General features: G+C 42.0%; 49 protein-coding genes and 2 tRNA genes (2 of these 51 only partly in view). 34 read left to right on the top strand and 17 right to left on the bottom strand.

The features are described from left to right. The 7 genes from ord to orr all read left to right on the top strand — a co-directional run. Nucleotides 1–130 carry the final stretch of a 2,4-diaminopentanoate dehydrogenase gene (gene ord, locus EQM06_RS12600; RefSeq protein ID WP_128746699.1) on the top strand. 932 nt of this gene lie to the left of the window's left edge, so only the last 130 of its 1062 coding nucleotides appear in the window; the start codon falls outside the window, past its left edge; the stop codon is at nucleotides 128–130. A 159-nt stretch (nucleotides 131–289) separates the two neighbouring features. Then, nucleotides 290–589: a 2-amino-4-oxopentanoate thiolase subunit OrtA gene (gene ortA / locus EQM06_RS12595; RefSeq protein WP_128746698.1), complete on the top strand. Its 300-nt coding sequence runs from the start codon at nucleotides 290–292 to the stop codon at nucleotides 587–589. Then, a complete protein-coding gene (ortB, locus tag EQM06_RS12590) occupies nucleotides 589–1995 on the top strand; it encodes a 2-amino-4-oxopentanoate thiolase subunit OrtB (RefSeq protein WP_128746697.1) in 1407 nt (468 codons plus the stop codon). Before ortA ends, ortB begins: the two co-directional genes overlap by 1 nt. Nucleotides 1996–2046: 51 nt before the next feature. Next, nucleotides 2047–2400 (top strand): ornithine aminomutase subunit alpha, encoded by a 354-nt coding sequence (locus EQM06_RS12585; RefSeq protein ID WP_128746874.1) that lies wholly within the window; start codon nucleotides 2047–2049, stop codon nucleotides 2398–2400. 14 nt (nucleotides 2401–2414) lie between these two features. Next, nucleotides 2415–4625 carry a D-ornithine 4,5-aminomutase subunit OraE gene (gene oraE, locus EQM06_RS12580; RefSeq protein WP_128746696.1) on the top strand — a complete coding sequence of 737 codons (2211 nt, stop codon included), beginning with the start codon at nucleotides 2415–2417 and terminating at the stop codon, nucleotides 4623–4625. 186 nt (nucleotides 4626–4811) lie between these two features. Continuing rightward, the gene (locus EQM06_RS12575; protein WP_330548340.1) at nucleotides 4812–6527 is read left to right on the top strand and encodes a GlmL-related ornithine degradation protein; all 1716 of its coding nucleotides are present in this window, start codon (nucleotides 4812–4814) and stop codon (nucleotides 6525–6527) included. 47 nt (nucleotides 6528–6574) lie between these two features. Next, nucleotides 6575–7663, top strand: a complete 1089-nt coding sequence (gene orr / locus EQM06_RS12570; protein ID WP_128746695.1) for an ornithine racemase Orr — start codon at nucleotides 6575–6577, stop codon at nucleotides 7661–7663. A 123-nt stretch (nucleotides 7664–7786) separates the two neighbouring features. Here the strand turns inward: orr and EQM06_RS12565 are convergent, their stop codons facing one another. Further along, entirely contained in the window at nucleotides 7787–9466 is a 1680-nt protein-coding gene (locus EQM06_RS12565) for a methyl-accepting chemotaxis protein (RefSeq protein ID WP_128746694.1), read from the bottom strand. Between the two features lie 304 nt (nucleotides 9467–9770). On the opposite strand from EQM06_RS12565, the gene EQM06_RS12560 reads away from it, so the two are divergent. Both EQM06_RS12560 and EQM06_RS12555 read left to right on the top strand, forming a co-directional pair. Beyond that, the gene (locus tag EQM06_RS12560; protein WP_128746693.1) at nucleotides 9771–10076 is read left to right on the top strand and encodes a GIY-YIG nuclease family protein; all 306 of its coding nucleotides are present in this window, start codon (nucleotides 9771–9773) and stop codon (nucleotides 10074–10076) included. A 79-nt stretch (nucleotides 10077–10155) separates the two neighbouring features. Then, nucleotides 10156–11085: a chemotaxis protein gene (locus EQM06_RS12555; protein WP_205666560.1), complete on the top strand. Its 930-nt coding sequence runs from the start codon at nucleotides 10156–10158 to the stop codon at nucleotides 11083–11085. 108 nt (nucleotides 11086–11193) lie between these two features. Here the strand turns inward: EQM06_RS12555 and EQM06_RS12550 are convergent, their stop codons facing one another. The 4 genes from EQM06_RS12550 to EQM06_RS12535 all read right to left on the bottom strand — a co-directional run bounded on the left by EQM06_RS12550 (nucleotide 11194) and on the right by EQM06_RS12535 (nucleotide 14630). Next, nucleotides 11194–12048 (bottom strand): deoxyribonuclease IV, encoded by an 855-nt coding sequence (locus EQM06_RS12550; RefSeq protein WP_128746692.1) that lies wholly within the window; start codon nucleotides 12046–12048, stop codon nucleotides 11194–11196. Further along, complete coding sequence (locus tag EQM06_RS12545) at nucleotides 12036–13148, bottom strand: FprA family A-type flavoprotein (RefSeq protein WP_128746691.1); 1113 nt, start codon at nucleotides 13146–13148, stop codon at nucleotides 12036–12038. Before EQM06_RS12545 ends, EQM06_RS12550 begins: the two co-directional genes overlap by 13 nt. Then, the gene (locus tag EQM06_RS12540; RefSeq protein WP_128746690.1) at nucleotides 13145–13276 is read right to left on the bottom strand and encodes a rubredoxin; all 132 of its coding nucleotides are present in this window, start codon (nucleotides 13274–13276) and stop codon (nucleotides 13145–13147) included. The genes EQM06_RS12545 and EQM06_RS12540 overlap by 4 nt, the downstream gene beginning before the upstream one ends. A 181-nt stretch (nucleotides 13277–13457) precedes the next feature. After that, the gene (locus tag EQM06_RS12535; RefSeq protein WP_128746689.1) at nucleotides 13458–14630 is read right to left on the bottom strand and encodes a cation diffusion facilitator family transporter; all 1173 of its coding nucleotides are present in this window, start codon (nucleotides 14628–14630) and stop codon (nucleotides 13458–13460) included. Nucleotides 14631–14719: 89 nt separating this feature from the next. Here EQM06_RS12535 and EQM06_RS12530 point away from each other — a divergent pair, with 89 nt between their 5' ends. Beyond that, nucleotides 14720–16039: a D-serine ammonia-lyase gene (locus EQM06_RS12530; protein WP_128746688.1), complete on the top strand. Its 1320-nt coding sequence runs from the start codon at nucleotides 14720–14722 to the stop codon at nucleotides 16037–16039. Here EQM06_RS12530 and EQM06_RS12525 read toward each other — a convergent pair. Beyond that, on the bottom strand, nucleotides 16015–16269 hold the full coding sequence (locus EQM06_RS12525; RefSeq protein ID WP_128746687.1) for a TIGR03905 family TSCPD domain-containing protein: 255 nt from the start codon (nucleotides 16267–16269) through the stop codon (nucleotides 16015–16017). The two genes, EQM06_RS12530 and EQM06_RS12525, sit on opposite strands and share 25 nt — an antisense overlap. A gap of 93 nt (nucleotides 16270–16362) precedes the next feature. Here EQM06_RS12525 and EQM06_RS12520 point away from each other — a divergent pair, with 93 nt between their 5' ends. From EQM06_RS12520 to EQM06_RS12510, 3 genes are all read left to right on the top strand, one after another. Continuing rightward, complete coding sequence (locus EQM06_RS12520) at nucleotides 16363–17148, top strand: YlmH family RNA-binding protein (RefSeq protein WP_128746686.1); 786 nt, start codon at nucleotides 16363–16365, stop codon at nucleotides 17146–17148. Nucleotides 17149–17344: 196 nt separating this feature from the next. Next, nucleotides 17345–19051 (top strand): C69 family dipeptidase, encoded by a 1707-nt coding sequence (locus EQM06_RS12515; RefSeq protein ID WP_128746685.1) that lies wholly within the window; start codon nucleotides 17345–17347, stop codon nucleotides 19049–19051. 220 nt (nucleotides 19052–19271) lie between these two features. After that, on the top strand, nucleotides 19272–20639 hold the full coding sequence (locus EQM06_RS12510) for a methyl-accepting chemotaxis protein (RefSeq protein WP_164914459.1): 1368 nt from the start codon (nucleotides 19272–19274) through the stop codon (nucleotides 20637–20639). A gap of 94 nt (nucleotides 20640–20733) precedes the next feature. Here the strand turns inward: EQM06_RS12510 and EQM06_RS12505 are convergent, their stop codons facing one another. Together EQM06_RS12505 and EQM06_RS13540 are read right to left on the bottom strand one after the other, a co-directional pair. Further along, the gene (locus EQM06_RS12505) at nucleotides 20734–21279 is read right to left on the bottom strand and encodes a hypothetical protein (protein ID WP_128746683.1); all 546 of its coding nucleotides are present in this window, start codon (nucleotides 21277–21279) and stop codon (nucleotides 20734–20736) included. 449 nt (nucleotides 21280–21728) lie between these two features. After that, nucleotides 21729–21869 carry a hypothetical protein gene (locus tag EQM06_RS13540; RefSeq protein ID WP_408608675.1) on the bottom strand — a complete coding sequence of 47 codons (141 nt, stop codon included), beginning with the start codon at nucleotides 21867–21869 and terminating at the stop codon, nucleotides 21729–21731. Between the two features lie 239 nt (nucleotides 21870–22108). On the opposite strand from EQM06_RS13540, the gene EQM06_RS12500 reads away from it, so the two are divergent. The 3 genes from EQM06_RS12500 (at nucleotide 22109) to EQM06_RS12490 (ending at nucleotide 24582) form a co-directional block, all read left to right on the top strand. Further along, nucleotides 22109–22639 (top strand): ECF transporter S component, encoded by a 531-nt coding sequence (locus tag EQM06_RS12500; protein WP_128746682.1) that lies wholly within the window; start codon nucleotides 22109–22111, stop codon nucleotides 22637–22639. 23 nt (nucleotides 22640–22662) lie between these two features. Then, the gene (locus EQM06_RS12495; protein ID WP_128746681.1) at nucleotides 22663–23808 is read left to right on the top strand and encodes a pyridoxal-phosphate-dependent aminotransferase family protein; all 1146 of its coding nucleotides are present in this window, start codon (nucleotides 22663–22665) and stop codon (nucleotides 23806–23808) included. Nucleotides 23809–24336: 528 nt separating this feature from the next. Further along, a complete protein-coding gene (locus tag EQM06_RS12490) occupies nucleotides 24337–24582 on the top strand; it encodes a hypothetical protein (protein ID WP_128746680.1) in 246 nt (81 codons plus the stop codon). A 66-nt stretch (nucleotides 24583–24648) separates the two neighbouring features. On the opposite strand, the gene speB is transcribed toward EQM06_RS12490, so the two are convergent. Then, nucleotides 24649–25593 carry an agmatinase gene (gene speB, locus EQM06_RS12485; protein WP_128746679.1) on the bottom strand — a complete coding sequence of 315 codons (945 nt, stop codon included), beginning with the start codon at nucleotides 25591–25593 and terminating at the stop codon, nucleotides 24649–24651. Nucleotides 25594–25825: 232 nt separating this feature from the next. On the opposite strand from speB, the gene EQM06_RS12480 reads away from it, so the two are divergent. Together EQM06_RS12480 and EQM06_RS12475 are read left to right on the top strand one after the other, a co-directional pair. After that, nucleotides 25826–26257 (top strand): Lrp/AsnC family transcriptional regulator, encoded by a 432-nt coding sequence (locus tag EQM06_RS12480; RefSeq protein ID WP_128746678.1) that lies wholly within the window; start codon nucleotides 25826–25828, stop codon nucleotides 26255–26257. A 12-nt stretch (nucleotides 26258–26269) separates the two neighbouring features. Beyond that, nucleotides 26270–26941: a YoaK family protein gene (locus EQM06_RS12475; protein WP_230974979.1), complete on the top strand. Its 672-nt coding sequence runs from the start codon at nucleotides 26270–26272 to the stop codon at nucleotides 26939–26941. Nucleotides 26942–26986: 45 nt separating this feature from the next. On the opposite strand, the gene EQM06_RS12470 is transcribed toward EQM06_RS12475, so the two are convergent. Continuing rightward, nucleotides 26987–27781 carry a YibE/F family protein gene (locus EQM06_RS12470; RefSeq protein WP_128746677.1) on the bottom strand — a complete coding sequence of 265 codons (795 nt, stop codon included), beginning with the start codon at nucleotides 27779–27781 and terminating at the stop codon, nucleotides 26987–26989. After that, nucleotides 27778–28926, bottom strand: coding sequence for a YibE/F family protein (locus EQM06_RS12465; RefSeq protein ID WP_128746676.1), 1149 nt, complete (start codon nucleotides 28924–28926; stop codon nucleotides 27778–27780). The genes EQM06_RS12470 and EQM06_RS12465 overlap by 4 nt, the downstream gene beginning before the upstream one ends. Before the next feature lie 242 nt (nucleotides 28927–29168). Here EQM06_RS12465 and EQM06_RS12460 point away from each other — a divergent pair, with 242 nt between their 5' ends. After that, on the top strand, nucleotides 29169–30215 hold the full coding sequence (locus EQM06_RS12460; protein WP_128746675.1) for an FAD:protein FMN transferase: 1047 nt from the start codon (nucleotides 29169–29171) through the stop codon (nucleotides 30213–30215). Between the two features lie 81 nt (nucleotides 30216–30296). Here EQM06_RS12460 and EQM06_RS12455 read toward each other — a convergent pair. The 3 genes from EQM06_RS12455 to EQM06_RS12445 all read right to left on the bottom strand — a co-directional run bounded on the left by EQM06_RS12455 (nucleotide 30297) and on the right by EQM06_RS12445 (nucleotide 32024). After that, nucleotides 30297–30372: transfer RNA gene (locus tag EQM06_RS12455), tRNA-Lys, on the bottom strand. Nucleotides 30373–30454: 82 nt separating this feature from the next. Then, nucleotides 30455–30530: transfer RNA gene (locus EQM06_RS12450), tRNA-Lys, on the bottom strand. A gap of 159 nt (nucleotides 30531–30689) precedes the next feature. Then, nucleotides 30690–32024 carry a radical SAM protein gene (locus EQM06_RS12445; protein ID WP_230974978.1) on the bottom strand — a complete coding sequence of 445 codons (1335 nt, stop codon included), beginning with the start codon at nucleotides 32022–32024 and terminating at the stop codon, nucleotides 30690–30692. Nucleotides 32025–32481: 457 nt separating this feature from the next. Between EQM06_RS12445 and EQM06_RS12440 the strand changes: the two genes are divergently transcribed. The 7 genes from EQM06_RS12440 (at nucleotide 32482) to EQM06_RS12410 (ending at nucleotide 44797) form a co-directional block, all read left to right on the top strand. Next, nucleotides 32482–32961 (top strand): hypothetical protein, encoded by a 480-nt coding sequence (locus EQM06_RS12440; protein ID WP_128746673.1) that lies wholly within the window; start codon nucleotides 32482–32484, stop codon nucleotides 32959–32961. Nucleotides 32962–32984: 23 nt separating this feature from the next. Beyond that, the gene (locus EQM06_RS12435; protein ID WP_128746672.1) at nucleotides 32985–34961 is read left to right on the top strand and encodes a zinc ribbon domain-containing protein; all 1977 of its coding nucleotides are present in this window, start codon (nucleotides 32985–32987) and stop codon (nucleotides 34959–34961) included. Between the two features lie 208 nt (nucleotides 34962–35169). Continuing rightward, nucleotides 35170–36825: a phosphoenolpyruvate carboxykinase (ATP) gene (locus EQM06_RS12430; protein WP_128746671.1), complete on the top strand. Its 1656-nt coding sequence runs from the start codon at nucleotides 35170–35172 to the stop codon at nucleotides 36823–36825. Between the two features lie 45 nt (nucleotides 36826–36870). Continuing rightward, a complete protein-coding gene (locus tag EQM06_RS12425; protein ID WP_230974977.1) occupies nucleotides 36871–39759 on the top strand; it encodes a UPF0182 family membrane protein in 2889 nt (962 codons plus the stop codon). 245 nt (nucleotides 39760–40004) lie between these two features. Beyond that, entirely contained in the window at nucleotides 40005–41915 is a 1911-nt protein-coding gene (locus EQM06_RS12420) for a type I glutamate--ammonia ligase (RefSeq protein ID WP_128746670.1), read from the top strand. Nucleotides 41916–41933: 18 nt separating this feature from the next. Beyond that, nucleotides 41934–43223: a serine--tRNA ligase gene (serS, locus tag EQM06_RS12415; RefSeq protein WP_128746669.1), complete on the top strand. Its 1290-nt coding sequence runs from the start codon at nucleotides 41934–41936 to the stop codon at nucleotides 43221–43223. Between the two features lie 146 nt (nucleotides 43224–43369). Beyond that, nucleotides 43370–44797, top strand: coding sequence for a TolC family protein (locus EQM06_RS12410; RefSeq protein ID WP_128746668.1), 1428 nt, complete (start codon nucleotides 43370–43372; stop codon nucleotides 44795–44797). A gap of 21 nt (nucleotides 44798–44818) precedes the next feature. On the opposite strand, the gene EQM06_RS12405 is transcribed toward EQM06_RS12410, so the two are convergent. Further along, on the bottom strand, nucleotides 44819–45403 hold the full coding sequence (locus EQM06_RS12405; protein ID WP_128746667.1) for a TetR/AcrR family transcriptional regulator C-terminal domain-containing protein: 585 nt from the start codon (nucleotides 45401–45403) through the stop codon (nucleotides 44819–44821). A 106-nt stretch (nucleotides 45404–45509) separates the two neighbouring features. On the opposite strand from EQM06_RS12405, the gene EQM06_RS12400 reads away from it, so the two are divergent. Genes EQM06_RS12400 through EQM06_RS12385 form a run of 4 tightly spaced genes read left to right on the top strand, consistent with a single transcriptional unit; the run spans nucleotide 45510 to nucleotide 49170 of the window. Continuing rightward, the gene (locus EQM06_RS12400) at nucleotides 45510–45812 is read left to right on the top strand and encodes a hypothetical protein (RefSeq protein ID WP_128746666.1); all 303 of its coding nucleotides are present in this window, start codon (nucleotides 45510–45512) and stop codon (nucleotides 45810–45812) included. A 23-nt stretch (nucleotides 45813–45835) separates the two neighbouring features. Next, nucleotides 45836–46825, top strand: coding sequence for an HlyD family secretion protein (locus EQM06_RS12395; RefSeq protein ID WP_128746665.1), 990 nt, complete (start codon nucleotides 45836–45838; stop codon nucleotides 46823–46825). A gap of 1 nt (nucleotide 46826) precedes the next feature. Continuing rightward, nucleotides 46827–47999: an ABC transporter permease gene (locus tag EQM06_RS12390; protein ID WP_128746664.1), complete on the top strand. Its 1173-nt coding sequence runs from the start codon at nucleotides 46827–46829 to the stop codon at nucleotides 47997–47999. Further along, nucleotides 47992–49170, top strand: a complete 1179-nt coding sequence (locus EQM06_RS12385; RefSeq protein WP_128746663.1) for an ABC transporter permease — start codon at nucleotides 47992–47994, stop codon at nucleotides 49168–49170. The genes EQM06_RS12390 and EQM06_RS12385 overlap by 8 nt, the downstream gene beginning before the upstream one ends. Nucleotides 49171–49206: 36 nt before the next feature. Here EQM06_RS12385 and EQM06_RS12380 read toward each other — a convergent pair whose 3' ends face one another. Then, a complete protein-coding gene (locus tag EQM06_RS12380) occupies nucleotides 49207–49884 on the bottom strand; it encodes a GTP pyrophosphokinase (protein WP_128746662.1) in 678 nt (225 codons plus the stop codon). An 83-nt stretch (nucleotides 49885–49967) separates the two neighbouring features. Further along, nucleotides 49968–50855 (bottom strand): YitT family protein, encoded by an 888-nt coding sequence (locus tag EQM06_RS12375; protein ID WP_128746661.1) that lies wholly within the window; start codon nucleotides 50853–50855, stop codon nucleotides 49968–49970. Between the two features lie 277 nt (nucleotides 50856–51132). Between EQM06_RS12375 and EQM06_RS12370 the strand changes: the two genes are divergently transcribed. From EQM06_RS12370 to nhaC, 4 genes are all read left to right on the top strand, one after another. Then, nucleotides 51133–53148 carry a methyl-accepting chemotaxis protein gene (locus EQM06_RS12370; RefSeq protein ID WP_128746660.1) on the top strand — a complete coding sequence of 672 codons (2016 nt, stop codon included), beginning with the start codon at nucleotides 51133–51135 and terminating at the stop codon, nucleotides 53146–53148. Between the two features lie 176 nt (nucleotides 53149–53324). Continuing rightward, nucleotides 53325–53723 (top strand): ArsR/SmtB family transcription factor, encoded by a 399-nt coding sequence (locus EQM06_RS12365; RefSeq protein WP_128746659.1) that lies wholly within the window; start codon nucleotides 53325–53327, stop codon nucleotides 53721–53723. 39 nt (nucleotides 53724–53762) lie between these two features. Further along, the gene (locus tag EQM06_RS12360; RefSeq protein WP_128746658.1) at nucleotides 53763–55967 is read left to right on the top strand and encodes a heavy metal translocating P-type ATPase; all 2205 of its coding nucleotides are present in this window, start codon (nucleotides 53763–53765) and stop codon (nucleotides 55965–55967) included. 272 nt (nucleotides 55968–56239) lie between these two features. Then, nucleotides 56240–57671, top strand: partial view of a Na+/H+ antiporter NhaC gene (gene nhaC / locus EQM06_RS12355; protein WP_164914458.1) — the 5' portion only. It continues 32 nt past the right edge of the window; the window shows 1432 of its 1464 coding nt (coding positions 1–1432); it begins with the start codon at nucleotides 56240–56242; the stop codon falls past the right edge of the window.

The raw sequence follows: 57671 nt of genomic DNA, 5'->3' as shown, positions 1-57671 counted from the left end.
TCTTAACACCATTCCACATGTAATCAATGCAAGACCGGGTCTAAAGACAATGATCGATATTCCTGTTCCTAGAGCACTGATGGGAGACGTAAGAGATCAGATCTGCGAAGAATGCAAAATAGTAAAATAGTAAGCTATTAACGTTTAAAACGTTTAATAAGTCGAGTTTATGGATAAATTATTTATGCTAAACAGTATTAAGTAATTGAAAAAATTGAAAACAGTGATGTACAGGACACTCTTGGGATCGGCAGGGGTGTCTTATGCAATCTAAAAAAGGAGAATCAAAATGGTTAAAAAAGGTGAATGGGTCAGGATTCACTCGATTGTGTTAAAAGCCGAAGAGAGAACTGCAAAACTTCCTGAAGACACCCAAAAATGCCCACTTGAAATGTGGACCAAAGGATTTCTGCAGGCAGATGCAGAAATCGGTGATGAAGTAACGATAATGACTGCAGCAAATCGAATCGAAAAAGGAACGCTTTTAGAGGTAAATCCATACTGGAAGCACAGCTATGGTAAATTTATTCCTGAGTTAGTTCAGATTGATAAGCAGTTAAGAGAAATCATGTACGGAGGTGACAAATAATGGCATTAGCAAAAGACTATGATTCCGTCATGGGAAGATCCAATGATATCATGAAAGAAGCTCTCGGTTTGGACTATGAGGAATTTGAATCCGGTTCGATCGCGTTCGATTATGAAGCTCTGATGAAATCAACAGAGTATACTCTGGATGAAATTAACAGAATTCAGAGCAGAACAGGAGTCGGCAATACACCGCTTCTTGAACTGAGAAATTTAACAGAGCTGGCAAGAAAGTATGCAAAGCCGGGATATGGTGCAAGGATTTTTGCAAAGGATGAAGCAGCAAATGCATCCGGAAGCTTTAAAGACAGAAGAGCAGCTTGCGCGGTGGCTCATGCTAAGAAGCTGGGATATAAAGGTGTTATTGCAGCAACCTCAGGAAACTACGGGGCAGCGGTTGCGTCACAGGCAGCTATGCAGGGACTGGAATGCGTCATTTGTCAGGAATGCTTTGACTCACACGGAGTAGGCCAGCCGGAAATCATTGAAAAAGCCAGAAAGTGTGAAGCTTTGGGCGCGGAAGTTGTTCAGCTTACCGTGGGACCGGAATTGTTCTACGAGTTTTTATCCATACTGGAAGATAAAGGATATTTCAACGCATCCCTGTATTCGCCATTTGGTATTGCAGGTATCGAAACGCTAGGATATGAAATTGCGGTTCAGTGCCGTGAAAAGTTAGGGAAAGACCCGGCCATGGTGGTTTGTACAAATGCAGGCGGCGGAATGGTTACCGGAACTGCCCGCGGTCTGATCAAGGCTGGAGCGAAGGACACAAAGATCGTAGCAGCTTCCATTGACCTTACAGGTCTTCACATGGCTTCAGACAAGCAGTTCAACATGAAATCCTGCACGACAGGACATACCGGATTTGGGGTTCCTTATGCAACGGATCCGGATCATTCCGATGTTCCTAGAAGTGCGGCAAGACCGCTTCGCTATATGGATCGTTACGTAACCGTATCTCAGGGCGAAGTAATGTATATGACAGAGGCTATTGCAAATCTGGAAGGTATTGAAAGAGGACCTGCCGGAAACACTTCTCTGGCGGCGGCATTCTCACTTGCTCAGGAACTGCCTGAAGATGAGATCATCGTAGTAAGTGAAACAGAATACACCGGTGCCGGAAAGCATGTTCAGCCTCAGCTTTCTTTTGCAAGAGATAATGGAATAGAAGTGCTATTCGGAAATCCAAAGGATGAAAAACCGGGCGTAAATGTTATCCTTCCAAAGGATCCAAGTTTCTTTAAGTGCGTGGATGCGGACATCAACCATTTCAGAGCTTCTTTGATTAAAAAAGCCTGCAAAGTACACAACGTAACAAATCCGACACAGGCTGATCTGGAATTCCTTGCAGCAGAAACAAAGACAAACGTGGACTTTGTTAAGGATGTTATTAAGAGTTTATAAGATAACGTAAACTTTATATTAAAAAAAGGAGAATGAAGAATGAAATCAGGAATGAGAAGAGAAGATGATTTTCAAGAAAGACGCAAACACATTGCGAATCTTACTGATGAAGAACTTTATAACCGATTCTGGGAATTAACAGCACAAGTAGTAGATCCGCTTCTTGAACTGGGCAGAAAAAATACAACTCCTTCTGTTGAAAGAGCCGTACTGTTAAGAATGGGCATTTCCTCCCTTGATACGCAGAAAATCGTGGAGGGCTGCATGGACAGAGGCTTGATGGCGCATGGTACAGGTCATGTTGTATATAAGTTATCAAAAGAGAAAAGCATTTCCATCAGAGAAGCAGGAGAAATGCTGGCTCAAGGTAAGTGCTGGGATGAAGCAGCCGCTTTGTTTAAATAAGGAGGGACGTAAAGATGACAGAATTAAAACATAATGAAAAATTAGATGTTCAAAACATCTTGAAGGACCTTGATAAGTATGAACCGAGAAGAAGAGGCTGGCACTGGAGAACCCCTGCTCCCGGAATCAAAATGGGACCTTTTGAATATCATGATTGCTCAGAGCCTTTAAAGAACAGTGTAGGACTTCCTCCTGCAAAATTCTTCGGAGACATCGATCCGCAGCCGCTGCCTGTTATTACAACAGAAATCGCCTCCGGAAGATTTGAAGATGATATTCGAAGAATGAGAATGGCTGCATGGCATGGCGCAGATCATATCATGGTTATCAGACATATGGGTCAGTCTCATATCGACGGATTGATGGAAGGTACTCCACAGGGTATCGGCGGTGTTCCTATCACAAGAAAACAGGTCAGAGCACAGAGAAAGGCTCTTGATCTGATCGAGGATGAGGTTGGCCGTCCAATCAATTACCATTCTTATGTATCCGGCGTTGCAGGTCCGGACGTAGCGGTTATGTTTGCAGAAGAAGGAATCAACGGGGCTCACCAGGATCCTCAGTACAATGTACTTTACAGAGATATCAACTGCGTACGATCCTTCGTTGATGCCTGTGAATCCAAGAAGGTTATGGCCTGGGCTGAAATGCTTCAGATCGATGGCGCACACAATGCCAACGCAACGGCAAGAGAGGCCTGGAAGGTAATGCCTGAGCTGATCGTACAGCACGCAATTAACGCTTTATTCTCAGAAAAGGTTGGTATCAAGCCTGAACTGATCAGCTTATCAACAGTACCGCCTACTGCAACTCCTGCTCCTTGCGTATATATGGATCTGCCATATGCAGTAGCACTGAGAGACATCTGCGGCAGATATAAAATGAGAGCACAGCAGAACACCAAGTATATCTGTTCTTCCACAAGAGAAGCAACGGTGACCCACGTTCTGAACATGCTGATCTCCAAGCTGACCAGTGCAGATATTCAGTCTACGATTACGCCGGATGAAGGAAGAAACGTTCCTTGGCATATCTACAACATCGAAGCCTGCGACAATGCAAAGCAGACCTTGATCGGTCTGGACGGCTTGATGGAAATGGTTGAATTAAAGAAGGACGGTCCGTTAAGAGACATGGCCAGAGACATTAAGGAAAGAGCCTGCCTGTTCATGGAAGAAATCATTCAGGTTGGCGGATATTTTCAGGCAGTACAGGAAGGTTTCTTCGTTGATTCTGCCAGATATCCTGAAAGAAACGGCGACGGTATTGCAAGAAAGATCGAAGGCGGCGTAGGCTATGGCTTTATCTTTGAGAGAGCAGAAGACTACATGGCTCCGGTAACGGCTCACTTTGGTTATAACAACGTGGAGCAGTACGGCGGAGATCCTGAGAATCCGTCTGCTTTGATCGGCGGCTGTACCTTTGAAGACAGAAGCAAGATCGTATTCATCGACGAGCTGGATGAAACAGACTGCGTTGATGTAAGAATTGCCAATGTGAAGAAATATCTGGACGGCAAAGCACTGAAACCGGAAGTAGAATGGTGCGCAGACGGCACGATTCTCCTGACCATGTGCATTCCGGCCAATACCAGGGTAGCAGAAGCAGCTGCTCTTGAAATCGGTACCAAACTCGGACTGGAGAGCCCAGAAGTAATCAGTAAGGAAGTTCTTCAGGAAGCAGAGGGTACGAGAATTGAAATGAAGGGTAAAGTTACCTTTGACGTAGATCCTTCCAAACTGGTCATTCCGCCTGAACCGCATTATCTGAGCGATGAAGTTCTTTACAAAGAGTTCGGCGATCATCCGATGAAGGTGGTCTGCGGTACAGTGGGAGAAGACGAACACTCCGTAGGACTTCGTGAAATCATCAATATTAAGCATGGCGGTATTGAAAAATGGGGCATTCAGGTAGAATACCTTGGAACCTCCGTTCCGGTAGAAAAGCTGGTGGATGCAGCCGTAGAGCTAAATGCAGATGCAATCCTTGCTTCTACGATTATTTCACACGACAATGTCCACTACAAGAATATGAAGAGAATCAATGAGCTGGCTATCGAAAAGGGCATCCGTGATAAAGTGATCATTGCTGCCGGCGGTACACAGGTTGTTCCGGAAGAAGCTCGAAAGACAGGAATTGATGAAGGTTTTGGAAGAGATTCCCACGGTATAGATGTTGCTACTTTTTTAGCAGAAGAAGCAATGAGACGCAGAGGCGATCTGTAAACCATCAATATGAACTGAAAGGTTTTCGCAGCTTTAGCTGCTGAAAATTCGGTATGAGACCTGCGGCCACATCATAGATGTGAGCAGGGCTTCAACAAAACCAAGGGCGGGCCGTAATGAAAGCCCGCCCTTATTTCATATTGTGATAAGAATTGCGCTAAGAGAGGGATATAAAAGGAGAACAATATGAAGGTTGATATTTTAGTAGCTGAAATAGGGTCGACTACTACGGTAGTAAACGCATTTAATGATATTAAAACAGATACTCCTGTATTTTGGGCACAGGGGCAGGCACCCACTTCCGTTTTGGACGGAGATGTAAGGATCGGTCTTCAGGGAGCCATTGACGATTTGTGCAAAAAAATGAATATCGATAGTCTGGAGTATGACGAAATGCTGGCTACTTCATCAGCTGCCGGCGGTTTGAAAATGACAGTTCACGGGTTAGTTTACGACATGACGGCAAAGGCAGCCAAAGAAGCGGCACTGGGAGCAGGAGGCATTATCCACTACGTTACGGCAGGAAAGCTTCGCAGAACAGACCTTGCAAAGATAAAAGAAATCAATCCTAATTTAATCCTCATAGCAGGCGGTGTGGATTACGGTGAACGGGATACTGCGATTGATAATGCGGAAATGATCCGCTCTATGGGGCTGAAAACACCGGTCATCTATGCGGGCAACTGTGAAAATCAGGAGGAAATGAAGCTGATTTTTGATGAAGAAAGCGGGATGAAGCTTTACAATGTGGAGAATGTATATCCTAAGATTGATGACCTGAATGTGGAGCCGTGCCGGAAGGTGATACAGGATGCTTTCGAGGAGCATATCACGAATGCACCGGGCATGGAGCATGTACGGGATATGGTAAGCGGCCCGATCATCCCGACTCCGGGTGCGGTCATGGAATGTACAAAACTTCTTTATGAATGTATAGGGGATTTAATTGTGCTGGATGTAGGCGGAGCGACTACAGATCTTCATTCCGTTGCAACCGAATCCGATCAGATCGCGCGTATTATGATCTCGCCGGAACCGAAAGCAAAGAGAACCGTAGAGGGAGATCTGGGCGTCTATGTCAACAGAATGAAAGTAATTGAGTCGATTGGCGAAGAAAAGCTCCGGGAAGAGTGTGAAAAAATGGGCATAGACCTGGATAAGACCTTGGAGACATATGTAGCCATCCCGAAGAACGAGGACGAAGTCAAGCTGGTAGAGCGGCTTACAAAAGAAGCTGTTTTAAAAGCTGTGGAGCGTCATGCGGGAAAAATAAGATACATTTACGGACCGACGGGAAGAAGCTCTGTAGCAGAAGGAAAAGATCTGACACAGGTCAAATACATCGTAGGAACCGGCGGAGCCCTTACAAGGCTGCCTCACCGGGTAGAGCTCATGCAGGAAATCGCGAAGCATAATGATACCGGTATGCTTCTGTTCCCCAGCGAACATGCGGAAATTCTGGTAGACAATGAATATATCATGGCGTCCTTGGGCGTTCTGTCCAAGAGATATAGAGAAGCAGCCATTCGCTTGCTTGAAAAGACCTTGAATTTTAAATTCCCTGAAAAAAAAGAGACCTCGTATCAGGCGAAATATATTGATGAACTGAATAAGGTTACTGAAGAAGCCAAAAAGAAGGAAGAAGAATACAAGAAACATATTGAAGAAAGTGAAGCTCTTGGCTATGATATGAGCGCATACAAAGAGGAAGAGCCTATAGGCGGAGCAAACAAGCGTAAGAACAGTGCTGCGTCGGATTCTGTAAAGGATGACAAAAAAGGACTCAGAAATGGAGACGGCGTTCAGGGAAAATGGGCCGGACAAAAGCAGGATATGGGAGATTGTAACCATGACTGCAGACATTGCACCAGACCGCACTGTCCAAATCGTAAAAACTGCTAGGGTATAGAGGCCTGTACTATTTTAAAGAGTTATAAAGGAGAGAGAAAATGTATCCTAAACTGATCATTGATTTGAAAAAATTAAACAGCAATCTCGATGCGGTAGCTAAAATTACAAAAGAGGATGGAAACTGTTCCTTGATGATTGTCACAAAAGGCCTGTGCGCCGATCCGCAAATGGTCAAGCTGGTTGCAGAGCATAAATCTGTAGACTTCATGGCAGACTCCAGAGTAAAAAATATCGCTACTTACGCGGATCTTGCCAGGAAGAACGGTAAAAAGACAGTTCTTTTAAGGCTTCCGATGCACAGCGAGATTGAAGAGGTCGTAAAATATGTAGATTTGAGCTTTAATTCCGAGATTTCCACCATTCGTTTGCTGAATGAGGAAGCAGCCAGGCAGAAAAAGCTGCATAAGGTTTTGCTGATGATTGACTTAGGCGATTTAAGAGAAGGGCTTTTTTATAAAGAAGAAGCCTTGATCTTTAATACGATTGAGGAAATTTTGAAAATGTCTAATGTGGAATTCTATGGAATTGGGGTAAATCTGACCTGCTACGGCGCTATTATCCCTAAAAACGATAATCTATCTATTCTTGCAGGATTAGCCGAAAAAATAGAAAAGACCTATTCCACTCATTTGCATATGGTATCCGGCGGCAACTCCAGCTCCATTTATTTAATCGGAAAAGGAGAACTGCCAAAGGGCATTAATAACCTAAGATTAGGGGAAGCTTTCCTTCTGGGAAATGATACGGCGTATGGCGCCAAGCTGCCGGGAACAACAGGCGATACGCTGACCTTAGAAGCGCAGATTGTTGAATTGCAAAAGAAACCATCTTTACCAATCGGCGAGGTGGGTGTGGATGCGTTCGGACAAAAACCGTATTATGAAGACAGAGGAATCATAAAGAGAGCTATAATCGGAATCGGAAAACAGGATACGGATTTGGACAGTATGACGCCGATAGATGAAAAGATCGATATTTTAGGCGGAAGCTCGGATCATACCATATTGGATGTGACAAAGTCAGATACGGAGTATAAGGTGGGAGATATCGTAAGCTTTGAACTTGGCTATGGCGGTATGCTAAAGACTGCTACCAGTCCGTATGTAGAAAAGGAATATAGAAAATAAGTTTTTACCCTATTTAGTGTGTTACTGTAAATAAATGTGTGAATAAAATAAATGAGAATGAAATAAAACCAAAAAGTAAAAGGGAAGCTCCGTGATTGGAACCTCCCTTTTACTTTTTGGTTTTTAATATTTATCACTATAGTCATTAATGGCAGTACCTGCTGGAGTACTTGCTTTTGGGACTGTAGCGTGTTCTGGCTGTTTGGATTCAAACTTCGGACTTTCCACAATTGGCTTGAAAGCGGATTCTGCCTCGGTTCTGATTTCTGATTTTTTTTCTGTTTTCGGTTCTTTTTTTATTTCACGCCTCGGAGGTTGTGCCGGTTCCTCTTTTACAGATGCCGATTTCATTTGAGGTGTGATCTTGTGTTCTGCACCTTCTGATGGATCCGCAGCTTTATCTTTTTTATCTTTCGATTGAGAATCTTTTAGAGCTTTGGATGTGGATTCCGTCAGTCCCTTTTTTGGAGACTGGACAGGTGGACCCGGCGTATGTGGTTTCAGATTCACCAGAGGTGGCTTTTCCGTGTTGTTTTGGGTCGGAGCAGTATTCCCGTCAATTTTAAATTTATCCACCAATTTGTTTAACAAATCGGCCTGAGCGTTTAATTCTTCACTGGCAGCAGCCCCTTCTTCTGCGGTAGCCGAGTTGTTTTGAACCACTTGAGAGATCTGGTCAACACCGGTGCTTACCTGTGCAATGGAAGTAGATTGTGCTTCGGAAGCTTTGGCAATTTCAGCGATCAGAGAAACAGCTATGCCGGATTTTTCAACAACTGAAACCAATGAGGCGGCTGTATCGTTAGCGATTTTTGAACCATTGGCTACAGCAGCAACGGTCTGTTCGATTAAAGCGGTAGTATTCTTGGCGGCCTCCGCTGATTTAGTCGCCAGATTCCGAACTTCATCGGCTACAACGGCGAACCCTTTTCCGGCAGTACCCGCTCTGGCTGCTTCCACAGCGGCATTAAGTGCCAAGATGTTTGTCTGAAATGCGATATCTTCAATGGTCTTTATAATCTTACCAATTTCGTTTGATTTGTCTGTGATGTCGTTCATAGCCGATGTCATCGCCTTCATCTGCGCATTGCTCTCCGCCACGACGGAACCGGCTTCATTGGATTTAAGATCTGCTTCATACGCATTTTTTGCGTTCAGCTTGACCTGTTCAGAAATCTCAGAAATAGTAGCAGAAAGCTCTTCAATACTGCTGGCCTGATCTACCGCTCCCCGTGAAAGGGTTTGGGAAGAGGAAGCAATCTGGTTTGCTCCGAGAGTAACCTGCGCACCGAATTTCTGTATCTGCAAAATGGTATCGTGCATATTACCTTTTATGGATTGCAGAAGAGTTAGGGTATTCTTGAAATCGCCAACATAGATTTCTTCATTTTTAGTTGTTATATTAAAGTTGTAGTCTGCCATTTCTGCCAGTAAATAGTTTATGTCTGTAATATATGTTTTTATGGTTGCCGCAGTTTTATTAAAACATGCGGATACTTGTCCTATTTCGTCGTTGCTGCTGGTATCAAGCTCTGCACTAAGTTCTCCTTTGGAGAGCTTTTCTGCTGCCGAAACGATATCGTGCAGGGGCCTTAGGGTTTGCTTGGTTACGTTATAGATAATCAGAACCAAAAGGATCAGAGCAACCAGATAAAAGCCGATCAGAAAACCAATGGAATTTATAAGACCGGTCGCCTTAAGAACCGTAGTGGCTACGATAAGAAGACCAAAGACAACAGCTAAAGCAATAGCCGAGACGGAAGCTATTTTTACAGATAAACTTTTTTCTCTACTTTCTGCCATAAAGGACACCTCACAATGTTGTATTTTTATGTAGTATAGAACGTATAAAACGCATTTTAGTAACAAATTTGGACAAAAACTTCAAGTTACCTACAGTATAGTACATTATCTGATGAGTGTCTATGTAAATATTAAAAAATATGGCTTAAAATAGCATATTTTTGCATGATTTTACAATATTCTGAGCCGATTTAGAATATGCCGGTTCCGAATTAAAAGTGATATTGCTATGCGACAGAAAAGAAGAGATGTGATATGATGAAGAGACAAGATCGCAAGAAAGAGTAAAAGTGAGAAAGGCCATATGAATAAAACGAATTATGTATATATTTTGGAATGCGGGGATGGAACCTATTACACCGGATGGACTGTAAACCTGGAGAAAAGAATAAAGGAACATAACGGGGAGCTGAAATCCAGCATGGCAAAATACACCAGAAGCAGAAGGCCGGTAAAGCTGATTTATGCAGAAGAGTATGAAGATCGATCGGAAGCTTTAAAACGGGAATGTGCCATAAAAAAACTAACCCGGTCAGAAAAAGAAAAATTGGTAAGTGAAAAGGCAAAACTTATGGTGCAGCCAAAAGATGTCTATGCAAGAAGCCTTTAATGTTGTATAATAAAGTAATATTTTACAATATTATTCCGGTAAAACCGAAAAAAGTAGATTTTGTATGGGAGGAATGGATATGGCAATTCCAGAAAATATCAGTAAGACCAGCATACTTTTAGAGTCAGGAACCAATGAACTTGAAATCATCGAATTTACAGTTGCAGATGAAATATTTGGAATAAATGTCGCTAAAGTACGTGAAATCATGGTGGCACAGAGTGTAAAGCCTATGCCTAATTCACACCATGTTATAGAAGGGGTATTTAAGCCGAGAGATGAAATCATTACGGTAATTGATCTTGCTAAATATCTGGGATTACCCAAATGTGAAAATTCGGGACGTGATATTTTTATTGTCACCCATTTTAATAATTTAGATTTTGCTTTCCACGTACATACTGTTGTGGGGATAGACAGAATCTCATGGACGGCAATCAAAAAGCCGGATAAAGCAGTTTATGGAGGGCAGGATGGTGCGGCTACAGGTATAGCAGAGTATCAAGGCCGTCTTATAACCATATTGGATTTTGAGAAAATCGTGGCCGAAATTAGTCCGGAATCCAGCATACAGGTTGAGAGCATTGAAAAGCTGGGAGAGCGTCATACCATGGATAAAACGATTCTGGTGGCAGAAGATTCTATGCTTCTTTCCAAAATGATCATAGAGTGCTTACATAAAGCCGGATATAAAAACACCATTAAAACAGACAATGGGCAGGAAGCCTGGGATTACTTGCAGGAAGCGAAAGAGTCCGGAGATCCCATCAAAGAGCATGTGGCCTGCATCGTATCAGATATTGAAATGCCTCTGATGGATGGGCATAGATTGACCAAGCTGGTGAAAGAGGATTCAACGCTCAAAAAGATCCCGCTGATTTTATTCTCCTCCTTAATAAGCGAGGAAATGCGCATAAAGGGAAAACAATTAGGCGCGGACGAGCAGATCAGCAAGCCGGAAATCGGAAAATTGGTTTCGATTATCGATCAGCTTACGGCAGAGCAGTAATGAAGTAAAAAGTAAAGCAGACAGGAACACATGGGTTCTGTCTGCTTTTTTGATAAACGAAAAATCCCCAGCTTATGCTGGGGAATCTTTTTCACGCAGAAAATATCATTATCCCAGAAACCGTTCTCTGAGCATGGTAATTTCGTTCTGATAACCGTTCAGATCATTAGGGGTTTCCAAAATAAAGGGTAAATGGCGAAGCTTAGGATGGTTGATAACCTGACAGATGCCTTCAAGACCTATATGCCCTTCGCCTATTTTGGCATGACGGTCTTTGTGGGCAGAAACCGGATTCAGGCTGTCGTTTATATGCACAGCATAAAGCTTGTCCAATCCGATGATTTCATCAAATTCAGATAAGACCCCGTCAAGATTTTTTACGATGTCATATCCGGCATCGTTGATATGGCAGGTATCCATACATACGCCAATCCTGTCCTTTATTTGGATCCGATCGATAATAGCCTTTAATTCTTCAAAGCGGCTCCCGACTTCACTTCCTTTTCCGGACATGGTCTCCAAGAGAACGATAGTAGATTGATCCGGTTTTATTAAATCATTCAGCAGGTCGGAAATAATTTCAATGCCAATTTCCATCCCTTGCCCCACATGGCTTCCGGGGTGAAAGTTATAATAGTTCCCCGGAATATATTCCAGCCGATTCAGATCGTCTTCTATAATCATACGGGCAAATTCACGGGTCTTCGGCTCCTTAGAGCAGGGGTTCACCGTATAAGGGGCATGAGCCACCAGCTTGGCGAAGTGATTTTCTTCCGCCAGCTTTAGAAAAGCCTGTACATCCTTTTGGTCGATGTCTTTGGCTTTCCCGCCTCTGGGATTCCGTGTAAAAAACTGAAAGGTATTTGCTCCGATGGAAAGTGCCTCTTTTCCCATATGCTCAAAGCCTTTTGAAGAGGATAAATGACATCCGATATGAAGCGACCTGTCGTTTATATATTCCATACCGCTTTTAAAGGCTCTTGCATTTCAAAACCGCAGGATGCTAATAAATCGTTGATCTGATTTATAGATTCGCCGCTCCAGCCATAGGAACCAAAAGCTTTTCCGATCCTTCCCTTTGGTTTTAAGCCCTTCATATAGGTAAGGAAGGCCATGACGGAAGGCAGCATGGTGTTGTTTAATGTAGGCGAGCCGACAAATATATATTTGGCTTCCAACGCTCTGGACATAGCGTACGAATAATGCTGTTTGGTCAAGTTGACAGCTTCCACCTGAAAACCTTTATCCGTATATTCCTTCTGAAGCTTTTCCGCCAGCTTTTCAGTAGTTCCCCACATGGTGTCGTAAACAATCAGCACCCGCTTTTCGTCGGTCTCATTTTTGCTCCATGAAATATATTTCTGCACTATTTCAGAAATATACTTGGTTATGATGACACCGTGAGACGGACAAATAATCTGAATATCAAAAGCGGAAACCGCTTCGATTAATTTGGTTACCTGCATGCCGAAGGGCAGAACAATATTTGCGTAATAGTCTCCGGCGCGATCCAACAGCCGCTCTAATCCCTTGTCTGTATCAGAAAGCTCTCCTGTGCCGGTGTGCTGTCCAAAGGCATCATTGGAAAATAAGATCTTTGCTTCCTGCAAATAGGTAGACATGCTGTCAGGCCAGTGAACCATTGGCATTGGAATAAAGCTAAAATGATATTTTCCGGTGTTTAAGGTATCTCCTGATTTTACTACCGTAAAATTATATTGGGCATTCGGGTAATAGGCCTTCAGCTCTTTTTGGCAGTTTGCCGTACCATACACCATGGCGTTTGGATATTTCGCTGTGACTGTCGGAAGTGCTCCGCTATGATCCGGCTCAACATGATTGCAGATAATATAATCGATTGTTCGGCCTCGGAGAACCTCTTCTATGTTTTTTAAGAATTCTTCTGTAAACTTTTCTTTTACAAAATCAATCAGCGTTACTTTTTCGTCAAGGACAAGGAAAGAGTTATAGGTGGTTCCAATCGGCGTAAAATATCCGTGGAACATTCGCACGTCCCTGTCTATGACCCCTACGCTGTAGACGTTGTCTGATACTTTGATCATGCGTCCTGCTCCTCAAACTGATCTTTACCAACACCGCAAACAGGGCATTCGTAATCATCAGGAAGTTCTTCAAAAGGGGTTTCTCCATCATATTCATAGCCGCAAATTGCACATACATATTTTTTCATATCACTCAGTTCCTTTCTTTCTCTTTTTTCTATAGAATTCTATAATTTGCCTAGATTATACTTCACCCTATGAAAAAAGTCTACTGTTTATTTAACAAATATATACCCGATAGCCTGCCTGCGAATCAGGGAACTTCAATTTTTTGGTACAAGTCCTATCAGCAGGAGGATAACAGGATCGTTAAGGTCTTATATAAGCCGTATCAAAGGTAATGCGCACAAAGTAGGAGGGATCGATTTCTTTGATTTTGCTGTCAATAATGGCCTGAATTTCGGACTGTTTTATAGCAGAGTCCGGTGCCGTGACCATATCGAAGATGATATTGGTATGGGTCGGACCGGGAATCAATCTTAAATCGTGGATGCTGTATACACCGTCCAAGGGTTCAATCGTCTGTTCCAATACGGTGCGGAGTTTTTCTGTAAGAGGATCATTAAGCTTTACCGGATCCATGTGAACCGTCAGATTGATCCGAAGGTTTTTGCTTAAGGCCCGTTCGATATTGTCTATCATATCATGGCTTTCCATAATATCCCGTTCCGCATCCACCTCGATATGTATGGAGGCGAAAATTCTGCCGGGACCATAGTTGTGCACCATGAGATCGTGGGTTCCGATAACCCCTTCGCAGGATTCGGCATAATTCAGGATGGCATGAACCAGTTCCGGATCGGGAGCTTCGCCCAGTAAAGGGCTGGAAGTCTCACGAATAAGCTGAATGCCGGACCACAAAATAAATACGGCAACGACGCAGCCCATGATGCCGTCCAGTTGAATTCCGGTGATACGGCCGATAATAATGCTGATCAGTACCGCACTGGTTGCAATCACATCGTTTCGGCTGTCGGTACCCGTTGCGGTCAACGTCAGGGAATGGATTTTTTTTCCGGCGGAAATATAAAATAAGCACTGCCATATTTTTACCGCAATAGAGATAGCCAGAATGATTAAGGTCAGATAGCTAAACTGCACCGGTTCCGGATGCAGTACTTTATCAAAGGAAGTTTTAAACAGCTGAAAGCCGAGCAAAATGATGACCACAGAAATAAGAAGCCCTGTAAGATATTCGATTCGGGCATGTCCATAGGGATGACCTTCATCTCCGGGCTTGGCGGCAAGCTTAAAGCCTACCAGCGTCATTGCAGAGGAAGAAGCATCGGTCAGATTGTTGATACCATCTGCAATAATAGCAATGCTTCCTGTAATAATACCGATCACAACTTTCATAATGCATAATATGACATTGGAAATAATCCCTACAACACCAGTCAGCAGACCATATTTCTCCCGAACGGCGGGATCATTTGTATTTTCATAATCCTTTATAAAGGTTTTAAATAAAAATGCACCCATTTTATCCCCCTTGATATGTTATACTTAATGTATGCACTACGAAAGATAAATACTCTATTTAATTGTATGCTAAATTTTGGGAGGTTGCAATGTTAAATAAGTTAAAAGAAATGGGAAAGTTGGATGAAACGGTGCAGGCCTTGGCAGATGCACGAGAAACCCTGTGGATTAATCCGAGAGGTATGGAAAACACTTTTGACGAAACGATTACGCAAAAAGACATTGACGAAACAGAAGCACGGCTTCAGAGGTTTGCCCCATACATTAAAAAGGTTTTTCCGGAGACTCGGGAAAGCAACGGGATGATTGAATCCCCCCTCAAAGAGGTTCCCAAGCTGCAGAAGGCTTTATCGGACATGCTGGGCTATACTCATCCGGGCAAGCTGTTATTAAAATGCGACAGCCATTTACCCGTATCGGGATCGGTCAAAGCCCGGGGAGGCATTCATGAAGTTTTAAAATTTGCGGAAGAAGTAGCGACCGAGGCCGGAGCACTTCATGAACAGGATAATTATGAGATTTTAGCGGAAGACAGGTTCAGGAAACTGTTCAGCGGATACAGCGTAGCCGTAGGCTCCACAGGAAACCTTGGACTGTCCATAGGAATTATGAGCGCACAGCTTGGGTTTGATGTGACGGTTCACATGTCCGCAGACGCCAGACAGTGGAAGAAGGATCTACTCCGTTCAAGGGGAGCAAGGGTGATCGAATATCCGGACAGCTATCAAAAGGCAGTAGCAGAAGGACGGAAAGAAGCCGCAGGAAATCCCAAATGCCATTTTGTGGATGATGAGGGATCCCTGGATTTATTTCTGGGATATGCTACCGCCGGAAGAAGGCTGGAAAGACAGCTGACCGAATTAAGTGTTCCGGTAGACTCCGAGCATCCTTTGTTTATATATATCCCATGCGGTGTGGGAGGCGCTCCGGGAGGAGTCACATACGGCATCAAAAAGGTATTCGGGGAGAACGTTCATTGCTTTTTTGCTGAGCCAACCCATGCTCCTTGTATGGTGCTGGGAATGGCAACGGGCCTGCACGACGGAATCGCCGTTGAGGATATCGGACTGGACGGAAAAACGGCGGCGGACGGTCTCGCAGTGGGCAGAGCGTCCAGACTGGTAGGGAAAACCATGGAAACGCTGTTAGACGGTATATCGACTATAGACGATTACAAGCTGTATGACTATTTGAAGCTCTTAGCTGATACGGAGGGTATTTATATTGAGCCGTCTGCTTGTGCCACATTTGATACGATTGCACGAGTCATGCAAAATCAAGCATACTTGGAACAATACCGATTAACGGATAAAATAAAAACGGCCACTCACATTTTGTGGGCGACCGGCGGAAGTATGGTACCTGAGGATGAAATGAATCATTATTATTCTTTAGCTTCTGAAAGTTGATGAAGAGCCTGAGCCAACTGGTCAGGGCAGGATGTATTTTTGTATCCGCACTTTATACCGGACAGTTTATCGATAACCTGTTCAACAGGCATTCCTTCCACTAGAGAGGCAATACCTTGCAGGTTGCCGTTACAGCCGCCGTTGAAGCATACATTTTTAACCTTGTCCTCTTCAATTTCAAAAGACAGACCTCGAGAACAGACCCCACGGGGGGAAAAAGTATATTCCATATTATTCCTTCCTTTCGTTAGTATATATAATCATTGTACCACAGAAGGAATAATGTAAACAATTTTTATGAAAGAGCAGATATTGGGAAACATATGAACGAAGACAAATTGATAATTGCCATGGCAGAGGATAAGGCCGATCAATGCCAGGAAAACTACATGATAACCAACACGGGATTTTTAGATATGAGACAACAGACCCTCTGCAAGAATACCGTAACGAAAAATCCCGGAGCAAAAGGCTTTTTTTATGGGGGGTATCCCGATGCGGAACGCAGAATTGCTGTTTTTATACCGGACTATATTGAAGCAGCCACCGAAAAGGATCTTCACGAATACTTTCTAAAAAATAAAGAAGAGAGCCCGCTGGCTTTGATCCGGGCAAGACATAACGGGTATAAACCCCTGTCCCACAGAGATTATCTGGGCTCTCTGACGGGGCTTGGCATAAAGCGGGACGCCATAGGGGATATTCTCGTATCCAAGGATGGGGCGGATATTCTCATTCTCAGGGAAATGCACGATTTTCTTTTAGCCAATTATGGCAAGGCCGGTCGGACTTATTTAGAACTTACCGCAGAGGAACTGGATCAGTTGATCCTTCCGGAAGGTCAGGTGTCTGAAAAAAGTGGAACGGTCGCTTCCTTAAGGCTGGATAATGTGGTGGCGGCTGCTTTTGGAATGTCAAGAAGCAATGCAGCAGAAGCCATAAAAAGCGGGAGCGTGTTTGTAAACAATTTGCAGACCGCCAAAAACGAAAAGCTGGTACGCGAAGGGGACAAAATTGTGTGGAGAGGAAAAGGAAAGGTTGTTCTGAAGGACATCGGCGGAAATACCCGCAAGGATCGAATCTATATAACCTTTATGGTAATGAGATAAAGTGGTAACACGAACAACTGCTATTTAAGCAGTTGTTTTTCTTTATAAGGAGCAAGAAAATATACAGAATTGCTCTTTTTTTCATACAATTTAGGCATTTTATATGGAATACTTTGACTCAATTTTACTTAAAATGTAAAATGTAACTATACCCAATAATTTATATCAGTGTATCAACTTGAAGAGGAGAGGAAAGATGAAAAGATTTAGAGTTTTAGCCTTAGCTATGGCAGTGACTCTGCTGCTTGGCACGACCAGTGCATTTGCATGCACAGCAGTATACGTTGGTAAAAATGTAAGTGCGGACGGCAGTACGATTCTGGCTCGAAGCGAGGATCAGGGTACCGGTGCTTACAACAAAATGTTTCTTGTGGTAGATCGGGTCGAAAATGTACCTGGACGTACCATCGATGATGTTCAGGGATTTTCTTATCCATTACCGGCAACGACTTACAAGTACACCATGGTTCCGGATACACCGGGAGAGGGAGACGGACCTTATATGGGGGCTTGTACCAACGAATATGGATTAAGTTTGACCGGTACGGTTTCAGCTTCTCCTAGTGCTGAAGTTGAAAAGGTGGATCCTTTCGTTGAAGGCGGTCTGAGAGAAGCCGTTCTGACAGGTATCGTTGCAGCGACCTGCAAAACCCCTAAAGAAGGTGTGGAAAAGCTGGCAAGTATTATTGAGAAATATGGTTCAGAGGAAGGCAATATTATCATGTTAGCCGACCAGAAGGAAGCATGGATCTTTGAAGTGTACAGCGGACACCTATGGGCTGCTCAGAAAATGCCTGCGGATAAGGTTGCTGTTTTTGGCAATCAGTTCATGATTGGTACCGTTGATCCGGCTGATACGGAAAACTTTATGTATCAGAAGGATTTATTTAAGACAGCCGATGAAAACAAATGGACGAAGCTCGTAGACGGAAAAGTACATTTGGCAGCGACCTTCGGTGAGCCGAGAGAAGACTATTCCAACATGCGTACATGGATGGGGCACAAGCTTCTTGCACCGGCAACAGTAGGGGAGTACAAGACGGATACATTATATCCGTTATTCTATGATCCGGCTAAAAAGGTTTCCGCACTGGAGGTTATGGACGTACTTCGCAACCGATATGAAGGAACGAAATATGACGCATCTCTTCCGGGCAACGAAGCTTTGAGAGTAATCGGAGTAGAGAGACAATCTCAGATACACGTTATTCAGGTGAAGGACAATTATCCAAAGGAAATTTCCGCACTGCAGTGGCTTGCTTTCGGTAATGCCGAGCATTCCGTGTTCCTGCCAAATTTCAGCGGTATTACAGACACGTACAAAGCGTATAAGGTAGATGGCGAAGATTACGATCCAAACGGCGCATACTGGAAGTTTAAGCGAATCTGTACGCTGGCAGAGCAGAACAGAAGTTTCTACGGACAGGGCGTAAAGGATTATTGGAACTTCTATGAAGAAAATCTGTACAATGATATGAAATCTGCAGAGCAGAAAATGATAAAGCTGTATGCTGAGGATCCTGCAAAGGCAGAAAAATATGTGACGGATTTACATATGCAGATTGCAGAAAAAGCCTGTAAGGATGCAGACCACTTATATGATAACCTGTTATTCTTTGTAATGGATCGATTTGGCCGTACAGCTGAAAAGCTTGGTGGACCTTTTGTTCCGGAAATAGCACTTCGTGATGCTGCCACTGCAAAGGGATACAACATCAAGTGGACGGGAAGTAAGGATCCAATCGTTCTGACAAACGGTTCTTCTACTTACAGCTTTACTATAGGCAGTGATACTTGTAATGTTACAAAAGCAGGAAAAGCTTCAGAGGTGAAATTGACTTTTGCCCCTGTAGAAAAGAACGGAACCACGTATATTCCGTTGGATTTGGCTATGACCCTTTAATTTAAAAATTTATTATATGAAAAATGAGAGTACTGCAAACAAGATAAAGGGAGCAGTGCTCTCTTTTTTTGCCTGTCAAAAGGTTCTAAACTTATGAACGCCTGTAATAAGCTGATTTCATCAGATTGACAAATAAAAGGGGTTCCCCTATAATGGAAACTATCAAATATGTCAGAATTTGTCGATAAATTTTTAGGACGATGGGAAAGGAGTTATGCCCATGTTTCGTAGTAAAGAGGCTAAAAATGCAGAAAAAAATAATAGGGTGGACGAAGGAAAAGGAAAAATTGTTGAGATTTTTAAGCATATATTTCACGCAGCGACGTTAGTCAGCAGTTTTGATTTAAAGCTTTCCTTTTTTGGAAATCAGATTAAGGCTTCCTCCGGCGGATTGAGCGCGAAATCTTCCGAGTCTGCCACGGCAACAGAAGAAATATCGTCTTCTATGACAGAGGTGGTGAGCGCAAATGAAACGCTTGCTTCTTCCTTGCAGCAGATTGCCAAGGAGGCTGAGAGCCTGAATAAGAATACCATGGAAAGCAATCGGCTTTTACAGGACATCAGTATGGAAAATCAGGAGATGATTGCTTTTTCAGAACACATGCAGCACAGCATGGGAGAACTTTCTGAGGTCGTATCTAAAATTAGTCAGGTAATCCTTGGAATTAATCAGATTTCTTCCCAAACAAAGCTTTTGTCTTTGAATGCGTCTATTGAGGCGGCCCGTGCAGGAGAAGCCGGTAAGGGATTCAGTGTGGTGGCAGGAGAAATCAGTACCCTGTCCGAATCCACCAGGGCACTTACTGTCAGTATCGACGAGCTCCTCCATACCATGCAGGGAGCACTGAATGAGAGCAAGGCCAGTGTGGAACACGCCATTTCTTCCATTAGCAATGTGGGTAAAGGCGTGGAATCTGTAACGGCGATGATGCAAAGAAATTCTGATTCCGTAGAACATATCACCGATAGTATCTCCGGAGCAGCAGCTTCCGGTGAACAGGTAAACGCGGCCCTGCAGGAGTCCTCTTCCGCACTGGAGATGATCAATTCCGATTTACAGGAAATGGCGGACTCTGCTGCGGAGTTAGATGTTATTAGTCATTCCATCAATGAAATTTCTGCTTCTGTACAGGCTATTGAGGGAGAAATTACGAATCTTGCGATGGACTCCGGCAAGCTGGTGAACAGCGGGCAATATCCGCTTTCCAACGAGGATTTCATTCATACCATTCGGGATGCTATTCAGGCACACACACAATGGGTGGATACGGTATCCGAAATGGCTTCCTCCATGCAGCTTTCGCCGATTCAAACAGACGAACACAAATGCGGATTTGGGCACTTCTATTTTGCGGTAAGGCCAGCAGCACAGCGGCTGTCCCGCATGTGGGATGATATTGATTCGTATCATCACGATATCCACCACAAGGGAGATTCAGTCATTGATTCTATTAAGAGCAAGGATCAGTCCGGTGCGATTCAGGCAGCCTTAGAAGCCAGAACCTTATCCGAGCAGATTATTAATCTCTTTGAGAAAATTATTATAGAAGTTCAAAATATGAGCCGGACGAATGAGGCGGTGTTTTAATAAAAAACTCATTAGCAACTCATACAATCTTTTTCCGCATACCGATTCCATAGGTATTATATCAATTAAATAACAAACGAAAAAAACCAACTGTCTAATACAATTGGTTTTTTTCGTTTGTTATTTCTATTGTTGAATCAATGTCTTGAAATAATAAATATATATCCTTAGGCACCTTTACAGTTTGACCTTTTCTTATTTTAACAATATCTTTATTTTGAGATGTTTTTTTTGTTATTTTGTTAACTAATTGTCTTGTCGCACAAATTTGTTTATCTGTATATTTATCATTACTAACATTTCCTAAACGTAGTAATAATGAGAATTGTTTTTGATATAGCTTTTTAAAATTTGGATCTATTTTGGAGTAATTTTTATAAAAACTGTTTTTATTTACTATGTCATTATTTACGATACTATTATATTTGTAAATGACATCTCTCAACTCATTAGATGTCATATCTTTATTACCAAGAAACTCCATATCCATAGAAAGGACTGTGTTAGAGAAAAACATTATATATTCTTTATATATAAATTGCTTTAATGAATAAAATTGATATGCATTAAAAATGCTAACCATTATGGAAAATACTAATAGTATAGTTAATGCTCTTTTTGATATTTTTAAATTTTTCATTTTTAACTTCTCTTCTTTCCCCTTTTATTAACTCTATAACATAATAACTTTGTTTCTCTTTTCTAGTCAATGATTATAACTTGCAATTTACTTTGCAGAATTGCAAGTGTGTCCGAGCGATCAGAGGAAAAGGGGTTTGGGGGTTCCCCCAACAAGCTCAAAAAAGCTACCGCTTTTTTGAGAAAGTGGACGACCACTTCCAAGGCTTGCTATTCTTTGATATAGGTATTATCCCCTTTTTTATTTTCCAATAAACCTGATATAATATTTAACTTATATGTGACCAATACCAAGACACTTTAGTTAATATTACAATATATAAGACATAAAAGTATTAGAATATGTTTCACTTTTGCTAAAAAATATAAATTTTTTAAGATGTGACCTAATATTGAGGTACTCTTGCCAAAGTTACACCCTAGAAAAATGTTAACAAAGCGTAAGGGGTTTTACGGGTAGGGTACTTTTATTTGAATTGCGCCCTTATATTTTAAAGCTGGTTTTATAACTCTTCTTTTAAAGTCCCTATATTCTAAATATTTAGTTTTAGCATCTTCTTTCCCTAACCATTTTTCTTTTATTTCTTGCACTGTGGATGTTTTAATATAGCTGCCATTTTTATTTAATAAAAAGGTATTTTAACGAACAAAATAGAGTTGATGGAAAAAATATGCCATTAACCCTATTTTTATATATACAGTTTGAGATAATCAAGCTTTATGGGGAAACTGTATATATTAAAATAATTAAAATTGCGTATTTTAATATTGTCACTCTTGGCGTAATATAAAGATATAGATAAAAACAGTTTATGAAAGAGGGCAGAAATATGAGCACACATACACAATCCGTTTCCGATTCCAGAAATGCGACAAAAACATTAGTAATCAATGCTTTATTTATAGCGCTTACCTTAGCCGCAACCATGTTCATTAATATCCGGCTGCCGATTCCGGGTAATGGTGGATTGATTCATCTGGGGAATGTTCCTCTCTTCATTGCGGCCATCGTGTACGGAAAGAAAACCGGAGCTTTGGCAGGTGCGTTCGGAATGGGGATGTTTGATCTGATTTCAGGCTGGACGGCATGGGCACCCTTTACCTTTGTTATCGTCGGACTGATGGGCTTTACCGTCGGACTTATAACAGAAAAATTACATTTTAAACCGGCTGTGGTCAATACGATTGCTATAGCCGCCGCACTTATTATAAAGCTTGTGGGCTATTATTTCGCGGAAGTGTTCTTATATGGAAACTGGATTCAGCCTTTCGGCTCCGTTCCCGGCAACATTATGCAGATTGTAGTAGCCGCTGTTATCGTTCTTCCAATTGTAGAACGTTTAAAGAAAATTGCGAAATAGTTTCAAGGAGGTAAAAAGTATATATGTATAAGACAATGACACCTGGGCCTACTAATGTGAGAGAAAACGTGCGTATGGCAAGAAGCTTGGAAACCACCAACCCGGATATAGATCCTGCATTTTATGAATTTTACAAGGAAACCTGTGAGCTTTTGGCCAGGCTTCTGCATACAAAAAATAACGCTTATATTTTGGGTGGGGAAGGAATATTAGGATTAGAGACCGCCTGCGCTTCCTTGACCGAACCGAGGGATCGGGTCCTGATTCTGGATAACGGAGTTTTTGGAAGGGGATTTGCTGATTTTGTAACCATGTACGGCGGAGAAACGGTTTCCTTTGTTTCCGATTATCACAGACCGATTTCGGTATCCGAGCTGGAAGACTTTCTGAAAAAGGATTCCGATTTTAAATATGCTACGGTTGTTCACTGCGACACGCCCAGCGGTGTACTGAATCCCATAAATGAAATTTGTAACCTGCTTGCATCCTACGGAATTTTGACCGTTGTGGATTCCGTGGCCGGTATGTTCGGTGAGTATGTTAATATTGATGAAAGTAAAATTGATATTTTATGCGGCGGTTCACAAAAAGCACTGTCGGCTCCTCCGGGATTGACCATGTTATGGGTGAGTGACAGAGCCATGGAGATGATAGAAAATAGAAAGACTCCTATCGCGTCGTTTTATGCCAACATATTAAATTTTAAAGATTATTACAAGAAACAAGAATTCCCGTATACCATGCCCATCAGTGATATTTACGGACTTCGGGCGGCAGCAGAAAATGTAGCGGCGGATAAGAACATTTTAGAAAGACATGCAAGAATTGCCGCAGCTACCAGAAAAGCACTGACAGCAGGCGGTTTATCCTTCTTTTTGGAGGACGGATTTGCCAACACAGTGACGGCGGTGTCTGTGCCGGAGGGACTGACGGATCGGCAGATCCTAGACACCATGAAGAATCGGTATCATGTGATGATTACCGGCAGCTTCGATACCATGGCTGGAAAAGTCCTGCGAATCGGCCATATGGGGGAGAATGCTAACGAAGCAGATCTCTGCATCACTCTGCGAGCCATGACCCAGGCCTTGAAGGATCTGGGATTCCCGGTGGCATGCAGTATGGATGAAGCTTTTCAAAAAGCTTTGGCAGAAGATGAAAACAGATAGTTTTATGACAGAATTGCAGATCTTCTTAAATATGGACGAAATGTTAAAATAAATAACGATTTAGAATCCCTTAAAAATTAGACTTAGTCTCAGGGATTCTTTTTTTTACTTTTGTTTCTATTCTTATTTTTTTCTCAGACCTCGTTAAAATTTATGCTATTTCTAATAATTTACTTAATTTATAAAATTTAGTAATACAAAATCAAAAATACCTTGAAATGTCGAGGTTTAAGTTCTATTGTCAAATAAAGAAGAATCTGTATTTGTGTATTAATAACACAATACATTAGTACAAATAGATAGATTGAATCTGATATTGTATTAATAAAACCATACACCGGTGGCTGCCCAGAGATTTGAGATAAAAAACAGAAGAATTTTGGTGGGGAAAGGACGGAATGAAAGTAAGGAAAGGTAATAAAAATAATGCTAAAATTTTACAATATTTTATAAATTTTAGTATTGACTATGTTATAATACATGAATGTACGCAACATACTTAAAGTTTGCAAAGGGGAGGGATTAAACATGCCAAAAATAAAGATAAGCCAAGTTATTCCGTTCATAATAAGCCTTGTTATTTTTTTTATACCAACAATCATGGTGAGCAGTATGAAACTGCAAACTGAAGCCGGAGCGAACGATTATGACGGATTTAATTGGGATTGGATACCGGTCACGGCGGCCATCTATCTGTCCAAGTGCATATGCTATACAATAGCAGTAATTGTCTTTTATAAAGGGCTTCAGCCGTTGTTAAAGGATAAGGAATAATTAAAAAAATAAGAACGTATCCGGCAGGATGCGTTCTTATTTTTTAGGAAGCAATAATATCCTCCCTTATTTGTTTAATTGAAGCTTGCCGATCTGAGCCATCATATTAATCAACGTTAAAGCGGCCAGCCTCACCGTGATTCCGGAAGGATCATACTGAGGAGCCACTTCGACCAAGTCTATGCCGACGATTTTACCCATTCTACAGATTCCTTTAAAAATATCCATGGCCTGATCGTAGAACAAGCCGCCGGGATATGGAGAAGCAACACCCGGTGCAATGGACATATCATAGCCATCTATATCGAAGGTGATAAAATAGTTATCCGCTTTTGGAATTCTTTTTAAGATGCCTTCTACACCGATAGCATGGGCTTCCCTGGCGGAAATCAGTTGACTTCCATAATTCTTTGCATCCATATAATCGGATTTTCTGCCGCTGCCGATTCCTCGAAGGCCAATTTGTGCCATTTTGTCAATATGGCTCATTTCCGACAGGCGGCGCATAGGACTGCCATTGCCGTATTTTTGCGGACCCACATGATCCGTCCAATCCAGATGCGCGTCAAACTGAATAATGCTGACCTTTTCTCCAACACTCTCCAATGCTCGTCCTACCGGAATGGTGATGGAATGATCGCCGCCCATAATAATCGGAATCGTTCCGTTTTCAATGATTTTCCGTACGGCATATTCGATGCTGTTAAAAGAATAATCTACATCCCCTTGAAGAATATCGGCATCGCCGCAGTCCACGATGTTTAAAGGGGAAGCAAGATATTGTTCATCTTCCTCAAAATCGTAGAATCCGGCAGGCCCTTTTGCATACTGTGCGGAGGCTTCTCGGATTCTGCGGGGACCCAGTCTGGCTCCGCTAAGAAAACCGACCCCTAAATCATATGGAACGCCTAAAACTGCCATATCGGCATCACCTAGATGATCTAAATCCATACAGATTGGAAATTTTGAAAAGGAACAGATTCCTGTAATTGCTTGATTAATTTTTACCATTTTATGACCTCCTGTCTTAAAATCATACCCTAATTTGCTTGGAAAAGTTGTATAATAAAAACTAACTTGTTGTTTTTCTATTATGCTAGTAACAAGTATAACGCTGTAATAAAGACGTGTACATACTGAAAGCAATTTGTTATAATAAAAACGCTTAATAAAGTAAAGCGTTAAGCGATAAAACCTAACAAAGCAAAGACATTAAAGCAGATAAAAATATGGGAGGAAGATCGTGGATAATACAGACATAAATATTATAAATATTTTGCAGAAAAATGGCAGGAGCACCATCAAGGAAATTGGGGAAAAGGTAGGGCTTACTTCTCCCGCTGTTTCAGAAAGAATCCGAAGACTGGAGGGTGCGGGAATCATTACAGGATATGCTGCCGAACTGGATCTGTCCAAAATGGGCAAGGGAATTTCCGCTTATGTGCATGTGGATGTATATCCTAAAAAGTATGATTTATTCTGCCAATTTTGTGAGGAGACAGATGCCATTATTGAGCACCATCATATCATAGGAGTGCATAATTCCCTTTTGCGTGTGGCGGTGGAAAACTCCGAGCAGCTGGAAAGTCTGCTTGGGCATATAAAAGATTATGGAATATCGCAGACCTCCGTGCTGTTGAAAAGTTACTTTAAACATAAAAATATCAAAGGGTAAGGAGGTCAAAACATGTTATGGAATAAAGAAGAACAAATGTCGGAATCCTTTTTAGTCGGAGCGTTGCTGGCCGTTGTGGGCGGATATCTGGATGCTTATACTTATGTTTGCAGAGGACAGGTGTTCGCAAATGCACAGACAGGAAATATGGTCCTATTAGCCATTCAGCTGGCACAGGGAGACCTGCTGCGGGCACTTCATTATTTAATACCGATTCTAACTTATTTTATAGGAATTACTTTAACCGAATTCATTCGGAATAAATATCGGCTGAACTATGCCTTGCACTGGAGGCAGATCGGTATCGCCATAGAGCTGACAGTCTTAATAGGCGTAGGCTTTTTACCCCAGGGCAGATATAACACCATAGCCATTGTTTTAGTATCCTTTGTCTGCGCACTTCAGGCACAAAGCTTTAAGAAGTTTAAAGGAAAGGCTTTTGCCTCAACCATGTGCACGGGAAATTTGAGGAGTGCAAGTGAGCATTTTTATCTATCTAGAAGCCTGAAAAGTAGAGAAGAACTTATGATTTCTTTGCAGTATATTTTGATTATATGCTTTTTTATTGCAGGAGCGATCATAGGCTGTTATCTGACAAATATTTTTGAAATGAAATCAGTGGTCTTTTCCTGTATTGGATTAGCGGTCGCCTTTTTACTGATGATTAAAAAGCCAGAAGAATAACCAGGCGTGAAACCGGCAATGGACTTGCAGTGCATGGGAAGCCGTTTAAACAGAAAACAGCTCTTCATCCAGCAGGTATTTTTCAAACTGGTTTAAATTTTTTAATATATAGGAAATACTGGCAGCAGTTAATGGAACGACCAGAACACAGGCCAAACAGCTGAAGAGAATAATGACGAATTCCTGACAGAAGGCTTTTGAATTAATCACCTCAAAAAAGGAATAATGATAATTTTTAAATAAAATGAACAGGGTCAAGGATTCGCCCAGACATGCAAAATATAAGGTGTTCATTGTTGCCCCCAGAATGTCACTGCCAATATGAAGGCCGGATTTAAACAATTCACTTAAATTCAGTTCCCTGTTATTTATATATACTTCGTAAACTGCAGAGGATACGGAAATAGATGCATCCATTTCGGCACCGATCAATCCCGTAATAATCACCGAGACCGCTATTTGCACCATACTGATGTCAATGTCGGGCGAAAGCATGGCTATTTCGTCCTCATTTCTCAGGATTTCATTGATTCCTCCCAGATGGCATACATATCCTATATAATAAGATAAAGCAAATAAAAGGATTAGAACGAGGATAACGGCACTAAAGGACGCCAAGGTTTTAGCATTTCTCCCATTCTGGTAAAATAAAGTGATATAGCAAATGATCAAACAGCAGGGAAATGTGACGAGAACTGGATTCCAGCCCCACGATATAAAAAGGATTAAACTGCAGAGCACGGCAACATTGAGGCAAAGGGACTTAAAGGTAATAATTCCCCGACCTCTGCCGATCAGATATAATAGTAAAATAAAAATGACTGCCAATATCTTTATCATAGCGACCTCCTCAACTTTTTAAACAGGACAATAGAAACAAATACAGAAATTGGGATGGTCAGGAGTATTCCGATACCTCCAATCATAAATCCGTAGAGCTCCATGGGCATTTGCATTCGTATAATGGTACCTAATTTAATGGAGTTTTTCATTTTTAAGACGACGATGGGAATGATTCCGCATACGTAGGTAAACAGCAGAATGTTGATCATGGTTCCCATGATGTCAAATCCCACTTCACGTCCCGACTGTATTAATTCCCTTATGGAAATTTCTTTGTTTACAACGACTAATTCGTTGATTGCGGAAGTTTCTGTAATAGCCACATCCATGATAGCGCCTAATCCGCCGATTAGAACTTGAGACATAAACAAATCCGCCATATAGTTTTGGCCGGTAATGTATTCCATATAAGTATAATTAATGTCTTGTGTACATATCATGGCGAGCTTAAAAATCAGCATGGTAAAACATAAAGAGATTAAAGTAGACAATATTGCAACAAAAGTTTTCTTTTTGAACCCGCCGATCAGGAGCAAAGAGATAAAAGTAAAAAAAAGCACGAGAAATTCACTGAGAATCAGTACGTTATGTCCCGCATAATTCAAATGCACAGCATATATGAATCCGCCGATATTGATACATAAGGATAAAAGGGTAAAAAATCCTTTCATTTTGGTCACATTGATCAATAATAGAATAAATAAAGCTAACAAGACAGCCATATATTTATCTCTTTTAAAACCAATAATGGAACCTGTAAGCTTTTTACTGCTATGGTCCAAATGCAGCTTAACAAAAACTTCATTTTGAGATTTATATTTGTCATCCAGAACCCCTGATGAAGAGGATTTATTTTGTAAATAGATCCTCTTCCCCTGATATTCTCCATTCATAATGATACCGACCATAGACTGCTGAAAATATTTTTCGTTACTTTTAGTTCGATTAGATTCGGTGACTGGTGAAGCCGCAACATTTTGAATCTGGACGATGGTTGTGTCATACCATGAATAATCGTTAAATACAAAACAAACGCCGACTGTCAAAATAGCAATGATAATTATGTTTAATATTAAATACTTTTTATATATTCCTTTTGATCCCAATAATGCAGTAATGATTGCTGCGAATTTTTTTAACATATTTTTACTTCCTTATTATTTATGAGCTGAATTCAATGGAGGAACAAGTCACTTCCTGTCTTTACAATGTAAGTACATGATATAAATTATAACATGTTATTGTTTCAATATCATTAACTTGTGTATTACGGATGCATTATCTTATCGGGTGAGGAAAGCAAAATTTGAAAGAGTGTGATGCACAATGGTAACTTATCTGTTATTATTTATGTGATGTAAAGGTAGAAAGGAAGGCATATGCCGTGCGAATAAATTCTTTAAAAAATAAAATAGTGATAATAGTATTGATATTTGTTTTGCTCCTGCTTTTAATGTATGGCATCATGAAGCATTCTGCGGCAGAGCCGGTAACAGAGACAAAATTTGCGTTGGATACTATTTGCCGTATTACCCTTTATGGAACAGCGGATAAAGGAATATTCGAGGAATGTTTTCAAAAGCTTGAGGATATTGAGAAAAAGATGAGTGTGGATTTGTCGGAAAGTGAAGTTTCTGAAATTAATCGGAAGGCCGGAATCAAGCCGGTCAGGGTTTCAGAGGAAACGTACAACGTGATTTGTGCAGGCAAGAAATACAGTGAAAAGAGCTCCGGAAAATTTGATATTACTGTGGGGCCTTTGGTCAGGCTTTGGGGAATCAATAAACCCAATCCAAAAGTTCCGGCAGAAACAGACATTCAGTCCACAGTAAAGCGGATAGGCTATGGAAAGATTGCTACGAACGACAAGGATAAAAGTGTTTTTTTAGAAGAGAAGGGAATGGCTCTTGATTTAGGCGGTATAGCAAAAGGCTACGCCGGCGATGCAATTGCTGAGATCTTAAAAAGCGAGGGCGTTCAGCATGCAATTGTGGATTTGGGAGGAAATCTGGTCCTGATGGGATCGAAGCCGGATGGAACCGATTGGAAGGTTGGAATCCAGACGCCATTTCAGCCGACAGGCAATTCTTTCGCCCTGTTAAGTGTTTCAGACAGAGCGGTTGTTACGTCGGGAATTTATCAGAGGTATTTTAAAGAAGACGGACAGATCTATCATCATATTCTGGATACGCAGACCGGTTATCCGGTTCAGAATGGACTTGTGAGCGTCACTGTTATCTGCAAAAGCTCCATGGAGGCAGATGCACTGGCAAAAGCGTTTACCCTTGGTCTCGAAAAGGGGATGCAATTCATAGAAGCACAAAAAGATGTAGATGCCATATTTGTGACAGACAAAAATGAAGTGCATATAACGCCGGGGATTCGGAATGCGTTTAAGATTACGGATGAGACGTATAAACTGGTGAACTGAATCAACGGCGTTATCAGAAATTAAAAAGCAAGAAATAAAATAAAAATCCTTTGAATCTGTTGAATTCAAAGGATTTTTGTTTGGTACACCGTCGGGGTCTCGAACCCCGGACACCCTGATTAAGAGTCAGGTGCTCTACCAACTGAGCTAACGATGCGCATTGGCGTGCTCTGATTTGCACGTCGATATATTATAAAACATTATATAAGAGTTTGTCCTACATAACGTTTTTTATGCATTGGTACACCGTCGGGGTCTCGAACCCCGGACACCCTGATTAAGAGTCAGGTGCTCTACCAACTGAGCTAACGATGCACATTTGTATGAATAATTGGCACGTCCTATACTATAGCATTTTAAAGAGGACGTGTCAATATTTTTTTTGAAAAAGTAATAAAAAGCTGCCAGAATTAGGCAGCTTTCGTGGGAATTGCAAATATGATGTACAAATTTTCATTCGGTCTTTCATTTTACTTATTTGTTCCATAGTTTGTCTGCAACAGGATGCCATTCTTCCGCACAAGCCTTGCATTTGTCGGTTAGAGCATCCACATCTTCAGGGGTTTCCAAATCAGTTGATTTAGCACCGGAATTGTGCACCATCTCAGAAAGTGCTCCGGGATTATCCATTAAAGGACAAACGCGAAGAAGATTTTCATTAAAAGGCTGATGGTGTCGATATTCCATGAAAAGTGGAGATTGCAATGCTTCCAGCAAGGATGTATCTTTAATATTTGAATTGGAATAATGGATGAACGCACACGGATCAACATCTCCGTTGGCGTTGATGTGCAGATAACGTCTTCCGCCGGCAATACATCCGCCTACATATTCGCCGTCATTCCAGAAATCCATTGTGAAGATCGGTTTTGTTTTGCGAAATTCTCGTATCTGATGATATAGGAATTCTCTTTGCTCTGCTGTAGCCAGCAGCTCTGGTAAGGCAGTTGCACCAACCGGTACATAAGTGAACAGCCATCCGAATTTGCAGCCCTTTTCTATCATATCGTCAAAATATTTCTCACTGCCGATGATTTCTGCATTTTGTCTGTGGTAGCAGGTAGAAAAGCCGAAAGGCAGCTTTTTTTCTTTTAACAGCGCCATAGCCTCTACCACTTTTTGATAGGTTCCTTTTCCTCGGCGCATATCGGTTTCCTCTTCGAAGCCTTCAACGCTGATTGCCGGAACGAAGTTTTTTACCCGCAGCATTTCGTTTGCGAAAGCTTCATCTATAAGAGTCGCATTGGTAAAAGACAGAAAAACACAATCGTTGTGCTTTTCACACAAACGAATAATATCTTCCTTGCGGACAAGAGGCTCTCCTCCCGTATAGATATACATATACATGCCCAGCTCTTTTCCCTGACGTATAATGTCATCCAGCTGCTCATAAGATAAAGATAAATTATTCCCGTATTCGGTAGCCCAACACCCTTTGCAGTGCAGATTACATGCAGAGGTCGGGTCCATCAGCAAAGTCCACGGAATATTACAGTCGTATTGATCTTCAAGCTTTCTCCGAATTTTGCCGCCAACCAGAACAGAATGAACCAGGAAATTTTCAAAGATCGTTCGGCGAACGCCTTTATCAATATCCGTAAATAAGTTAATTAAAAATTTATGCCATACATCATTAGGATCATTTATCGCGCGCTCTCCTCGCTTAAAAGCTCCGGCATAAAAGTTGTCAGAATCAAGCTTTTTTAACCAGTTAAAAACCTTAGGCAGATTTTCTTCAGGATTAGAGTCTAAGTATTCCAAAATTCTTTTAATACCAAAAGCTTCAACCTTTTCTTTTACTGTACTCACACCAAGTCCTCCTAACAATTTTATAATTTGATTTATTTTATCACAAGCAGCCATTATAAACCATTTTTGAAAACATAATATTGAACATCTTCAATATTATGGAATATATTTTGGACTAATTTGCGTCCTTAATGAAACTTGTTTGCGTAATACTAAGCTTTTTTTAAAATAAATTGGCTATAATAAGCTTATGCAAGAGACAACCATTCATTCTTATAATTCCTCTTTTTGCCTAACATATTCAAAGAATTTATGTACACAATAATCACTAAAGAGGGATTAGATTATATCAAGACCTGATCTCTCTTCTAAATACAGAGCGGGAAAAACCCGCTCTTTTTGCTGTTTTTTGTGATAATTCTGTTGTTTTTAGTCGTTCTGGGAATTGCTATTGTTATAAATTTATTGTATAATATAAAAAGGTATATTCTGTATTCTTTAGGAAGGTGTATTTGAAATGATTACCGATTATGTGGTATCAACCATTCAATATATTGAAAACAACCTTCAAGTGGAGGCAATAGGCGCAGTTATCATAATCGCGCTCATACTTTTAGTGTTGATAAGTCTGATATTTTTGGCTTTTAGAGGTGTAAGGCTGTGGTATTGGAGAGTGAATACACAAGTGAAGGCTCTGGAGCACATTGATAAGACCTTAGAAGAGATCAAGCAAAACCTGCCTGAAAGTCTGCCCGAAGCTTCAAAAAAAGAATTTGAAGCAGCAGACATGGAAGAAAGCATCACCGAACAGGAAGTAGCATTGCCTGAAGAATGCACATCAGAAGCGATACATACGGAGGCACCGAATGAAGCCCCTAAAATAGTTTTTGATAAAAGGGATAAAGACGAACGGACCATTATGAAACCGGGATATAATATCGGAAAAACAGGGAAAATTTATGCAGAAGAAACGCTGCGTGAGCAAATACAGTTTTAGAAAAATAGACTGGGAGGAAATCAATGTTTTGTAGAAAATGCGGAAAAACCTTACTGGATGGAGATAGATTCTGCAGCTATTGTGGTGCGCAGGTAATAGAAAGACATGAAAACATGAATAATATGGCGGAACCGATGGAAGAAGTAGTATATAACCACGAAGTACCCGATTCTACCATAGAAAAACCCATTGGACAGGCAGAAAATATTGGGGCTCCCCGAAAGACTATAGCGCAGACGTGGCAGGATATAAACGAAAAAAAGACGGACAGGCAAGGCAGACCTCATTGGAATTTAGAAGGTTTTCCGGCACCGGGCGAAGAACATAAAAAAACCGAAGACATACGGGTGGATTGGAAGAAACGTGAATTGTTGAAATTCGATCCGATATCCGACCCGGAAGAACAAAAAACGAAAACAGCTCAAACGGATATGCAGAAGGAGATCGAACCGGCGGCTAAATTAGAGACAAAACCGGATATCTTCGAACTATTTGACAGGCAGATGCGGGAAGAAGAAGCTCTAAACAAAGAAAATAAGGACAATAAAGAAACGCTTATTTTTCGCAGGGGCGGTTCTGAACAGCCCAAGCAAAAGGAACCGGAGATTACAGAAGGCACTGATTTAGAGCAGGAACTGTTCAAACCAAAGATCGGCAGCAGTGAAAGTCTACATACGCCCGCAGAAGAACAAATCGATAAATTTTATACATTTAGCAAAAAGAATGAAGAGTTTCAAAAATTATTGGACAAAGAATATGACCGTTTAAAGAAGATGCCGGATTCGGTTTATCACGAACCGCTTAAAATGCCGTCCAATATAGAAAAGCTGGACTTAAATATTCCAATAAATTTGGATCCTTTTCCGGTTGATACGAACAATACCCTCGCCGAGAAGGCACCCGTAGGGCAAGAAGAAAATGGTACTGCGGCAGCTGCCGGCACCAACCTGCTGGAAAAAGAAGAAGAAATCAAAGAAGCTCCGGAAGAAGCATCCGGACAAGGCTCAAGCTATTCAAAGGAAGAGAACTCTCAAAAACTCGTTTCAACAATGAAAACAACAGAGACAGAAGAAAAGACAAAAGACGAGGGAACAAAGGATGCGGCGGCTCAGGAGATTGAATCAGTATTTCAAGAGGAGGAGACAGAAAAGCCTGTCATACTTCCTTGGGATGGAATGGAGAGCCCTCTAACGGAGTTTGTCGATGAAGAGGCGGGGAAAAAGATTTCTCCCATAGCTGTCCTTTTAGGCATTATCATAGCCTTACTGATCTTTGAAATTACAATACTTGGAATAAAATGCTTCCTGCCGGAAAGCAGTGCAGCAGCATTTATAAATGATAAGCTGGGTGTTGCCGTGAACTGGGTGGATCGTTTAAAGAGCGATGAGAAGCAGGAAAAAGCAGAAGACCAGACGGAAAAAGAGAAAGCTAAAGAGGCCCAGAAAGTAAATGCCGCGGCACAGACTGACACGGCACCAAATGCAGATAAAGATGCCTTGATCAAAGAAGCGCTGGCTGGTACCAGCACGAATTTGAAATGGGTAGGGGCAGACGACAGCCTTTCTTATGTAGAAAATAAGGATTATGGCGATAAAAATATAAATAATTCCAAGGGAATTGAAAATAATATTTGGTATCAGGATAAGGATGGAAATTCGGTCTGCTATGATCAGGAAATCGTAAAAACGATTATTCAGTTCAATTCAGCATGGATCGACTATGTAAACAAGAAAGATCAAGCAGTTTTTCAGTTCCTTAAAGAAGGATCAGCTGCCTATAAGAGTACAAAGGATTTTTCAAAAGCAGGAAAGGTAACTGAAAGCTTTGATGTCCTGAAAATAGGAGAGATAAGGCAAAACGACGGAAATTTCTATTTATGGGTATATGAAGAGATCACCGTAACTGAAAACGGAAAGGCAAAAACAAATCATTATAATCATATATACCATCTTGAACCTGTAGATAAGAGCATGAAGATTGTAAGTTATATAACACTTTGATCGACAACACATTTCAGATAATTATTCAACAGAGCTGTATTTGAGCCGGTTTGGCTTACTGCAGCTCTGTTGGTTCAATAAATCCTATCGGAAATTTATTAATTTAAGGGTTTATTACATTAATTATATTCATTACATTATTTTTAAGTGGGTATTCGTATATACGAACAAGTGTATACGACCTGGCAGAAAGGGAGAGTTAAGAAAAATGGCAACGAGAGCTAACTTTAAGAGAGAACAGATTGGTAAAGGGAACAAGGCATTTTCCACATCCCGAACCACCATTGAGACTGCTTTTTATGGAAACAATGTGGAAAAGATTCTTGACCTGAAGCAGGCCTATGAAATGGCAAAAAATGCAACAGGTACAATTCAGACAGACATGCCGATCTATGAACCTGAGAAGATTGGCCTTCCGGAAAACGCAAAGATTTTACTGTTTAATGATGGAGAAACCGTCGGCAGATTTGCCGGAGCACGTGTGATACTGGGTGAAGCCGGTGTTGACGAGGCAGAAATGGCAAAGGTGCTCAGAGAAGCTACATACAACACCCGATACAAGAAAATGTATCATTCGGAAGCATACATAGGACTGGATAAGGATTTTATGGTAAAAGCGCATTTGCTTATTCCTGAGACCTATGAAAATACACTTTTAAATTGGCTGTTAAATTTCCAGTATAAGACGGCAGAATATAATGATATGTATAAGGAATCCAAGCAAATCGGAGATGAACCGGACATCTTTATTTTATCGGATCCGGATTACAAGCATCCAAAGTTTCCGAACGGGCTTGCTTACTTTGATCCGGAGCATAATTGTGCGTGCCTGCTGGGCATGCGGTATTTTGGTGAACACAAGAAGGGTACGCTTACCCTTGCATGGGGGATTGCCAACAGAAACGGCTATGCATCCTGCCACGGAGGCTTGAAACGCTGCATCAAGAAAAGCGGTGAAGCACATGTTCTGGGCGTATTCGGGCTGTCCGGTTCAGGAAAATCAACCTTGACACATGCTAAGCACAACGGAAAATATGATGTGACCATACTGCATGACGACGCTTATATTATTTCCAGTGAAAATGGTTCAACCGTTGCACTGGAACCATCGTATTTTGATAAAACGCAGGATTATCCGCTGACCTCAAAGGACAACAAGTATCTTTTGACCGTTCAGAACTGCGGAGCAACTCTTGACGAAGACGGAAAGCTTGTTCTTGTCACGGAGGATATCCGAAATGGCAACGGCCGAGCTATTAAATCCAAGCTTTGGGCTTCAAACCGGGTGGACAAGATGGATGAACCGATCAACAGCATTGTTTGGCTGATGAAAGATCATACCCTTCCTCCGGTTATAAAGATAGAAGACCCGGTGATTGCATCCGTAATGGGCGCATGCCTTGCGACAAAGCGTTCTACGGCAGAGAAGCTTGCCGAAGGGGTGGATATGAATGCACTGGTTTTCGAGCCGTATGCAAACCCGTTCAGAACCTATCCGCTAAAGCAGGATTATGAAAAGTTCAAAGCATTGTTTAAAGAAAGATCCGTTGCAAATTATATTATTAATACCGGACATTTCATGGATAAGAAGATTCCGAAGGAAGTCACCATTGGCATTCTGGAGAATATCATTGATGGAACGGCTGAATTTAAAGATTTTGGTATGATTTCACAATTTAAGACTATGAATGTAGAAGGCTTTATTCCGGACTTTCAGGACAAAAACTATATTGACGCTTTAAAAGGCGGCATGTTGGGAAGACTGAATTACCTGAACTCCTTAAAAGAATTTAAAGGTGGAAGAGATGATCTCCCGCAGGAAGCCAGAGATGCCATCGACACCATCATAGCAGAAATAAAATAATAAAAGGCAGAAATAAAATAATAAAAGAATGAAGGAGGGGAATTTTTGAAAAAGAGAAGTAACAAACGCCCAGGAATGATTTTACTGGTGCTTGTCATCTTATTTGGATTGTTTTTTAGCCTGATAGGATTTTTTACGGACTTTTTGTGGTTCAAGGAATTAAATTATGTCAGCGTATTTTTCACCAAATTATTTACGCAGTTAAAGATTGGTGTTCCTGCGTTTATAATCATTACCATTCTGGCATATTTATATCTGAAGGTGCTGAAAAGGGGCTACTTTAAAAAAGTGGCGTCTGATGATGCGGTGAATGAAAAAACACTGAACCGTACCGCATGGGGACTATCCGCAGTATTTGGTGCGTTACTTTCAACAACCGTAGCATCGAATCTGTGGTTCGAGATATTGCAATATCTGAACAGCACGAGCTTTGGCGTGAAGGATCCTCTATTTGGAAACGATGTGAGTTTTTATGTTTTTAAGCTGCAGTTTATAAGCGGATTGAACAGTATGGGTCTGGGAATAATCGTTGCCTTTGCGATTTTAACCTTTATTTTCTATACGGTGCTGCTTTCGCTCAGAAGACCGCAGGTCTTTGAACATACGCCGCCGGAACCGGAATCACCATATGATGAAGCCGACAATGTCAGGCAGGGAAATTTCGGAAGAAATACTTTTGGCGGGCCATGGGGCGATCTGTTCAATAAGGCAATGGGCAGACAGGCAAACAGCAGACCCATTAAGAAAAAGCAATTTGACAATAATAATCTAAAACAGCTTTTAAATATCGCGTCAAAACAGATTATGATTCTGGGCGTTCTGTTCCTTTTGATGGTGGGTGTGAATTTCTTGCTGAGGCAGTACACCCTGTTGTTTACCAACTCAGTCGGTATGGTTCACGGGGCGGGATTTACCGCTGTAAATGTGACCCTTTGGGTGTTCCGAATTCTCATGGTGCTGTCCGTAGTGGCTGCCGTGGTGTTTGCGATCGGGATGATCAGAAAGAAATATCGGGTTCTGCTTACAGTACCGGTTATTATGATAGCCATTGGACTGGTAGGCGTAGGCGCCACCATGCTGGTACAAAATCTTATTGTTTCCCCGGATGAAATCAACAAGGAGAGTCCATATTTAAAGAATAATATTAAATTTACCCAAATGGCTTATAACTTGCAGGATGTAACGATTAAACCTTTTGCGGCCAGCAACACCTTATCCAAGGATGATATTCTGAACAATATGGAAACCATTTCAAATATCCGAATCAATGATTATGATCCGGCTAAAAAATTCTATACTCAGACACAGAGTATCAGAAGCTACTACTCTTTTAACGATGTAGACGTAGACCGATACTTTGTGAACGGAGAATATACGCAGACCTTCTTAGCCGCCAGAGAAATCGATGAGACTCAGATCCGGGAAGAATGGCTGAACAAGCATTTGAAATATACCCATGGGTATGGCATCACCTTATCCAGAGTAGATAAGGTGACTGCCAGCGGACAACCGGACATGCTGATATCCGGCATTCCGCCGATATCGCAGGTCAATGAAATCGACATTACAAGGCCTGAAATCTATTTTGGTGAATTAACGAACAACTATGTATTGACAAATACAAATGAAGAGGAGTTTGATTATCCAAATGGGGAGGACAACAAATATACCACCTATAAGGGTAAAGCAGGCATAAAGCTTAATCCGCTGAACCGCGTTCTGTTTGCTATTCGGGAGCAAAGCTTGAAGCTGCTGGTATCGACCAATATTACAAGCGACTCCAGAATCATCATCAATAGAAATATTGAGCAGAGGGTTCACAAAATTATGCCCCATCTTCAGTATGACGACGATCCATATATCGTAGCTGCTGACGGGAAACTGTATTGGATGATCGATGCTTATACGGTAAGCAGGAACTATCCTTACTCAGAGCCTTTTGCAGCTACCGGAGAAAATTATCTGCGAAACTCCGTGAAGGTGGTTATTGATGCCTATAACGGAGACACCTCCTTCTATCTGGTAGACGATACGGATCCGATTGCCACAACGTATAAAAAAATCTATCCGGATCTGTTCAAGGACTTTAAAGAAATGCCGGAAAGCATTCAGTCCCATATAAGGTATCCGAATAAATTATTCAACATACAGGCAAACATTTATAAGCGATACCACATGAATGATGTAAAGGTATTCTATCAAGGAGAAGATCTTTGGGATATTGCCAATGAAATCTATGAAACGCAGGAAATCACCATAAAGCCAAGCTACTATATCATGAAGCTTCCAGGTGAAACGCGGGCTGAATTTGTAAATACCATTCCGTATACGCCGAGGAATAAGAAAAATATGACCGGCTTATTGGTAGCCAGAAACGACGGCGAAAATTATGGTAAGATCGTTCTTTATCAGCTGCCAAAGGATACCACGATTTACGGACCGATGCAGGTAGAAGCACAGATTGACCAGAACACCGAGATTTCAAAGGAATTTTCACTGTGGAATTCCTCAGGCTCTACCTACAGCAGAGGAAATCTGTTTATCATTCCGATTGAACAGTCGCTGCTTTATGTAGAACCGGTATATTTGGAAGCCACAAACTCCAGTATTCCTGAAGTAAAGCGAGTCATTGTGGTTTATGGTGACAAGATCGCTTATAAGGAAACCCTTAGTGAGGCCTTGGATTCTTTGTTTGGAGAAAATTCAACGGTTCAGGCAGGACAGCCGGGAACGGGTGCCGAAGGACAGCAGCCCGCTTCTCCTGAGCAGATGTCTACAGCCGATTTGATTATGAAAGCAAATGAAGAATTTGATCTGGCACAGGATGCTCAAAGAAACGGCGATTGGGCAGGATATGGCGAGCATATCACCGCTTTGCAGAAATATTTGCAGCTTTTAGCTCCGAGTCAGCAAACGCAGCAGGCTCAGCAGTAATCGTGAAAGCACTGCAATCAAAAAGAATATAAAATGATAAAAATAGACGGAAGACAACCCTTTATGTGTCCTCCGTCTATTTTGTTATTCCGTCACCACCATTTTTTTGTTATAAAATACAAAAAACTTATAAAAAACAGTTTAAAACATCGCAAAAAAGTAGTACAATTAAACAATATAGCTATAGATCAGTACAAAAAACCATACGTTTATATAAAATACATACACAGTATAAGGAGGACAGTATGCTGGCATACGATAAGATGTTATTTAATATTCCCGCTAAAGATCACGAACCGGGAAAGGTACGGGAGATTTTAAAAAGCCATCCCGAGATTATGTTTGTGTCGCTTGTGGGTCTTGATATAGGTGGGCAGAACACAGATGAGAAGATTCCTGTGGACAGGTTTCTGGAGGACATGGAAAAGTTTTTAGCTGAGGGTGTTCAGACGGACGGTTCCAGCGTAGTTCTTCCGATTATTGCAGAGCTGAATAATGCAAAGGTCGATATTATTCCGGATCTGAATGTCAGCTGGTATGTAGATCACAATTTTGATTTTATTCATGAGCCGTCGGGTCTTCCGGTGGGAACCTTAAGAATTCCTTCGTTTTTAGTGCATAACGATACAAATGAGGTGGGATCCAGAGTCATACTCCGGGATGCCATTACAAAGATAAAAAAGGACTTGCTGGCATTAATAAAAAATAATCCATATGTTCTTGAATATCTACCTATTGATTCGGCGGATGAAATCGAGGAGATTTTGCTTACCTGTGCTACGGAACTGGAATTTTGGGTAAAGACGCCGGATGAGAAAGGCGACCGGGAGGAGCTTTCTACCGCTCAGGTGATGAAAGAGCAGTATTGGAAGCGAACTATCGGGCCGGTTCGGACAGCACTGGAAAAGACGCTGCTGCTTTTAGATAGATATGGGTTTGAAATGGAGATGGGCCATAAAGAGGTCGGAGGAATTAAAGCAAAGCTGGGAAACTCAGGGAAATACGACCACATTATGGAGCAGCTTGAAATCGATTGGAAATATTCTGATGCCATGCAGGCTGCGGACAATGAAAAACAGGTCAAGTATATTGTTCGGGATGTGTTCCGGCTGCACGGACTGGAAGTGACCTTCCGGGCAAAGCCGATCGATGGCGTGGCAGGAAGCGGAGAACATACCCATCTGGGTGCAGCAGCCAGATTGAAGAACGGAAAGATCATCAGCCTATTTGCACCAAAAGATATGAAGGCAGGCTTTTTAAATCCGATAGGTTTTGGAGCCCTTATGGGCTTGTTAAAGAACTATGAGGTTCTGAATCCATTCATCACCTCTACGAACGATGCCTTTAATCGATTGAAACCCGGATATGAAGCGCCGGTCTGCATCGTGACATCCATCGGACATACCGCTTTCCAGCCGTCAAGGAACAGAACGGTATTGATTGGGCTGGTTCGGGACTTAAATAACCCGCTGTCCACACGGTTTGAACTGCGGTCGCCAAATCCGAAGAGCAACACGTATCTGGTCATCGCCGCTTCTTATATGGCGATTCTGGATGGAATTACAGAGGCTTTAAAAGCAGGAAAAACACCGGAGCAGCTGCTGGCTTCCCTCTCTAAAAAATATGGAGAAGAAGACTTCTATTTTGAAAAAGACAGAGAATACAGAAGTGAAAAAAATGTATTTGACGAATATACGGAGGAAGAACGAGACAGACTGTTTGGAGAAGCACCGAGAACGGTTTGGGAAAATGTCTGTGCCTTTGATAAATATCCGGAGAAGATGCAGATTTTATTTCAGGACAGTGTGATGACACCTATTGTCTTGGAATCTTTTAAGAAAGCGATTTTGGATCAATGGGCTACGGAGCTGCACAGCAGGATCATTCCGGATAACATGGATCTGCTTCGGGAGTGTGTCGTACTGCACGATGAGCACGATTGTGCGGATTATGATATTTATATGTGGAATAAGGTTCAGGAGCTGAGACATTATATCGGACAGGACAGACTGGACAGCAAATGTTTGCTGACTAAAATCAAAGATGCTCTGGATGAAGGAGACTATCAGTTAGCCTCAGATCTGCAGCTGGAAATGCAGAACCGAGTGAAGGAATTAACAGAAGTCTATACAGCATACAGGAAAAACATCTTATAGAAGAAAGGAAAGGAAAACATGTTAGACATAAAGAGAATCAGGGAAGACTATGAAGCAGTAAAGGAAAGCGTAGAAAGAAGAGGAAAGGGAGACTTTGGTCTGAGCAGTATTCCTGCACTGGATGAAAAGAGAAGAGCTATACTTGCAAAAGTAGAAGCGATGAAAAATAAACAAAATCAGGATTCTAAAGAAATTCCTAAATTAAAGAAGGAAGGCAAAGATACCACGGCACTGATGGCTGAGATGAAAGCTCTGTCAGACGAGATCAAAGAGCTTGATGCGCAAGTCAGTGCAGTGGAAGAGGAATTACATCAGGCCCTGCTAAACGTTCCGAATACGCCAAATCCGACTGTACCTATGGGAAAAGATGATGCAGACAATGTAGAGCTTAGAAAATGGGGAGAACCCAGAAAGTTTGATTTTGAATATAAAGCCCATTGGGATGTGGGAACGGATCTGGATATTTTAGACTTTGACAGAGCAGCAAAGATTGCCGGAGCAAGATTTACTGTATATAAAGGATTGGGCGCAAGGCTGGAACGTGCGGTTATCAATTTCATGCTGAATCTGCACACGGAGGAGCAGGGATTTACGGAAATCCTGCCGCCGTTTATGGTGAACCGGGCAGCCATGACCGGAACCGGTCAGCTTCCTAAATTTGAAGATGATATGTTCCATGTACCGGCGAAGGATTTCTTCCTGATTCCGACAGCAGAGGTTCCCGTAACCAATCTGCTTATGGATGAAATTGTTGACGGAGATCAGCTGCCTATTTACTATACCGCATATACCCCATGCTTCCGAAAGGAAGCCGGCTCAGCGGGCAGAGATACAAGAGGACTGATCCGACAGCATCAGTTTAATAAAGTAGAAATGGTGAAGTTCGTAAAGCCGGAGACTTCTTATGATGAGCTGGAAACCCTTACTGCTGCGGCAGAGGAGGTTTTGCAAAAACTGGAGATTCCTTACAGAGTGGTTAAGCTAAGCACGGGAGACTTGGGCTTCTCATCAGCTATGACCTATGATATTGAGGTTTGGATGCCAAGCTATGGACGATATGTGGAAATTTCTTCTTGTTCTAATTTTGAAAGCTATCAGGCAAGGAGAGGAAATATTCGATTCAGACCGGAACCAAAGGGCAAGCCGGAATTTGTGCACACGCTGAATGGGTCAGGTCTTGCAGTGGGACGAACCGTAGCTGCCATTTTGGAAAATTATCAGCAAGAGGATGGAAGCGTAGTCATTCCGGAAGCATTAAAGCCTTATATGGGCAATATGGAAAAGATAGAGAAAAAATCAGCTCGATAAATCTATACAAATACCAAAAACTGTCTAAATTTTAGACAGTTTTTTTATTTGTGTTTAAATTCTATACAATTACAAATAATTATCTATTTAAGAACGATCTATAAAACAGTAAAATAGCTTAGGATAATGAAAAGGGGGCTACAAAAGTGAAGAAAAAATATATTTGCATGGTATTGGCGGCAAGCTTAGTAGTAGGCTCTGCGACTTTTGCCTTTGCAACGACAAATACAGAAACGAAAGCGGCGGTAACAACGGGAACATCAGTGACTGCAACCGGAGCAGCCGTATCTAATACGCAGGCGGCGGACACGGTGACCAATGGAGCAGTAACCACCTCATCAGGTTCAATTACCACCACTGGGTCGGGAGTAAGCACTACAGATGGAGCGGTCACTACAACGGATGCGGCCGTGAACGCTTCAGGAACGGCCCTTGAAGGTGTTGTACCTCCGGAAAAGACGGATACGAAAAAGCTTTCTCTCGAAGAAGCCATTAAAATCATGAAAACGACGGGAACATCAGCAGAGACCGCAGAGCTTCACAAGAAGTCTGATATTGCTGTTGGAAACGGTTATTCGGAAACCGTCAGCAAGATTAAAAAGACACAGGATAAGTTGGATTTTTTAGACAGTATTCCATCCAGTATGCTGCCGGCAGGGGTCGATCCCGTTGAAATGGCGTATGAAGCCCAAGTAGCAGGCGTTTCCTCAAACAATAAAAAGATTATGCAGCTTAGACGGGATTTTGCCAGAAATAACACGGAAAATAATTATCAGGCAGAGCTGAACCAGATTGAAGCGGACACCATCAGCATTTATTATAAGGTTCTGCTGGCTCAGGATAATCTGAACATTGCAAAGGAAAATCTGGCCACACAGCAGCAGACCCTCAAAAATGTTCAGGCAAAGAAGGATGTAGGACTTTTGTCGAAGAAAGACGTATTACAGTCCCAATCGGCAGTAGCGGATGCGGAAAGTGCTGTTCGAAGTGCAGATACGCAGTTAAAGTATGCAAAGATGTCTTTTAACTATCTGCTCGGTTATAATGTACAGCAGGATGTGGTCTTTACAGACACATTAAATACCGTTACATCGGCAGCGGCCATAACTCCGGCAGATACGGCGGTGCAGAACGCCTTGAATAATCGAATTGAGCTGAAAGGAGCGAACCTTGCGGTCAAGGTCTATGAGGTCTTACTTGCGGATGTCAAAGCGTATCCCAAAAATTCTTCCACCTATCTGAATGCGGAGATAAATTTGGCCGAAGCGCAAAAGACCGCAAAGGATGCAACCAGCAAAATTGAAATAGATATCAGAAATAAGTACGATCTGGTACAGGATAAGAAAGCAGCTGTGGAAGCGGCGAAGGAGCTGCTGACCTATGCCACAGAAGGGGAAAGATTGATGCAGCTCACCAATGAAGAAGGCTTGAGCACAGTCGAAGAATTACTGGCAACGCAGGTAAGCGTATATAAAGCCAAGTTAAATCTGGCCAATGCCAATTCGGAATATGCCTTAGCCTTAAAGAGCTATGAATTTGCACAGGGTGTTGGAACTACAAGGATTCCACTATAAAAGTATAAGCGGGAAATAGGGTCAGACCGGCTTGGATTTTGCGGCGAAACGCTCCAATGCCGTTCTGGCAGTACCGGAAGTAATGGTATCCAGAATATCGATCAGTTCTTCCGGTGAGTTGTTCATACCGTTGGAAAGCCAATCTTCCAGCAATGCACCAAAAGCTACCGCATAATAGTGGACCACGTGGTTGAAGGATTTTTCGTCCACGTCTATATCAGAGGCAATCTGTGTGATGATTTGAGTGGCTACCTTTAAAACATCATCGAACAGCAGCTGCTTGATAGCAGTTCGTCCCATGGAATTCAGTGCGCAAAGAACAATCGTCGAATTCTTTTTCAAATATTTAAGAAGATAAATGCCGGCCTCCTGCCAGGTCAGAAAATTTTCTGTATTGCCGAGAACAGAAACAATTTCCTGATTGATGATCCACTGGAGCAGGTCATAAATATCTTGAAAATGATAATAAAAGGTCTGCCGGTTCACGCCGCAGCCTTCCACGATTTCCCGGACGCTGATTTTATTTAGAGGCTTTTGAGCCATCAATTTTTTTAAAGAGTCCGCCATAAGATTTTTTGTTAGTTCGGTCGTTACAGACTGTGCCATATTGAACCTCCGTCAATTAAAAAAGAATAATTATATTATATCGGAACACTTGTCAAAAAACCATACAAATGTATAAGAAAATGGTTTAAAAGAAAGGAAGCATTCAATGAATGGAAAATTTACCATAGTATTGAAGAGCCCGATGGGTCCTAAGGAGGGCTTTTTATACTTAAAGGGTATGAATAGCAGTATAGAGGGCATTTTGGAATGTCTGGGAGAAAAACACACTTTTTCAGGAATGATATCGGAGGACGGAGCCCTTTTATTAAAGGGAATATTGAAGGCACCCTTGGGGGAAGAACCCTTTATGATTTTGGGAACCATTGAAAAAAAGGTGCTCACAGCAAACTTCAAAAGGCGAAACGAAAGTTATGAGCTGTCCGGGCTTCAAATCGATGATAATAGATAGAGTTTAGGAAAGGGAGAGAGAAGATGGAAAAAGAAATTGTAACAGCAATGGATAAAAAGAAAAAGACTACGGCAATCCTTGCAGGAGTGCTGATCGTAGCATTGATCGCAGCAGGCTGTTGGTCTTTCAGCAGTAAAGCTGAGGATAATAAGGACTTTATTGTTCAGGGAAATGTTAAAAAAACGGAGATTGATTTAAACTCGAAACTGGCGGGAAATATTGGAGAGATTTTAGTAAAAGAGGGGGATGAAGTAAAAGCCGGAGATGTCATCATTAAAATTTCCAGCGAAGCAGTAGAGGCAAAATTGCAGCAGGCAGAAGCCGCGAAAGCGGCGGCTCAGGCAGTGGCACAGAAGGCGCAGAACGGAGCTCGAAGTCAGGAAATCGCACAGGCGAAGGCTGCTTTTGATTATGCACAGAAAACCTACAATCGAATGAAGACATTACTGGATCAGGAAGCCATCTCTCAGGCTGCGTTCGATCAGGTAGAAGCTCAGTATATTGCGGCGAAAGAAACGTATAACATGGCAGTAGAGGGAGCACGAAGTGAAGACGTTGCTGCCGCAGATTCTCAGGTGGCGCAGGCTAACGGAGCCATTGCAGAGGTCAACAGTTATTTAGAGGATTCACAGATCAAGGCACCGGCGGACGGAACCATCACAGCCGTCAATGTAGAACAGGGAGAACTGATTTCTACCGGAATGCCCCTTGCGACTCTCACTACGCAGGATGAACCGTGGATTGAGGTCAATGTAAAAGAGACCGATTTGAATAAGGTTCAGAAGGGACAAAAGGTAAAGGTTACGTTTCCGGCATATCCGGACAAGGAATGGACGGGAACAGTTACAGTGGTAAATAAAAAGCCTGATTTCGCAACCAAAAGAGCAACCAATGAAAACGGAGACTTTGACGTACTGTCCTATGGTGTAAAGATTTCTATTTCAGGCATGAATCAGGAACTATACTCTGGAATGACGGCAATGGTCGATTTCGGAAGAATTGAAGGAAAGTAAGATGCTTAAGAAAACAAACAGAATAACGGTGGCATTCTACAACTTCAAACTAAAGCATCCAAGGCTCGTAATGGCTGCTTTAGTTTTTATTATTATCCCCTTGGTATCCGGTCTGGCCTTAGGCTATGAGATGAAGGCAGATGTTCCTACAAGCATACCCACCGTTATCGTAAATCATGATGATTCGGATTTCAGCAGAACTTTCACCGGGTTTGTGGAAGACAGCCATTATTTTAACGTCATAGAATATGCGGAAAACGATCAGAGAATAAAAGATCTGATGGATCGGGACAAAGCCTTTGCAGGAATCATTATACCGGAAAATTTCTATAATGATATGCGGGCGGGGAAAGCACCGAAAATTCTTACCTTATACGATGGCGCATCCCTTTCCGTGGTGACTACCTGCAAGACCGCCATGTCGGAAATCCTGCTGACCACCAAGGGCGCCTATATGATGAGCATTTTTGAAGGGAAAATATCGGCTGTTCCGGATCAGGTCATGAGCATGGTAACGCCTATTGATGTAAATTATAAATTTCTGTATAACTCTACAAAAAGTTTCAGAAATTATCTGCTGATCGGGATGCTGGCTTCTGTGATCCAGGTGGGGATCGCCATGCAGGGAGCAGAACGAGGGTATGAAAATCAGATCGCCCCGAAGTCCTATCCGGAGCAGATCAAGGTGCTCGGCGGATGGTCTTTCATGAGCATGATCTCTATCTTATTGTGTCTGGGTGTGCAATATCTGTTTTTTGATATGCCGTACCGAAGCACCGTATGGGGCGGACTGCTGATGACCTTTCTATTTGCCATGTGCATTTTGACCATGGGATATATCGTGGGGAATCTGGTGCCGGACCGAACCTTTGCCATACAGATCTCCGCGATTTTGGTGCTGCCTACCAGTGTGCTGGGCGGGTATACGTATCCCATCGAGGGAATGCCATACGGATTCCAAACCTTCGCAAAAGGCCTTCCATTCTTTTATTATGGAAACTGGATCAGAAGTCTTTGCTTAAAGGAATTGGAATTTCACCATTTAATGGTACCACTTCTGTTTTTTATAAAGTTTATTCTTGCAGAGCTTCTGATCATCTGGGCAGTTACTCTGTTTAAAAACTGGTGGAGAGCTAAACATAAAAAGGAATGGGAGGTGACTCCGATTGTCTGAGAAAGCTAAAAAGATGACGCTTGCCGAGAAAAAAGAAAAGTTCATGGAAATAAAGCCGTATTTGATCGTTTTGTTGATTCCGATTGCGTTTACTCTGCTGTTCGGAGGATTGTTCAGCCCTATTTTTGCGCAAAATATTCCGATTGAAATATTGGATATGGATCAATCAGCTACTTCCAGAGAGGTGATCGATAACTTCTACGATTCGCCGACTTTAAGCGTAAAAGAAGACGTGTCTTCCGTGGATGAAATCAAAGAAAAACTTCTCACGGGTGAAATTCACGGAGCCATTATTATCCCGCAGGATTTCGGGAAGGATTTAAATGGTAAAAAGGGAGCAAAGGCCGTGGTGCTCATGGATAATAGCAATTTCATGTATGGAAATAATGTTATGAGTGCGGTGAATACCATTTTTGAAACGGTAAATGCGGGGGTACAGTTAAAATATTTAGAGGCCGGTTCCCTGGTGCCTTATCAGGCAGAACAAAGTGTCTACACCTTGAATCTGGTGGATAGGATTATGTATAATCCACAGCTTGGCTATTTTTATTATCTGCTTCCGGGACTTCTTGCCATATTTGCCCAGCAGGCTTTTTTAGCCGCAGGTGTTCCGATTTTGGTAGAGGAGAAAAAACGTCTGAAGGATCTGCCTATGAAGCTGTCTCGGCAATTCATACGGGTGGATCTGTCCTTAATGGTAAGGCGGTTCATGCTGCTGACGGGATTGAGTATCATAAGCACCATGATTTGTTTGAGACTTATCATAAAAATATGGGGTTTTCCAATGGAAGGAAATATTTTCGTATTGATTTTATTTGAGACGGTTTTTTTGGGTGCCGTGACCGGAATGGCATTGGTGATCGCTTCTATTTTTGAAGAGGTAGCTCATGCGGCTCAATTCACCATGTTCTTAACTATACCGACTTTCCTTTCCTGCGGATTTGCATGGCCGGAATACATGATGGCTCCGGGATTTGCAGCAGTAATAAAAGCTATCTGGCCGCTTTACTATTATGTTCTTCCTGTGAAAAACATCATTTTAAAAGGCACGGGACTGGAGCTTTTAAAGCCTTATCTGGTTGGTTGTGCTTTGTTTGCTGCTGTTTGGATTCCTATAGGTCTTCTGTTGTTTGGAAGAAAGGTTAAAATAATAAGAGAGCTTCACGGATAAGGAAGCTCTCTTATTATTTTGTGTCTATCATTTTATTTATTTTGGAGTAAATTTGTCTAAATCTTCTAAAAAGCTGTGGATTTTTTGCATTTGGAGATCTGAATCAGCGATGTTCTCCGAGCATTCCTTCAGCTCATCGGCAATGAATTTGGGAATCTCTCCTTCGGCCTTGTATCTCAGCTGGTGCTCCAGACTGGCCCAGAAGTCCATGGCCATGGTTCGTATCTGGACTTCCACAGGGATTTTTTCCACCCGATTCACAAAAAAGACGGGGACTTCCACGACTAAATGCAGGCTTCGGTATCCGTTGGGCTTGGGGTTCTTTATATAGTCGATTTCCCGGATAACGGTTATATCGTCCTGCTTTTTTAAAAGCTGAGCCACAGTATATATGTCATCCACATAATGACATATAACGCGAATACCGCCTATATCCAGAAGCTGCTTGGATATATGATTAAGATCTAAATCATATCCCTTTCTTGTGAGCTTTTCCAGAATGCTTTCGGGGGATTTCACCCGGCTCTCCATATGATGGATGGGGTTATGCTTATGTAACAACTGAAAGTCATCGTCAAGAATTTCAAGCTTGGTTTTTACTTCACGGATAGCCGCCGTGTAATTTTTATTAATTTTTGCGTATTCCATTAAAATATTTTTAAGATCTGCAGAAGGCTCAATACCAAAATCCTGTGATAATGTATTTGCGTTCATCTTACAAAAATCCTTTCTGTAATAGTCTCGTCATATAGTGTACCACAACAGTACTATAATTTGTGACGTTTTGAAAAATTTCCTTATTTTTGCTTTAAAAATCGGTGGCGTTTCTTTTTAAAGGAACTTCCAATAACCGCTGTGACCTCAAACATGGAGATAAAGGCTTGCGGATCCAGTTTCAGAACAATACCTTTCAGCCGAGGCGTTTCGTGTATATTGATGGTACACATTACCTGAGATTGCTCCCGGCCTAAATAGGCACCCGTAACGTGGCTGATCGTAGCGCCCCGCCCAAATTCAGAAGATAAAGCTAAGGCAATATCTTCTCCTTTGTCCGTGACCACGAGGACCATTCTTTTATAATTCATTCCGTCCAGGATATAGTTTACCACACGCGAGGTAATAAACAGGGTCGTAATCGTGGCAATGGCAATGTCCAAATTCAGAAAAAAGGCGGCCAGAAAAACAAGAAATGCGTTAATGGACAGGGAGACACTGCCGATTTGAAAGGACGTATATTTGTTGATGATTCTGCATATTACATCCGTTCCGGCTCCGGATCCATTATATTTCAGCATAAGTCCGCCGCCGCCTCCCACCAGGAGCCCGCCGCATACGATACAGGTAAAAAGGGAATCAGAGGGAGCCGGAACTTGTTCCAAAAGCTTCATAAAGGCTGTCATTCCTATCATCCCTAAGGTGCTGTACAGCATGAATTGTCTGTTTACCATGAAATATCCCAATGCCAATATGGGGATATTTAAAAAAAATGTAGCAATGGCCACATTGCTTCCCGTCAATATGTGAAGCATGATGGAAATGGCTGTGATGCCGCCGCCTAAAATATTTCCGGGCACATAAAACAGCTGAACGCCGGCACCGACGATGAAGCTTCCCAAGATGACCAATAAAATATCCTTCAATCGGTAGACCGATTGAGATTTTTTTTGATTTTCAGTTGGTTTCATTAATTTATCCTCCAAGTATTGATTCGTTTTTATGAATTGTAATCTAATATAGAATAACCTATATGGAAACAAACATGCAAGAGATAAATAAGGGAGGACTCAAAAACCGGTATTATAATCGCATTTCATTGCAATTTATGACTAAAAAAGGAGAATTTTGTAGAAAAATGGCGGCAAAGAGTAGACAAAGGAAGCAGCTTCATGTAAAGTGTGACAAACAATGGAAAATATTCTAAAAAATACAACAATTTGTTCGATAAGATAGGAGACAGCTGCTATGAGTTTTTTGAAGAGGAGCATATTACTAAAGTTTTTGGTAGGGGTCATACTACCCGTTGTAATCTGTCTGTGCATCTTATTGACCAGTATGTTTTCTCTGGTAAAGTCACAGGTTGAAAGCTCTACAGAGGAAAGCTTAACGGCGCATTCTAAGCAGGCAGCCTATCATGTAGAAAACTTTTTTACTCAATACACAAAGATGACAGAAACTTTAGCTTCCAATCCGGATGTGTATAATCTGTTTAAAGACGTGACAAAAGGTGTTGAGATTACGTCACCTGCTGAATTCTCCAATGTCAACGGAAACCTGATTGCTCTTAAGGAAATGGATCCGGAAAACATTTTATCTGTATGGACAGCGGATGTGGACGCCAGCCAGCTGGCGCAAAACGATGGATTTGTCTCAAAATCAGATTGGGATATTACCGGAAGACCTTGGTATATATTGATGAAAGAAAAAAATACCACCATACTGTCACAGCCCTATACGGACAGTATTACAGGCAAATTAGTAGTAACAGCAGCAAGTCCTGTCTTTGACAGTGCTACGAAAGAAATAATCGGTGCGGTAGGCGTGGATATTGCTTTAGATAATTTAGAAAAGATTATGGCAAGCTACAAACTGGGAAAGACCGGATCGTTTACCTTCTTATCTGCTGACGGCTCTGTGGTTTATGATAAAAATACGGATAACGTTATGAAAAATGTAAAGGAGCTGGGTTTGTCTGAAGAATTGGTTGGTGCCTTTGAAAAAAAGACAGCGGACTATTTCTCCTATCAGAAAAATGGAGAAACCACCTATGGGTATTACAGCTTCATTGGCGATACCGGATGGAGTGTACTGTCTTCTCTGCCGGAGAAAGAATTTTATCAGGATTATAAGGTTCTGATGAGGGTGAGCTTGAGCATTTTTCTCATTGTACTGGTTATCCTGTCAGCAGTCATTGCCCTAATTGCCAGAGGGATTGTAAAGCCGCTCAAACATCTGGCTGAAAGCGCACATCAGATTGCAGACGGTGATCTGGATGTAACCGTGGACACCAGATCGGTGGATGAAACGGGACAAGTGGCGGAAGGATTGAAAAAAACTGTTATCAGACTGAGAGAATACATAAAATATATCGATGAAATTTCTTTTATTCTAAAGGAAATGGCATCCGGAAATTTGCTGTTTGAGTTGAAGCAAGATTATTCAGGTGACTTTTCCAAGATAAAGGTGGCTCTGTTGAACATTCAAAAAACCTTTATTGAAACTTTTTCCGAGATTGCTGTTTCTGCCGATCAGGTAGCTACCGGCTCCGAACAATTAGCTCAAGGAGCGCAGCAGCTGTCTCAAGGCTCCATGGAACAGGCCAGCTCGGTGGAAGAGCTTTCCGCCACGATCATGGAGATTTCTGAAGGAATTAATAAAAGCGTACAGAATGTTGGTGAGGCAAGAAGCATTTCGCTGGAATCAGAGGCAGAAGTTGAGCATGGAAATCAACAAATGGCTAAAATGATAACGGCTATGGAAGAAATCAAAAATGCTTCGAATCAAATTAGTAATATTATCAAAGCAATAGATGACATCGCTTTCCAGACGAATATTCTTGCACTGAATGCCGCAGTTGAGGCTGCAAGAGCAGGAGATGCAGGAAAAGGCTTCGCCGTGGTTGCGGATGAAGTTCGAAATTTGGCCGCGAAGAGCGGAGATGCGGCAAAGGATACCACATCGCTCATTGAGACCGCTATCGCCGCTGTAGAAAATGGGACAAAAATTGTGGATGAAACAGCAGCATCCCTGGAAAAAATCGTCGCTAACACAAGGCGATCTGCACAAGTAGTAGATGAAATCTCTGATGAAAGCAATCATCAGGCCACCTCCATGAATCAGGTGACGGTAGGAGTGGATCAGATTTCCATCGTGGTTCAGACCAATTCCGCTACGGCGGAAGAAACAGCAGCAGCCAGTGAGGAGCTGTCCGGACAGGCAAGTCTGCTGAAAGATTTAATTGCAAGATTCCAAATTAAATAGTGCTCTAATAAAGTGAAAATCCCTATTGACACAGTAGGGATTTTCATCTATACTACAATTAAACAATTGCTTAATCGTTTAATATAAAAAGAATGATACATATTACCCGCAATTAGAAAAAGAATAGATGTAGTAGGATTTGCGGAAAAGATTTTATGAGGAAAGGAAGACAGAGTATGGACGTACAGAACGAAAAAAGGTGTAAGTGTTTAGATTGTCCGCTGCACATTGATTTGCCGCATGACCACGGAAGCAGGACAGCGGAGTTTATACAGACAAAGCCTGAACCCATTGTTTTTGAGCAGACTGCCAGCACCTTTCAGATGATAAGCGACAGCACACGATTAAAGATATTGTGGCTGCTCTGTCACAGTGAGGATTGTGTTGTAAACATTGCTGCGGCCATTGAGATGAGTTCTCCGGCAGTGTCTCATCACTTAAGGCTGTTAAAGCAGGCAGGATTGATTGTCAGCAGAAGGGTAGGAAAGGAAACCTATTACACGCTGGCTAAAACAGAGGAGGCGGCACTGGTACACGATATCGTAGACCGAACCTTCCATATTAAATGCAGATAAGTCAGCTAAATTGATACAGGAGAGACAGAGGTATAAGCTATGGATAAAGTTTATCATATTGAAAATATCGACTGTGCAAATTGTGCAGCCAAAATAGAACGCCTGATTTCAGCACTACCCGAAGTAGAGGCGGTGAATCTTACGTTTGCCACAAAGAAGCTCCGGGTGTCCGCAGAAAATCCGGATCAGCTTTTGAAGGAGATGACCAGACTGGCAAACACGGTGGAAAACGATGTGGTCATTACAGCAGATGCCAGCGAATCCAAAGCAGAGGAGCATGACGGGTTCAAATTCTTTACGGATTCACACGTTATCCTCGTAGGAGCTGTGCTATTTGCAGCCGGTATTGTCCTTGAGCATACAAATGTGCTGCAAGGCTGGTGGATCGGCTGTTTTGCTCTGGCATACGTGGTACTGGGCGGAGAGATTTTGTTACAGGCCGTTAAAAATATAGGAAAAGGGCAGATTTTTGACGAAAATTTCCTCATGAGCGTTGCTACTCTGGGAGCCTTTGCTATACAGGAATATCCGGAGGCTGTTGGGGTCATGTTATTTTTCAGGATCGGGGAATTCTTTGAAGAAAAGGCTGTGGAGAGAAGCCGCAGTCAGATTATGGAAGCCGTCGATCTCAGACCGGAAGTAGTCTCCCTGATTGAAGGCAATAGCACGAAAGAGATTCCGGCAGAGGATGCCCAAATAGGAGAGCTCCTGCTGGTAAAGCCGGGGGATCGAATTCCTCTGGACGGTGTTATTATAGAAGGTGAAAGTCGAATCGACACTTCTCCCATAACTGGGGAACCGGTACCGGTGAAGGCTGCGGCGGGGGATCAGGTGATATCCGGCTGTATCAACACTTCTGGAGTACTAAAGATAAAAGTCGAAAAAACGTTAGAAAATTCTATGGTTTCAAGAATTTTGGACTCTGTAGAAAATGCTGCGGCAAGCAAGCCTAAAATTGATCGCTTTATTACCAGATTTGCCAGAGTGTACACCCCGGTTGTTGTTGCAGTGGCCATACTAACGGCGATTATTCCTTCGCTGATTACAGGAAACTGGCAGCACTGGATCTACACGGCGCTGACATTTCTTGTTATAAGCTGTCCGTGCGCCTTAGTTTTAAGTGTGCCGTTGGCGTTCTTCTCGGGAATAGGAGCCGGCTCTAAAAAAGGGATTTTGTTTAAAGGCGGAGTTTCCTTAGAAGCACTTAAGAATATTAAAGCGGTCGTGATGGATAAGACCGGAACGCTGACAAAAGGAGAGTTTGTCGTACAGCATGTTATTTATTCCGGAAATTTGATCTCTTATATGACTTCCGGCATGACAGCAGGGAAATCAGCAGAAGGAGAGGCGGAAGGAGCATCAAGAGTACTGAACGGGATTGAAAACAGACCAAAGGGCCTCTCTAAAGAACATGCGGAAGCAACGCTTCTATCTTTGGCGGCCAGCTGTGAATTAAGTTCGACCCATCCGATAGGGGTGAGCATTATAAATGAAGCCCAGAGATACGGACTGACACCTCAGGCACCGAAAACCATAGAGGAAATAGCGGGGAAGGGCATAAGAGCCGTTCTAAACGAAGGAGTAGCTCTGTGCGGCAATCGAACGCTCTTAGAGGATGCAGGTGTAGACCTGACAGGATACCGGAATCTGGCATCGGGAAGCGAAGTGCTGTTCGCTTTGAACAACCAGTTTATGGGAACTTTAATTGTTGACGATACGATTAAACCGGATTCAATTTCAGCTGTGAAAAAATTGAAGAGGTGGGGGATCGCTACGGCAATGCTCACCGGAGACGAGGAAACAAGTGCTCGTGCAGTAGCAGAAAAGACCGGTATTGATCAAGTCTTTGCCAAGCTTCTGCCAGAAGATAAAATAAGAATTTTGAGAGAGCTCCGAGAAGAGCATGGCAGTGTCATGTTCATAGGGGACGGAATTAACGATGCACCGGTACTGGCCGGAGCAGATGTGGGTGCAGCTATGGGAAGCGGAGCAGATGCTGCCATAGAAGCCGCAGATGTGGTATTCATGACCTCCAGTGTGGAAGCAGTTCCCCAGGCTATAGCTATTGCCAGAGCTACTAATAAAATCGCCATGCAAAACGTGGTATTCGCCTTAGTGATAAAAGCCTTGGTCATGATACTGGGATTGGCAGGCCTTGCCTCCATGTGGATGGCAGTTTTTGCAGATTCCGGAGTGGCAATGCTCTGTGTTATGAATTCCATTCGAATATTATATAAAAAATAGTGTAAAATCATATTAAATTAAAAAATTGGTACAAAAGTAACCTTCCGTGCTTTTGTACCAATTTTTTTATTGCATTCTTGTATTTATGAACAAAAATTTGATCAAAAAAGCTTGGCTATTGCAAAAGTGTTGCAGAATATTTTAAAAAAACAAAAAACAGCAGGCAAATACCATAAAAACTAGTATAAACAAAACAAAAAACACAGGTATAGAAATGTTCCATAAGTATAATGAAGAAAAATAATATCATTTTTTTGAAGGAGGAAGTAAAAATGGATCAAAATTTTAAAAAACCATCTCTGGCAATATCGTTGATAATTGTATTGTTTTTGTTTGGAAGTTTTGCTGTACAGCTTGTTACAACGGGGGCGCCTGATGTGCATATGACGCTGATTTTCTCTGCGGCTTTTGCGGTAGTACTGCTTACAATTTTTAACAAAACACCTATGGCACTTATTGAGGAAGGAATTATTCATGGAACAAAAATAGCAACAATATCGATGATGATTTTGATGTTTATCGGCGTTATGATTCCGGCATGGATTGCAGCGGGAACCATTCCGTCCTTGATTTACTATGGCATACAGATAATCTCGCCATCCGTATTTTTATTGACGACTACCCTGGTCTGTTCTTTATCCTGTCTGGCGACAGGAACTTCCTGGGGCACAGCCGCAACCTTTGGGGTGGCACTTATGGGAATTGGAAGCGGACTTGGAATTGATCCGGCGATGACTGCGGGCGCAATTATTTCCGGAGCAATTTTTGGTGATAAATTATCTCCAATTTCTGACACAGTAAATTTATCTTCTGCAACCTGCGAGGTCAATGTTTTTGCACATATTAAAAGTGTAGCCACAGCAACCATACCAGGTTATATACTGGCTTTAGCAGCAGCAATTTTTCTTGGGATGAAGCATTCAAAAGGACAGATAGACAGTCATGAAGTAGATGCTTTACTCTCCGGGCTGAGCGCACATTTTAATGTGACACCTATTTTCGCTATTATCAGTTTAATACCTATGATTTTGGTTATTGTGCTGGCCTTAAGAAAGTTTAATGCCCTAGCAACGATTGTTATCAGCGCACTGGTGGGGATGGGGATTGCTATTGTATTTCAGGGATATCATTTGACCGACATGATGAGCTACATGAATTATGGATATGTGATAGATACCGGAAACGCAAATATAGATAAGCTTTTGAACAGAGGCGGACTGCAATCCATGATGTGGACGGTATCCATTGGGTATTTGGGCTTGTCTTACGGAGGAATTTTGGAAAAGACAGGAGTACTTAACACCCTGTTGTTCAGTGCCAAATCGGTTACAAGCAATGCTCGAAATTTGATTTTAACACATATGCTGGCAGGAATGGCAACCGTTATGGCAACCGCAAGCCCTTATGTTGGAATTTTGATTCCGGGCAGAATGTTTATTGCGGGTTATGATAAATTAGGAATTAAAAGAACGGTTGCTTCAAGAACTTTGGAGCACTCTGGAATTTGCCTGGATCCACTGCTGCCATGGTCCCTTGGTGCCGTATACTTTTCGGGTGTACTCGGTGTCAGCCCTCTTGAATATGCACCTTATACAGTCTTATGCTGGACTGTTCCAATAATAGCGGCATTTTATGCTATAACAGGCATATTTGTATGGAAGGAAGATTCTTTGCCAGATGGGGCAGAGGCAGATAAAACAGCAG

Origin of the sequence: Aminipila luticellarii (assembly GCF_004103735.1) — a bacterium.
In the GTDB taxonomy this organism is placed as follows: Bacteria; Bacillota; Clostridia; order Peptostreptococcales; family Anaerovoracaceae; genus Aminipila; species Aminipila luticellarii.
This window is presented reverse-complemented; position numbering and strand designations above follow the sequence as displayed.

Excerpts from the sequence above, each read along its gene's own strand:
- EQM06_RS12465 (WP_128746676.1), bottom strand. The coding sequence starts at position 28,926 with ATGTTAAAAAAATTCGCAGCAATCATTACTGCATTATTGGGATCAAAA.
- EQM06_RS12365 (WP_128746659.1), top strand. The coding sequence starts at position 53,325 with ATGGACGTACAGAACGAAAAAAGGTGTAAGTGTTTAGATTGTCCGCTG.
- EQM06_RS12560 (WP_128746693.1), top strand. The coding sequence starts at position 9,771 with ATGAATAAAACGAATTATGTATATATTTTGGAATGCGGGGATGGAACC.
- EQM06_RS12435 (WP_128746672.1), top strand. The coding sequence starts at position 32,985 with ATGTTTTGTAGAAAATGCGGAAAAACCTTACTGGATGGAGATAGATTC.
- EQM06_RS12540 (WP_128746690.1), bottom strand. The coding sequence starts at position 13,276 with ATGAAAAAATATGTATGTGCAATTTGCGGCTATGAATATGATGGAGAA.
- EQM06_RS12440 (WP_128746673.1), top strand. The coding sequence starts at position 32,482 with ATGATTACCGATTATGTGGTATCAACCATTCAATATATTGAAAACAAC.
- speB (WP_128746679.1), bottom strand. The coding sequence starts at position 25,593 with ATGGTAAAAATTAATCAAGCAATTACAGGAATCTGTTCCTTTTCAAAA.
- EQM06_RS12525 (WP_128746687.1), bottom strand. The coding sequence starts at position 16,269 with ATGGAATATACTTTTTCCCCCCGTGGGGTCTGTTCTCGAGGTCTGTCT.
- EQM06_RS12575 (WP_330548340.1), top strand. The coding sequence starts at position 4,812 with ATGAAGGTTGATATTTTAGTAGCTGAAATAGGGTCGACTACTACGGTA.
- EQM06_RS12500 (WP_128746682.1), top strand. The coding sequence starts at position 22,109 with ATGAGCACACATACACAATCCGTTTCCGATTCCAGAAATGCGACAAAA.
- EQM06_RS12530 (WP_128746688.1), top strand. The coding sequence starts at position 14,720 with ATGTTAAATAAGTTAAAAGAAATGGGAAAGTTGGATGAAACGGTGCAG.
- orr (WP_128746695.1), top strand. The coding sequence starts at position 6,575 with ATGTATCCTAAACTGATCATTGATTTGAAAAAATTAAACAGCAATCTC.
- EQM06_RS12370 (WP_128746660.1), top strand. The coding sequence starts at position 51,133 with ATGAGTTTTTTGAAGAGGAGCATATTACTAAAGTTTTTGGTAGGGGTC.
- ortA (WP_128746698.1), top strand. The coding sequence starts at position 290 with ATGGTTAAAAAAGGTGAATGGGTCAGGATTCACTCGATTGTGTTAAAA.
- EQM06_RS12545 (WP_128746691.1), bottom strand. The coding sequence starts at position 13,148 with ATGATCAAAGTATCAGACAACGTCTACAGCGTAGGGGTCATAGACAGG.
- EQM06_RS12360 (WP_128746658.1), top strand. The coding sequence starts at position 53,763 with ATGGATAAAGTTTATCATATTGAAAATATCGACTGTGCAAATTGTGCA.
- EQM06_RS12535 (WP_128746689.1), bottom strand. The coding sequence starts at position 14,630 with ATGGGTGCATTTTTATTTAAAACCTTTATAAAGGATTATGAAAATACA.
- serS (WP_128746669.1), top strand. The coding sequence starts at position 41,934 with ATGTTAGACATAAAGAGAATCAGGGAAGACTATGAAGCAGTAAAGGAA.
- EQM06_RS12470 (WP_128746677.1), bottom strand. The coding sequence starts at position 27,781 with ATGATAAAGATATTGGCAGTCATTTTTATTTTACTATTATATCTGATC.
- EQM06_RS12495 (WP_128746681.1), top strand. The coding sequence starts at position 22,663 with ATGTATAAGACAATGACACCTGGGCCTACTAATGTGAGAGAAAACGTG.
- EQM06_RS12375 (WP_128746661.1), bottom strand. The coding sequence starts at position 50,855 with ATGAAACCAACTGAAAATCAAAAAAAATCTCAATCGGTCTACCGATTG.
- EQM06_RS12380 (WP_128746662.1), bottom strand. The coding sequence starts at position 49,884 with ATGAACGCAAATACATTATCACAGGATTTTGGTATTGAGCCTTCTGCA.
- EQM06_RS12430 (WP_128746671.1), top strand. The coding sequence starts at position 35,170 with ATGGCAACGAGAGCTAACTTTAAGAGAGAACAGATTGGTAAAGGGAAC.
- EQM06_RS12400 (WP_128746666.1), top strand. The coding sequence starts at position 45,510 with ATGAATGGAAAATTTACCATAGTATTGAAGAGCCCGATGGGTCCTAAG.
- oraE (WP_128746696.1), top strand. The coding sequence starts at position 2,415 with ATGACAGAATTAAAACATAATGAAAAATTAGATGTTCAAAACATCTTG.
- EQM06_RS12490 (WP_128746680.1), top strand. The coding sequence starts at position 24,337 with ATGCCAAAAATAAAGATAAGCCAAGTTATTCCGTTCATAATAAGCCTT.
- EQM06_RS12520 (WP_128746686.1), top strand. The coding sequence starts at position 16,363 with ATGAACGAAGACAAATTGATAATTGCCATGGCAGAGGATAAGGCCGAT.
- EQM06_RS12585 (WP_128746874.1), top strand. The coding sequence starts at position 2,047 with ATGAGAAGAGAAGATGATTTTCAAGAAAGACGCAAACACATTGCGAAT.
- EQM06_RS12565 (WP_128746694.1), bottom strand. The coding sequence starts at position 9,466 with ATGGCAGAAAGTAGAGAAAAAAGTTTATCTGTAAAAATAGCTTCCGTC.
- EQM06_RS12515 (WP_128746685.1), top strand. The coding sequence starts at position 17,345 with ATGAAAAGATTTAGAGTTTTAGCCTTAGCTATGGCAGTGACTCTGCTG.
- EQM06_RS12405 (WP_128746667.1), bottom strand. The coding sequence starts at position 45,403 with ATGGCACAGTCTGTAACGACCGAACTAACAAAAAATCTTATGGCGGAC.
- EQM06_RS12510 (WP_164914459.1), top strand. The coding sequence starts at position 19,272 with ATGTTTCGTAGTAAAGAGGCTAAAAATGCAGAAAAAAATAATAGGGTG.
- EQM06_RS12475 (WP_230974979.1), top strand. The coding sequence starts at position 26,270 with ATGTTATGGAATAAAGAAGAACAAATGTCGGAATCCTTTTTAGTCGGA.
- ortB (WP_128746697.1), top strand. The coding sequence starts at position 589 with ATGGCATTAGCAAAAGACTATGATTCCGTCATGGGAAGATCCAATGAT.
- EQM06_RS12420 (WP_128746670.1), top strand. The coding sequence starts at position 40,005 with ATGCTGGCATACGATAAGATGTTATTTAATATTCCCGCTAAAGATCAC.
- EQM06_RS12390 (WP_128746664.1), top strand. The coding sequence starts at position 46,827 with ATGCTTAAGAAAACAAACAGAATAACGGTGGCATTCTACAACTTCAAA.
- EQM06_RS12395 (WP_128746665.1), top strand. The coding sequence starts at position 45,836 with ATGGAAAAAGAAATTGTAACAGCAATGGATAAAAAGAAAAAGACTACG.
- EQM06_RS12505 (WP_128746683.1), bottom strand. The coding sequence starts at position 21,279 with ATGAAAAATTTAAAAATATCAAAAAGAGCATTAACTATACTATTAGTA.
- EQM06_RS12555 (WP_205666560.1), top strand. The coding sequence starts at position 10,156 with ATGGCAATTCCAGAAAATATCAGTAAGACCAGCATACTTTTAGAGTCA.
- EQM06_RS12550 (WP_128746692.1), bottom strand. The coding sequence starts at position 12,048 with ATGGAATATATAAACGACAGGTCGCTTCATATCGGATGTCATTTATCC.